Below are 45456 nucleotides of genomic sequence, written 5' to 3' on the forward strand. Positions count from 1 at the left end.
CTGCCAAGCTCAAGGCGTTGCTGGAGGGGGAGGCCGGCAAGCTTGAGCGCCTTAAGGCGTGGCTGGAGGGGCAGCGTCAGCTGGCCGCCGAACGCGCCGAGGTCCTCCAGGCGCTGGCCGAGCTGGAGGACGAGGGGCTCTCGGGCAAGGAGCTGGCGGCTGCGCTGCAGGAGCGCCTGGCCCATCTTGATGACCCCGAACTGGTTGGTGACTCGACCGGGGAGGGCGCCGAACAGGGCGGGCTGACCGCCATCGCCGCCAGCGCCTCGGTTCTGATCGGCAGCGCGCCCGGCGATGAGGCCGATGCGAAGCGCGGCAGCGCGCTCGGCGATCAGATCGTCCGCGAGCTGCGGGCCGGCGGCCTGCTCAATGCCCCGGTGGGTGGGCTGGACTTGACCGGCGGGCAGACCGGCAGCCAGGGCGGGCAGAGTGGCGGCGGTGAGCGTAGCTCGGCTGCCGAGGCGCTGCTGCAGGCATTGCAGTCGGGCCAGCGCGGTCGGGACGAGGGCGCCGCTCGTGGCGAGTTCAGCGGACTGCTGGCTGCCGCCCAGGGGCTGGAGGGCAGTCAGCGCGGCGGCGGCCTGCAGTTCACCGTGCAGCAGCCGGTGGGTCAACAGGGTTTCACCCCCGCTGTGGGCGAGCGGGTGGTGTGGATGGTCAACGAGAATGTCCAGCAGGCGCGGCTGCAGCTCAATCCGCCCGGCCTCGGCCCGCTGGACATCCAGGTCAACGTCGGTGACGAGCGCACCACGGTGAACATCACCACGCACAACGCGGCCACCCGCGAGGCCCTGGAGCAGGACCTGGAGCGGCTCAAGCAGTTCCTGGCCGACCAGGGTCAGGGGGAGGTGGACGTGAATATCTCCCAGGGCGACGGCGGTGAGGACGAGACCGATCCCGACGGCGGTGAGTCCCTGCAGGCCGCCGAGTCAGAAGGCGAGGATGCCGGGGAGGCCGCCGCAGCCGGCAGTAGCGGCCGCGGGCTGATCGACCACTACGCCTGAAGCCGCCCGCCCAGCCGCCCAGCAAGCAGGCGCAGCGGCGCCACGGCCGCCGCGATGCCCACCAGGACCGTGGCAAAGGGCAGATCCAGCGCCATGGCGGTGACGAACGCCGCGGTGTAGATCGCAGCGGCCAGCCCCGCCGCCCAGGCCACGGCGCGCCGCCATCCGCCCGCCAGGGCGAAGGCCAGCCAGGCCGGGATGAAGACCAGGGCGAAGGCGGCCATCACCCCCATCACCAGCGCCGTGATCGCCACTACCGCCGCGGCGATCAGATCGAAACCGAGCGTCACCGGCCACAGCGGCTTGCCGTTGGCGGCGTCGTGGCCGGGGAAGAGCTCGTGGCGCAGCAGCCGGCGCGAGATGATCGGCAGGAGCACGGCGGCGGCACCGGCGACGATCAGCGTCGCCCACAACTCCTCGGCACCGACGAAGTAGAGCTGCCCCTCCATCAGGTTCTCGCCGAGGAGCTTGGCGTGGTAGGTCATCGAGGCGCCGAGCATCATCGCCGCCCAACCGAAGAGGATCAGCCAGGCGTAGACGTCGTTGCCGGTTCGGTGCAGGGCGCCCTTGATCGCCACCGCCACGGCGCTCGCCGCCAGGGCCGCGGCCAGCGGCGGGGCGCCGAGCAGCAGGCCCGCCACGCCGCCGGCGCCGGCCAGGTGGGCGAAGCCCAGGGCGGCCAGCCACTCGCCGCGCAGGCGCAGGTAGAGCCCGACCACCGCCACCGCCACGGCGGCGGTCAGCCCGGCGAAGAACGGCAGACGGAACAGGGGGTCGAAGAGCAGTTCCATTACGCGGCCGTCTCCGTTCGCTGCAGATGCCCGCCCGGCTCCAGGGTGATCACCCGGTGGCAGACCTGGCGGATGAAGTCGGCGTCGTGGCTGATCACCAGCGCCCCGCGCCCGGCGTCCAGGCGATTCAGTCCCTCGATGAGCAGCTGCCGGCCACGGGCGTCCAGGTTGTTGGTGGGTTCATCGAGGAGCACCAGGGCCCCGGGGTGGCCGAGGACGGACCAGACCAGCAGGCTCTGGCGCTGCCCGCCGCTGAGGCGGTCGATGCGCCGGCGCAGTAGCGGCTGCAGCGGCTCGGGCAGGGTGGCGGGGTCGGCGCCCATCAGCGTCAGGAGCTCGTCGCCGCGCAGGGGCAGCTCGCCGCCCTGGTACGGGGCCTGGGACTGGCAGGCGATGCCGGCGCCGGCAGCCGTTTTGGCCTGGCCGCCGAAGCGCTGCGCCTGGCCGGTGAGGACACTGAGCACCGTGCTCTTGCCGCAGCCGTTGGGGCCGGCCAGGCCGATCACCTCGCCGGGGTGGACCTGCAGAGAAACCGGGCCGACCACCGGCTCGCCGTAGCCAGCCCGCAGCTGTTCGATCTCGAGAAGCGGTTGCGCCACGAGATGGATCCTTGTCGTGGGGAAGAACGACCCGGGCGGGACCGTGCCCCGTCCGGGTCGCGTCATGGTAAGGGGCGCGGTACCGGCTGGCCAGCCGGTACCGCCGGGTCGGCTCAGGAGGCCGGCGAGGCGATGGCCTCAACCAGCTCGTCGATGACCGCGAAGTAGTCGTCGGCATCGCCGTCCACCGGGACCTGGGTGGGCAGACTGTAGTAGGACCAGCCCAGCTCCCGCTCGATGAACCGGGCCCCGTCCGCCGGCTGGAAGTCGGCGAAAAGCGTTACGCCCCGCTCGTCCGCCAGCTCATTGACCAGCCGCCGCAGGTGGCGGGCGGTGGGCGGTACGCCGGGCAGCGGCTCCAGGTAGCCGTGCAGGGGCACGTCCAGGCGGTGCACCAGATAGTCGATGTCCGCGTGGAAGACCAGCACCCCGGGGGCGTCGGCGACGCGCTCCTCCCAGCCGGGCAACCGCTCTTCGACGGCGGCCTGGAAGTCATCGGCGTTGCTGTAGAAGTGCTCGGCGTGCTCCGGGGCCAGGTCGCCCAGCCGCGAGGCCAGGGCCTGGCCTACCTCGGCCATGCGGACGGGGTCCAGGTAGACGTGGGGGTTGCCCGCCGGGTGGACATCACCCCGGGCGCGGTCGGCGTGACCGGTCTGGCCGATCAGCTCCACCTGGGCGGCGGCCTCGAAATAGCCGTCCTGGCCGATCTGCACGTCCGGGTTGTTGGCGCCGCGGATGGCGGCGGGCAGCCAGCCCTCCTCCAACTCGGCGCCCACCGAGACCACCAGGTCGGCCCCGCGCAGGGCGGCCATCATCGACGGACGCGCCTCCAGGTAGTGGGCGTCCCGGTCCGGCGGGGCCATGGTGGTGACCTCCACATGATCGCCGCCGACCTGCTGGGTGATCATGGCCATGTTGGTGGTGGTCGCGGCCACCTGCAGCCGCTCCGCCGCGGCGGGGCCGGCGGCGAGGGCGGTGGCGAGGACCGCGGTGGCAAGGATGCGCTTGAACATCATTCGACTCCCTCTGCGATTGCGGCGCGGCGCGCTCAGAACGGATGGGCGCCGTGGGCGCCGAGGCTCAGGTTGTACTGGAGCATCGCCTGCCAGGCGTCTTCCCCGTGGTCGTGTCCGTGCCCATGCCCATGCCCAGCGCCACCGGCGAAGTCGGAGTAGTTGACCTGAGCCCGGATGTACGAGAAGTGCGACGGGTAGAAGGTCACGTTGGCCGCGTAACGGTAGCTGGTGTCTAGGGCCTCGATCTCATCGTGCCCGAAGGCGTCGTTGGTGATGCCCAGGGCTTCGGCGCGCAGGCCGGTCCGCCAGCGCGGGGCGATGCCGTAGACCGCCTGGATGTAAAGGCCGTCCTGCTTGCTGGTGCCGGCGTATTCGAAATCTCCGTCGTCATAAAAGTCGGCTTCGATGTTCCGGTAGAAGTACTCGCCCTGTACGGTCCAGTCGCCCTGGCCCTTATAACCACCGGCGTCGTAGCGATAGATCGCGTCGAGGCCGGCGAACCAGCTGTCGCCGTCCCAGGCGTCCTCGTCGTCGATATCGCCCTTCTGGAAGGCACGGGCGTAGCCTGCGGATGCCCCAAGCTGCGCGTTGTGATTGTAACCGAGGTTCGGTCCCCACTTGGCGAAGGCGGTCCCGAGGCGCGGGCCGGAGACATCGTCGAAGCCGTGGTCGTGCCCCTCGTACGGGGCGATTCCGCTGCTCTCACCTTGCAGAGTCTCGACACCGAACTTCAGGTAGGTGCGGGTGGGCGCCAGCCAGTTGAGCTGCACGCCGGTCTCCTGGATGCCGTGGTCGCCGAAGAGGTGCTCGCTGACCAGCGGGCGGTCCACGAAGTCCCACTCGTGGGGGTGCTGGCTGTTGATGTAGCCGATGTCAGAGAGGAACCGGCCGGCCTTCACCTGCAGGCCCCACGGCAGGCTGCGGGTGGTGAAGTAGGCCTCCTCGAGGTCGATGTGGTCGGTGCCCTCGATGACCAGCATGGCGAAGGCGTCGAAATACGGGTCCACCGAGGCCTCGAAGGCGATTTCCGTCTCGCGCAGCTGGAAGCCGTCCTCAATGCCGTGGGCGTGGTCGTGGCCATGACCGTGCCCGTGGCTGTGGCCCATGCCGAAGCCGCCGGGATCCCCCACGTGGCCAGAGAACTCGTTGCCGTAGACGCCGTCCAGGATCACGGAGATGGACGGATTCATCAGTGTGCCGGCGCCGATCTGCTCGCTGGAGGCGGTGGCCCGCTGCATCGGGCCGGGGTCGGCGCTGACGGTGGGTTCCGGTCCCTGCTCGACGGTGGGTTCGTCGGTGGGCGACTGGGCGTGGGCACTGCCGAGCAGCAGGGCTGCGCCGCCCAGACCGGTGGCCAGCAGGGCCGATCGGCGCCATTGGGCGTGGTATCGTGACATGTTCGGGCTCCCCTGGATTGAGTGACGCGCCGGGCGGTTGTGGCCGCTGTCGCGCTGCTGTGGTCAAGTTCCCGGCGCTGGTGGCCGATAGCACAAGAGAGTCCACAGCGGCCGCCTCCGGCGTCCAGTGCAATCTAGTTGCAAATGCAACAAGGCGTCAACAGGCGTCGCCGGCGGGTGATGCGGTAGCATGGGGAGTCGGCAGCAGCAGCGCCGGCGTCACGGCACAGTCAGTGCATTGATAGGGCACGGGGAGGCATACCAGTGCCGAAGATTGTCTACATATTCATGGGGATCATGGCGTTGATGATGGTCGTGACCATGGGCACCGTGGGGGCCCTGGCGTTCGGCTACATCACGCCGCCGGGCATGCATGCGGACGCAGAGCCCGACCTGGGGGATCCGCAGTACCTCAAGCTGGAGCCGCCTTTGACCGTCAATTTCGAGCGGGGTCAGCGGATCAGCTACCTGCAGGCCGAGGTCGAGGTCATGGCGCGCACCGACCAGGCGCTCGAGGGCGTGGAGCGGCACATGCCGGTGATCCGCAACAACCTGCTGATGCTCTTCGCTGATCAGAGCTTCGAGGCGCTCAACACCCGGGCCGGGCGCGAGGATCTGCGGCACGCCTCGCTCGAGGAGATCAACGACATCCTCGATGAGCGCGGGATCGAGGGCGAGGTCGAAGCGGTCTACTTCACCAGTTTCGTAATGCAGTAGCGGGCGGTCGTCATGTCGCAGCAGGATATCCTCAGCCAGGACGAGATCGACGCGCTCCTCCACGGGATCGACGACGGCGACGTCGACACCGAGGACGAAGAGGATACCGGCGAACTCCGGCCGTACACCTTTACCGCCGAGGAGCGCATCGTCCGGGGCCGGATGCCGACCCTGGAGATGATCAACGAGCGCTTCGGGCGGCTGTTTCGCATCGGCCTGTTCAACATGCTCCGCCGCACGCCGGAGGTCTCGGTCACCGGCGTGGAGATGATGAAGTTCGGCGAGTACGTCCACACCCTGTTCGTCCCCACCAGCCTGAACATCATCCGCGTGCCGCCGCTGCGCGGCTCCGGTCTGTTCGTGATCGACCCCAAGCTGGTCTTCCTGGTGGTGGACAACTTCTTCGGCGGCGGCGGGCACTTCTACCTCAAGGTGGAGGGGCGCGAGTTCACGCCCACCGAGCAGCGGGTTATCCGGCTGATGCTCGATCAGGCCTTCGATGACCTGCGCGAGGCGTGGAACCCGGTGCTCGGCGTGGACTTCGAGTACGTGAACATGGAGGTCAACCCGCAGTTCGCCAACATCGTCAGCCCCACCGAGGTGGTCGTCGTGAGCAAGTTCCACGTCGAGCTCGACGGCGGCGGTGGCGACATCCACGTGACCCTGCCGTACACCATGGTCGAGCCGATCCGCGAGATCCTCGACGCCGGCGTGCAGTCCGATCGCAACGACGTCGATGACCGCTGGGCCAAGGCGCTGCGCGAAGAGATGAAGACCGCTCCGGTGACCATGCACAGTACCCTGGCGCGCTCGGAGATCACCCTGCGCGATCTGATGCACCTCAAGGCCGGGGATGTGATCCCCATCGAGATGCCCGAGCGGGTGGTGGTCGAGGTCGAGGAGGTGCCGGTCTTCTACGGTACCTATGGGGTGTGCGAGGGCCATGCGGCGCTGCGTATTGACGAGAAGGTGCAGGCGCCGGAGCGCGAGACACTGCTGCCGGAGCGCGACCAGGTCCGCCGCGAGGAGCGCGAACGGGACGAGGAGCCGGTTCAGCAGCGCATCAACCGGCTCACCGCCGAGCAGCGCAGCGGCGCCGAGGAGTCCCACGAGGCGCCGGAGCGCCCCCAGAGCAGCCAGAGGGTGGATGAGTCATGAGTGACGAGAACGACCGGCCGTCGGCCGATGACGACTGGGCCGACGCCCTGGCCGAGCAGAAGGGGCAGGGCGAGCAGGAGGGAGAGCACATCGACGACGAGGCCCTGGCCGAGGAGTGGGCGGCCGCCATGGAGGAGGGCGCCGAGGCCACCGAGACGGCCGGTTCGGGCGGTCGGGAGAGCGGCCAGTCCGGCGCTGCCGAAAAAGGCGGCGGCGGCCGATCGGTGGATCTGGACGAGTTCGATCCGGCCGCCACGCGCGCCGCCGGCGAGGATGACCAGAACATCGATGTCATCCTCGACATCCCGGTGACGCTGTCCATGGAGATCGGCCGGACGCAGATCAGCATCCGCCACCTGCTCCAGCTCAACCAGGGCTCGGTGGTGGAGCTCGACCGCCTGGCCGGCGAGCCCCTGGACGTGATGGTCAACGGCACGCTGATCGCCCACGGCGAGGTGGTGGTCGTCAACGAGCGCTTCGGCATCCGCCTGACCGACGTCATCAGCCCGGCCGAGCGGGTGAAGAAGCTGCGCTGATGGCCCCTCGATCGCGCTCGTGGGTGACGTTCCTCCGGCGCTCGCGCCTGGCGGGGGCGGCGCTGGGCGTCAATCTGCTGGCGTTCTCGGCGCCGGCGGTGGCCGAGACCGTCCCCGGGGTCGAGGCCGAGGCCATCGTCCGGGTGATTGTCGCCCTGTTGGTGGTGCTGGCGGTGATTGTCGGGCTCTCCTGGCTGCTCCGGCGCTTCGGCGGCGGGGCCGTGGGCGGCACCGGGGCCATGCGTGTGCTCGGCTCGCTGCCGGTGGGCCAGCGCGAGCGCGTGGTGCTGGTTCAGGTGGGGGAGACCCAGCTGCTGCTCGGTGTAGCGCCCGGGCGGGTACAGACCTTGCATATACTGGAAACCCCAGTGACCGGCGTCGGCGGCGAGGCCGACGGCGGGCAGGGCGGCCCGTTCGCGGCGCGGCTGCGTCGCTTGATGCAGCAATCCGATCAGCAGTAGTCCATGCCCACACTCCGTATTCTGCTTCTCGTGGCGTTGTTTCTTTGCCCGGTGCTGGCCTACGGCCAGACCGGGCTGGAGGCGCTGACCATCGAGGAGACCGAGGACGGGCAGACCTGGAGCCTCAGCGTCCAGGTCCTCGTCCTCATGACCCTGCTGACGCTGCTGCCGGCGATGGTGCTGATGATGACCGCCTTTACGCGGATCATCGTCGTCCTTGCCATCCTGCGCCAGGCGCTCGGCACCGCCTCGACGCCGTCGAACCAGGTGCTCATCGGGCTGGCCCTGTTCCTGACCCTGTTCGTGATGATGCCGGTCTTCGACGAGATCAACGAGACCGCGCTGCAGCCGTACATGGCCGAGGAGATGAACGCCGAGCAGGCGCTGGAGCAGGCCAGCGAGCCGATGCGCGAGTTCATGATCCGCCAGACCCGCGAGGACGACATCGCCCTGTTCCTGCGCATCGCCGACTACGGCGAGGTGGACAGCCCGGACGACGTGCCCATGTCGGTGCTGATCCCGGCATTCATGACCAGCGAGCTGAAGACCGCCTTCATCATCGGCTTCGTGCTCTATCTGCCGTTCCTGGTCATCGACCTGGTGGTGGCCAGCACGCTGATGTCCATGGGCATGCTGATGCTCTCGCCGATGATCATCTCGCTGCCGTTCAAGATCATGCTCTTCGTCCTGGTCGATGGCTGGTCACTGGTGATGGGCACCCTGGCGTCCAGTTTCTTCCTGTGACCGCCCGGGTGCCCCGCCGGGCGGCAAGACCTTGCCGCCCGGCGGCAATGGCGGGGCGCCGAACGGCAAAAAGCTGCCGGCCCGGCCGGAGCCGGTCGGCCGGTGCCGGCCGCTAGCGGCAAGCCTTTAATGGAGGTTGTCTATGACACCCGAGCGGGCGATTCAGCTGGGCACGGACGCGCTCACCGTGGCCACGCTCCTGGCCGGGCCGATCCTGTTGGCGGCGCTGATCATCGGCCTGATCGTCGGCATGTTCCAGGCGGCCACGCAGATCAACGAGCAGACCCTCTCCTTCGTGCCCAAGCTCGCCGGCTTGGCGGTGGTGCTGTTCCTGCTCACGCCGTGGATGACCCAGGTCCTGACCGACTTCACCGAGGGGCTCATCCGCAGCATCCCGGAGATCCTGCGCTGAATGGAGATCAGCAGCGCCGAAGCGGCCGCGTGGGTGGGTACCTTCATGTACCCGCTGATGCGCATCGGGGCGGCGGCCCTGGTGGCGCCGGTGTTCGGCAACGACATGATCCCGCTGCAGGTGCGGGTGTTCATCGGCGTGGCCCTGACCATCGCCGTGCTTCCGGCGGTGGGCGAGGTGCCCCCGGTGGATCCGCTCTCGGCGGACGGCCTGCTGATCGCCGTCCAGGAGGTGCTGGTGGGGCTGACCATCGGCATGATCCTGGCCCTGGCGCTGAACACGGCGGTGATCGCCGGTGAGAGCATTGCCCTGGCCATGGGGCTGGGTTTTGCCACCATGGTGGACCCGCAGACGGGCATGTCGGTGCCGGTGATCTCCCAGCTGCTGCTGACCATCGTCACGCTGCTCTTCCTCGCCGTCGGCGGGCACCTGATGCTGATCCAGCTGCTGGCAGACAGCTTCGCGGCGGTGCCTATCGGCGAGATCGCCCTGGATCGGGACGTGTTCTGGGGTGTCGCGGCCTGGGGGACGCAGATGTACGCGGGTGCCGTACTCATCGCGCTGCCGCTGGTCACCGTCCTGCTGGTCATCAACCTCTCGCTGGGCGTGATGACCCGCGCCGCGCCGCAGATGAACGTCTTCTCCGTCGGTCTGCCGCTGACCATCCTGGTCGGCGGCGTCCTGATGCCCATCCTGGTCCTGCCGGCGCTGCCGGCGCGCATGGCCATGATGTGGAGCGAGGCGTACAACACCATCGGATCGTTGCTCGGTACACCGGGGATCGGGGGGTAGGCCGTGGCCCAGGAGAGCGAAGACGGGCAGGAAAAAACCGAGGATCCGACCCCGAAACGGCGCGAGGAATCGCGCAAGAAGGGGCAGATCCCGCGCTCGCGGGAGCTGACCACCATGCTGGTGCTGCTGGTGGCCGCCGGCGCGCTGCTGGCGCTCGGTCCCTTCATGGGCGGTCAGCTGACGTCGCTGCTCGAGTGGTCATTCACCATTGATCGTAGCCACATCTACGATCCGGGGATCCTCATCGAGCGGCTGCACGAGGCGCTCGGGCGGGGGTTGCTCACGGTGCTGCCGTTCATCGCCGTGATGCTGCTCGCCGCGCTGATCGCCCCCACCGCCCTGGGCGGGTGGAGTTTCTCCTTTCACCCGATGCAGCCCAAGCCCGAGAAGCTCAGCCCCATCAAGGGGTTTCAGCGCATGTTCGGGACCAAGGCGGCGGTGGAGCTGGGCAAGGCCCTGGGCAAGGTGCTGGTCATCGGCGGCACCGCCGCCGGGCTGTTTGTCCTCTTCTGGGACAACTTCTACACCATGAGCCGGGCCCCCCTCGAGCCCTCCATGGCCGAGGGCATGCGGCTGTTCTACATCTTCTTCTTCCTGCTGGCACTGTCGATGCTGGTGGTGGTGGCCATCGACATCCCCTACCAGATCTACGACCACACCCAGAAGATCCGCATGACCCGCCAGGAGGTCAAAGAGGAGTTCAAGCAGACCGAGGGCAAGCCGGAGGTCAAGCAGCGGGTCCGCGAGCAGCAGCGGGAGATGACCAACCGGCGGATGATGGAGCAGGTCCCCGATGCCGATGTGGTCATCACCAACCCGGCCCACTACGCCGTGGCGCTCAAATACGATCAGTCGTCCATGCGTGCGCCCACGGTGGTGGCCAAGGGCGCCGACCTGCTTGCTGCGCGCATCCGCCAGATCGCCGAGGAGAACGACATCCTGATCTTCCAGGCCCCGCCGCTGGCACGGGCCTTGTATCATTCCGCCGATCTGGACCAGGAGATCCCGGGCGCGCTTTACTTCGCCGTCGCCCAGGTGCTGGCCTACGTCTACCAGTTCCAGGCCGCGCAGCGCCGCGGCTGGACGCCGCCGCAGCGGCCCGAGCCGGAGGTTCCGTCGGGCTACGACGCCGGCGGCGGTGCACCATCCGATGAGCCAGGAGGGGATAGCCGCCGATGAATTCGGCCATCGCCGATCAGATCCGCAGCCTCGGCTCCCGGGGGCTGGGTACGCCGCTGCTGGTCATTGCCCTGTTGGCGATGATGATCGTGCCCCTGCCGCCGCTGGCGCTGGACATGCTGTTCACCTTCAACATCGTCCTGTCGCTGTCGATCCTCCTGGTCACCGTCTACATCATGCGGCCGCTGGAGTTCGCGGTTTTCCCGACGATCCTGCTGGTGGCCACGCTGCTGCGCCTGGCGCTGAACATCGCCTCGACGCGGATCATCCTCCTCGACGGTCATACCGGCACCGACGCGGCGGGCAACGTCATCCAGTCGTTCGGCGAGTTCGTCGTTGGCGCCAACTACGTGGTCGGCTTCGTGGTCTTCGCCATCCTGGTGATCATCAACTTCGTCGTGGTCACCAAGGGCGCCGGGCGCATCTCCGAGGTCTCGGCGCGCTTCACCTTGGATGCGCTGCCCGGCAAGCAGATGGCCATCGACGCCGACCTCAACGCCGGGATCATCAGCCAGGAGGAGGCGCGCAACCGGCGCCAGGAGGTGGCTCAGGAGGCCGACTTCTACGGCTCCATGGACGGTGCCGCCAAGTTCGTCCGCGGTGACGCGATCGCCGGCATCCTGATCCTGCTGATCAATATCGTCGGCGGGCTGATCATCGGCATGACCCAGCACGGCATGCCGGCCGACGAGGCCGCCCGCAACTACACCCTGCTGACCATCGGCGACGGCCTGGTGGCGCAGATCCCCTCGCTGGTGCTCTCCAGCGCGACGGCCATCCTGGTCACCCGCCGCTCGGATACGCGGCGGATGACCGACGACATCATGGAGCAGCTGTTCAGCAACCCGCGGGTGCTCTGGGTCGTCGCCGGGATCATCGGCCTGCTTGGTCTGGCGCCGGGGCTGCCGCCGGTGCCGTTTCTCTTCTTCGCCGGGCTGTGCGCGCTGGGGGCGTGGTACGCCGGCAGGCGCGAGGCCGAGGCGGCCGCCGCGGCTCAGCAGCCCGCGGCATCCGAGCAGGCCGATGCCGAGCGGGAGGACCCCGAGCAGAAAGAGCTCACCTGGGACGACGTGCCCCCGGTGGACCCGGTGGGCCTGGAAGTGGGTTACGGCCTGATCCCGCTGGTCGACCGCAATCAGGGCGGGCAGCTGCTGACCCGGATCAAGGGGGTGCGCAAGAAGCTCTCCCAGGACCTGGGCTTCCTGGTCCAGCCGGTGCACATCCGCGACAACCTCGATCTGGGACCCAACGTCTACCGGGTCAGCATCCACGGCGTACCCGTGGCCGAGGGCGACGTGCAGCCCGGCCGCGAGCTGGCCATCAACCCCGGGACGGTCCACGGCGAGCTCTCCGGGACGCCGACCAAGGATCCGGCCTTCGGTCTCGACGCGGTGTGGATCGAGCCGTCGCAGCACGATTACGCGCAGACCCTGGGCTACACGGTGGTGGACGCCAGCACGGTGATCGCCACCCATCTCTCCCAGGAGGTGCAGCGCAACGCCCATCAGCTCTTCGGCCACGAGGAGGCGCAGAAGCTGCTCGACATGCTCGGCCAGAGCCAGCCCAAGCTGGTCGAGGAGCTGGTGCCCAACACCCTGAGCCTGTCCACGGTGGTCAAGGTGCTGCAGAATCTGCTCGAGGAGGGCGTGCCCATCCGGGACATGCGCTCCATCGTCGAGGCGCTGGCCGAGCACGGGCAGAAGACCAAGGACCCGGGGCAGCTGACTCAGCACGTGCGCGAGGCGCTCAGCCGCATGATCGTCCAGGAGATCGTCGGCATGCAGCGCGAGGTGCCGGTGATCACCCTGGAGCCGCAGCTGGAACAACTCTTGCTTAATTCCGTGCAGGGTGCCGGGGACGGGGGCGGCGGCATCGAGCCCGGGCTGGCCGAGCGCATGCAGCGCTCGATCGCCCAGGCGGCGGAGCGTCAAGAAGCCGCCGGTCAGCCCGCCGTATTGCTGACGTCACCGCCGCTGCGCCACTGGCTGCGGCGGCTGTCCCGCAACGTGGCGTCGGGGCTTTACGTCCTGTCCTACAACGAGGTCCCGGATGACCGGCAGGTGCGCATCATCGCCAACGTCGGTCAGGGGCAGGAGGAATCGGGCAAGCAGGGGTAACGCACCATGCGAATCAAGCGAATCTTCGCCGCCAATACCCGCGAGGCGCTGCGCAAGGTCAAGGAGCAGCACGGCCCGGATGCCGTGGTGATCTCGTCGCGCAATGTCGACGGCGGCGTCGAGGTGATCTCGGCGGTGGACTACGACGAGCGCGCCGTTCAGGCGGCGGCCCGCGCGCAGGATCCGCGGGCCGCCGAGATCCCGCCCCTGGACGGCTCGCCGGGCCCGCGCCCCGGTGAGCCGGACCTGCCCGCCGCCGAGGACGAGCCGTCCGGGCAGGCGGAGCCGGCCGAGGATGAGGCCGGCCGTGCTCGCGAGGCGGCCCTGGCCCGCCTGCGCAGTCTGCGCGCCGGTGGTGCGGTGGCCGACGACGCCCTGCCGCAGCGTGAGGGGGGCGGCCCGTCCCGCGGGCGGCCGCGCATCGACACCGGCGCGGCGGAGCGGGCCCGTGCCAACGCGGCCGCCCATCGCAGTTCCGGCCAGGAGCGCAGCGGCGCCGGCGGCGGCGAGCGCCGCGAGCCGCGTATCGATCTGCGCGTCGGCGGCGCCGACGAGGACGCCGAACTCTTCGACGCCCTCAGCCGCGAGCACCAGGAGGTGGAGCGCAAGCGCGCCGAGCAGCCGCGACGCGAGCCGGCCTCCCGGCCGGCGCGTGGTCGGGGCGGGGCGGCCAGCGGCGGCGAGCCCGGTGGCGACCGGGGCCAGGGGCTCGGCGGGGTCGAGCACGCCGCCGCCATGGGGGCCGCCGCCGAGGCGGCCAGCGCCGGCAACCAGGAGGGCCCGTCTACCGCGGGTGGCTCCGGTGCGAGCCGCCGTCGCGTCGAGGAGGAGCCGGCCTTCCAGGAGATGCGCGAGGAGATCCGCACCCTGCGCAGCCTCTTCGAGAACCAGCTCTCGCTGCTCGAGTGGAACCGCATGGGTCACCGCCACCCGGCCCGAGCCACGGTGATCAAACGGCTCACGGATCTCGGCATGGGCACCGAAGTCAGCCGCAAGCTGGCCGATCACATTGGCGGCGACGAGAACCCCGACACCGCCTTCCGCAAGGCGCTGGCCCTGATCGCCCGGCACCTGCCCATCGCCGGCGACGAGATCGTCGACCGCGGCGGGGTCTACGCCCTGGTCGGCCCCACCGGCGTCGGCAAGACCACCACGGTGGCCAAGCTGGCGGCGCGCTACGCCCTGCGCCACGGCCGCGAGCAGGTGGCACTGGTGAGCACCGACAACTACCGGGTCGGCGCCCAGGACCAGCTGCTGACCTACGCCCGCATCCTCGATGTGCCCGTCTACACCGCCACCAACCGCCATGAGCTGCGGACCATCGTCGACGATCTGATGGACCGCGGCCTGGTGCTCATCGACACCGTGGGCATGAGCCAGCGCGACGTGCGTCTGGCCGAGCAGTTCAAGACCCTGGGCAGCGCCGAGGGGCTGGTGAAGACCTACCTGGTGCTCTCAGCGGCCACCCAGATGGCGACGCTGACCGAATCGGTCAGCGCCTTCGCCGGCGCCGAGCCGGTGGGCTGCATCTTCACCAAGGTCGACGAGGCCTCCAGCCTGGGCGGGGCGATGACCTGCGCCCTGCGCACCAAGCTGCCTATCGCCTATCTGGCCGTGGGGCAGCGGGTGCCGGAAGACCTTCAGGCGGCCAGGGGTGATACACTCGTGCACCGGGCGTGTGCGCTGCTGGACGAGCACGTTCAGGAGGCCGACGAGGAAGCCCTGGCATTGGCTCTCGGTGGGGGAGGCGCATGTTCCTGACAGAGCCAGGCCTCGATCAGGCGGCGGGGTTGCGCAGGATGGCGAAAACCAGACCGGTCAAGGTGGTCGCCGTCACCGGCGGCAAAGGCGGGGTCGGCAAGACCAACGTCTCCGTGAATCTGGCCACTGCGCTCAGTCGCATGGGCCAGGAGGTGATGCTCTTCGACGCCGATCTGGGGCTGGCCAACGTCGACGTGGCCCTGGGCCTGTCGCCCAAGCTCAACCTCTCCCACGTGCTCGCCGGCGAGGCGAGCCTCGATGAGGTCCTCGTCGAGGCCCCCGGCGGCTTTACCATCGTGCCCGCCTCTTCGGGCACCCAGCGCATGGCCGAGCTCACCGCCGCCGAGCACGCCGGGCTGATCCGCTGCTTCAGCGAGCTCCAGCGCGAGGTGGATGTGCTGCTCGTCGACACCGCGGCGGGCATCTCCGAGAGCGTGGTCAGCTTCGTGCGCGCCTGCCGCGAACTGGTCATCGTCGCCTGCAATGAGCCCTCGTCGATCACCGATGCCTACGCCCTGATCAAGGTCCTCAACCGCTACGGGGTCGAGCGCTTCCACCTGGTCGCCAACCGCGTGCGCAGCCGCCGCGAGGGGCAGATGCTGCACCAGAAGCTGGCCGTGGCCACCGAGCGCTTCCTCGACCTGAACCTGGACTTCATCGGCGCCATCCCGGAGGATGATCGCCTACGCCGGGCGGTGCAGAAGCAGCAGCCGGTGGTCGAGACCTACCCGAACAGCCCCTCGGCGCGGGCGTTCGGTGATCTGGCGCGGCGAATCGACGCGTGGCCGACCCCCTCGGGGGCCACCGGGAACCTGGAGTTCTTCGTCGAGCGACTGATCGAATACAGCAGCATGGGGGGAGAGGTGACCTGATGAATGGTCACGCGATGTACACCGCGGTGGCACAGCAGGGCGACGAGGATCTGGTCACCCGCCACGCCTCGCTGGTCAAGCGGATCGCCCACCATCTGGCCAGCCGCCTGCCGCCGAGCGTGCAGCTCGAGGACCTGATCCAGGCCGGTATGATCGGCCTGCTCGAGGCGGCGCGCCAGTACGACTCCTCCCAGGGGGCGAGCTTCCAGACCTACGCCGGCATCCGCATCCGCGGCGCCATGCTCGACGAGATGCGCCGGCTCGACTGGACGCCGCGTTCGGTCCACCGCAAGGGCCGCGAGGTGGCCGAAGCCATCCGCAGCATCGAGCACCGGACCGGGCGAGATGCCCGCGACCACGAGGTGGCCGAGGCCCTGGGGATCTCGGTGGCGGAATACCACAATATCCTGCAGGATGTGTCCTCGGCGAAGGTCTTCAGCATCGACCAGGAGGATCCGGGCACCGGCGAGCCCCACGAGCCCGCCGGGCACGACCCCGGCCCCCTGGCCATGCTGCAGGACGAGGCGTTCCAGGGCGAGCTGGCCGAGGCGATCCGGGAGCTGCCCGAGCGCGAGCGCCTGGTCATGGCGCTCTACTACGATGAGGAACTCAACCTGCGTGAGATCGGCGAGGTGCTCGGGGTCTCGGAGTCGCGGGTCAGCCAGATCCACGGCCGGATCATGCTCAAGCTGCGCAACCGTCTCGGGGAGTGGCGGCGCGAGCAGCAGGAACGAACGGCGTAGCACGGCTTTGGCAAGGCCTCGAGATAGGGGGGCAATGTGGCAGCGGACAAGAACATGAAGATCCTCGTTGTGGACGATTTCTCCACGATGAGGCGGATCATCAAGAACCTGTTGCGCGAACTCGGCTACAACAACGTGGTCGAGGCCGACGACGGCAACACGGCGCTGCCCATCCTGCAGAAGGGCGGGATCGACTTTCTGATCACCGACTGGAACATGCCGGGCATGACCGGTCTGGAACTGCTCAAGCACGTCCGTGCCGATGCCAATCTCAAGGACCTGCCCACGCTGATGGTCACCGCCGAGGCCAAGCGCGAGCAGATCATGGAGGCGGCGCAGGCCGGGGTGAACGGCTACATCGTCAAGCCCTTCACCGCGGCGACGCTGCGCGAGAAGATCGACAAGATCTTCGAGCGGGTCCAGGCAGGCGGGGGATGAGCAGCATGCGCCGGGAGCAGGGCAGCAGCGGCGCCGACCTCGAGGCGTACCGCCGCGCCGCGCAGCAGTTACTGGAGCACGTCGACGCCGGGGACAGCGAGGGTGCCCAGACGGTCATCGACGACCTGACCCACCTGCGGGAGACCGAGCTCTTCCGCGAGCTGGGGACGCTGACCCGGGATCTGCATGAGGCGATCAAGGCGTTCAACTACGACGAGCGCCTGGCCGATATCACCTCCCAGGAGATCCCCGATGCCCGCGAGCGCCTGAACTACGTCATCACGATGACCGAGCAGGCCGCCCACCGCACCCTGACGGTGATCGAGGGCAGTGCGCCGCTGGCGCAGGAGCTGGCCGAGGAGGGGGCACGGCTGGCGGAGCGCTGGCAGGCCTTCCAGCGCCGCGAGCTCAATGTCGAGGACTTCCGCGAGCTCTCCCGCGAGCTGGATGGCTTCCTCAACCGGGTCCAGGCAGACAGTCGGCAGATCAGCGATCAGCTCAACGAGGCGTTGATGGCCCAGGACTACCAGGACCTGACCGGGCAGATCATCCGCAAGGTCATCGCCCTGGTCGAGGAGGTCGAGTCGAACCTGGTCCAGCTGGTGCGCATCTCCGGGCAGCGCTTCGAGGAGGAAGGCCAGCAGCCCTCCACCCGGCCGGCCGAGGACGCCGAGGTGGCCAGCGAGCGGATGCGCCGCGGCGAGGGGCCGACCATGCCCGGCAAGGGTGGCGACGACGTGGTCAGCGGGCAGGACGAAGTGGACGATCTCCTGTCGAGCCTGGGGTTTTAGCCCGGGCACCGAGAAGCCCAACAACAGCGGAGGCCGAGCATGGCCATCGACCTCGACGACGACATCGTGCAGGACTTCCTGGTCGAGTCTCGGGAGATCCTCGACCGGCTGGGCGAGCAGCTGGTGGATCTGGAGCAGCACGGCGAGGACCAGGATCTGCTCAATTCGGTCTTCCGCGGCTTCCACACCATCAAGGGGGGCGCCGGGTTCCTCGGGCTCGATCCGCTGGTTGAGGTCTGCCACCGCACCGAGGACGTCTTCAACCTGCTGCGCAATGGCGAGAAGCAGGTCTCGCCGGAGCTGATGGACACCGTCCTGCGCGCGCTCGATGTGGTGGTCGCGCAGTTCGGGCAGATCGAGAACGGCAGCGACCCGGAACCGGCCTCGGCGGAGCTGCTCCAGGAGCTCGACCGGCTCAAGCAGGCGGATGCCGGTGCGCCGCCGGCCGCCGCCGCAGGGGCAGCGCAGGAGCAGCAGCCGGCCTCCCAGCAAGAGCAGACCGGCGACGACAGCGACGCCGAGTTCGATGAGCTGCTCACCGCCCTGGACGACGGCGACGAGGCCGCCACCTCCGGAGGCGGCGACGAGATCACCGACGCTGAGTTCGAGCAGCTGCTCGACGAGCTCCACGGCAAAGGTCAGCACCAGGGCAAGCCGGTGGCCGAGGATCCGGCCGCGGAGGCCGCCGAACCGGCCTCGGGCGGCGGGGACGACGAGATCACCGAGGAGGAGTTCGAGCAGCTGCTCGACAGCCTCTACGGCCCCGGAGCAGCGCCCGGCAAGGACGCGTCGCCGCCGGCGGTCGAAGGCGCGGGCGACGATGCGCAAAGCGCTTCGGCGCCGCCCCCACCCGGCGCGGCCGCGGCTGGCGAGCCGCAGGCAGGCGAGCCGCAGGCGGCCGACGCGCCGGCGGCCCCCCGGGAGCCCGAGCCGGCCGCTGCGGCGGAGTCGACCCCGGCGGCGCCGCAGGCCGATGCCCCCGCCCGCAAGCCGGCCGCCGGCGGCGGCCAGGGTGGTGGGGGCGGTGGCGGTGCCGGTGCCGACAAGGGTGGCACGGGTGCCGATGCCGGGGGTGGCGGCAACAAGGTCGAGGCCTCGGTGCGGGTGGATACCGCCAAGCTCGACGAGATCATGAACCTCGTCGGCGAGCTGGTGCTGGTGCGCAACCGCCTCTCCAACCTGCGCAACGAGCTCGACGACGATCGCCTCGGCCAGGCGGTCAGCGATCTGGAGCTGGTCACCTCCGACCTGCAGTCTTCGGTGATGAAGACGCGCATGCAGCCGATCAAGAAGGTCTTCGGCCGTTTCCCCCGGGTGATCCGCGACCTGGCCCGGCAGCTCGACAAGGAGGTCACGCTGGAGACCCACGGCGAGGACACCGACCTGGACAAGAACATGGTCGAGGCCCTGGCCGACCCCATGGTCCACCTGGTGCGCAACGCCGTGGATCACGGCGTGGAGTACCCGGATGAGCGCGAGGCCGCCGGCAAGCCCCGCCAGGGCACGGTGACCCTGTCCGCCGAGCAGGAGGGGGATCACATCCTGCTGACCATCGCCGACGACGGGCGCGGGATGGACCCGGACAAGCTGCGCGGCCTGGCGGTGAAAAAGGGCATGATGGACGAGGAGTCGGCCTCGCGGCTCGATGACAAGGAGGCGTACAGCCTGATCTTCCACGCCGGGTTCTCGAGCAAGGAGGAGATCTCCGACGTCTCCGGCCGCGGCGTGGGCATGGACGTGGTCAAGAACAGTCTCTCGCGGCTCAACGGCACCGTGGACATCGACTCCGAGCTGGGCCGTGGCACGGTCATGCGCATCCAGCTGCCGCTCACCCTGGCCATCCTGCCGACGCTGATGGTCAAGGTCTCCGGGCGCAAGTTCGCCCTGCCCATGTCCGTGGTGCGCGAGATCTTCGAACTCCAGGACGTGCGCACCAACGTGGTCAACAACCGCCTGGTGGCCATCGTCCGCGACAAGGCCATGCCGCTGTTCTTCCTGGAGCGCTGGCTCAGCCAGGCCGGTGAGCCGGTGCTCACCACCAAGCGCGAGATGGCCAACGGCGAGGAGGCCGAGGACGAGCGGCAGGTCATCACGGTCATCGTCGGCAACCAGGCCGTCGGCTTTGTCGTCGACGAGGTCATCGGTCTCGAGGAGGTGGTCATCAAGCCCCTGGGCGCGCTGCTCCACGGCCTGCCGGGGCTGGCCGGCTCGACCATCACCGGCGACGGGCAGATCGCCCTGATCGTCGACATCCCGAGCCTGATCAAGGCCTACGGCAAGCGGCTGTAGGCCGCCCGGGCGCGGGGCGCGCGTCGCTCGTAGAGGAGGACTGGGTGAGCATTCGGGTTCTGGTGGTCGACGATTCCGGCTTCTTCCGCCGGCGCATCCGCGCCATGGTCGAGCAGGACCCGCGTCTCGAGGTCTGCGGCGAGGCTGGCGATGGACGCCAGGCCGTGTCCCTGGCCCAGCGCCTGTGCCCGGACGTCATCACCATGGACATCGAGATGCCCGAGCTCGACGGCATCTCGGCGGTCCGCGAGATCATGCAGCGCCGGCCCACCCCGGTCCTGATGTTCTCCTCGCTCACCCACGAGGGCGCACGGGCCACCATCGAGGCGCTGGAGGCCGGCGCCGCCGATTTCATCCCCAAGCGTTTCGCCGACCTCTCCGGGGATATGGAAGCGGTCCAGCGGCAGCTCTGCGAGCGGCTGGTGGAGCTTGGCGGCGGTCGTCGCGGCGGCGGTTCCCGGGGCGGGCAGGCGGCCGCCTCCCAGGCCCGCTCCCCCGCCCCGACACCCCCTCCGGCTGGCGGTGAGGCCGACCGACCCCGGCGCACCCCTGCCTCGACGGCGCCGTCGACCCGGCGGAGGACGGGCGGCGAGCTCGCGCCCGAGTCCCCGGCCGAGTCCCCGACCCCGGCAGCCGAGCCTGCCACTGCCCCCGCGGCAGGCCCCCGGCGGGGCGCGCGCGGCGCTCCGCGCCTGGCCGACCTGCAGGCGGTGGTCATCGGCTGCTCCACCGGCGGTCCGGTGGCCCTGCAGCGGGTGCTGACGCGGCTGCCAGCGAGCTTCCCGGTACCCGTGCTGGTGATCCAGCATATGCCGGCCTCCTTCACGCCGGCCTTCGCCGAGCGTCTCAACGAGCTCTGCCAGGTGCGCGTGCGTGAGGCGGCCGATGACGACATGCTGCGCCCGGGCGAGGTCCTGCTCGCTCCCGGAGGCCGGCATCTGGGGGTGCGCGGGCGTAGCGGCGCACTCAGCGTCTACACCTACGAGGGGCAGAGTGACCACCACTACAAGCCGAGCGTCGACATCGCCTTCAGCGAGCTGGCCCGGCTGGCCCCGGGCGGGGTGCTGGGCATCGTGCTCACCGGCATGGGCTCCGACGGGGCCAAAGGGGCCCGGCTGCTCAAGGATAACGGCTGCTGGGTGTGGAGCCAGGACGAGGCGAGCAGCGTCATCTACGGCATGCCTGCGGCGGTGACCCGGGCCGGGCTCACCGACCAGGTGCTGCCCCTGGACCGGATCGGAGACGAACTCGCCCGCCTCCGCTAGCGGGCAGGATCGCAGGCCTATGCGCATCTGGACCGTGGCCAATCAGAAGGGCGGCGTCGGCAAGACCACCGTCGTCACCAGCCTGGCCGGGCTGCTCGCCCAGCGCGGCAGCTCGGTGCTGGTGGTCGACCTCGATCCCCACGGCTCGCTGACCAGCTACTTCGGCTACGACCCGGAGGAGGTCGAGCCGAACCTCTACGAGCTCTTCCGCCACCAGGGGCGGGGTGTCGACCCCGAGGCGATGAGTGTGCCCACCGCGGTGCAGGGGCTGCACCTGCTGCCGGCGTCCACCTCTCTGGCGACCCTCGACCGGCAGCTGGGCAGCCGCAAGGGGATGGGGCTGGTCATCCGCCGCGGCCTGAGCACCATGGCCCACCGCTTCGACTACACCCTGCTCGATTGCCCGCCGATGCTCGGCGTGCTGATGGTCAACGCCCTGGCCGCCTGTGAGCGGCTGATCGTGCCGGTGCAGACTGAGTTCCTGGCTCTCAAGGGGCTGGAGCGGATGGTCCATACCCTGGAGATGATCGAGCGCTCGCGGCCCCGTGCCCTGCCGTACACCATCGTCCCGACGCTCTATGACCGGCGGACCCGGGCCGCGACTCGGGCCCTGGAGGAACTGCAGCAGCGCCACGGCGAGCGGGTCTGGCCCGGTGCCATCCCGGTGGATACCCAGTTCCGCGAGGCCAGCCGCGAAGGCCTGCCGCTGACCGTGATGCAGCCCTGGTGCCGCGGCAGCCTGGCCTTTCGTAAGCTGCTCGATCACTTGACCCGCGGCGAGCGCGAGCGTGACAACGAGGTGGCTGGCCATGTCTGAGGAGGATCCGGGCAAGGGGCTTCCCGATCACCAGCGCGCCCTGGGGGAGTACCTCCAGGCCCTGCTCGACGACGTCGAGGACTACACTCCGGAGGCGGAGGCGGAAGCACCGGCATCCGATGCCCCGCAGGCGGAGCCTGCGTCGGGGTCGGCACCCACCGGGCCGCCGCCGGCTGCCGAGCGGCAACCGGCCCGTACCCGGGAGACGCCGCCGAGCCGGGTGGCCGAGCGCCCGCGGATGCCGCAGGCGCCGCCGCCGTCGGTGGCCCCGCCGGAGACGGCCCCCGGCGAGCCCGAAGCGCACCCGCCGTCCGCCGAGACCGCAGCGCCGCCCCGGCCACGGGCCGGGGCTACGGGAGGCGGCCAGGAGCCGCCGACCGACCCCACCCCGGCGTGGGCGCGTCCCTTCTTCCAGGCGCTGACCCTGCACGTGGGCGCGCTTCGCCTGGCGGTGCCCCTGGTCAAGCTCCACCGGGTGGTGCCGTGGGAGGATCCCGACGAGGTCGAGCCCACCGTGGGGCAGCCGGGGTGGATGCACGGGCTCCTCGACCACCGGGGGCGGTATGTTCAGGTCGTCGACACCGCCGAGCTGGTCCTGCCCGAAGACCGTCGTCCGCCGCTCGAGGAGCGCCGCGCCGGGAAGATCATCATCGTCGGCGACGGCAACTGGGGGCTGGCCTGCCGCGAGGTGGGCGCGGTGCTCAAGCTCACCCCGGATCAGGTGCAGTGGCGCTCGGCTCAGGGCCGGCGGCGCTGGCTGGCGGGTACGGTGCGCGAGCACCTCTGTGCGCTGGTGGATCCCGACGCCTTCGCCGACATGCTCGAGCAGGAGGGCGGCGTCGGGGGCACCCTGGCATCCCCCGCCGCCGGGGGGCAGAATGGCCCCGCCGGCTCCCGTTAAACCCGTAGCGAGGGGAATACATGGCTTACGAACAGGCACAGTACGATGAGGATGCCGAGCTCGCCGAGGGGCCGACCTCCCAGTGGGTGACCTTCAAGCTCGGCAATGAGCACTACGGTATCAACGTGATGCAGGTCCAGGAGGTCCTGCCGTTGTCCGAGATCGCGCCGGTCCCCGGCGCGCCGGAATTCGTGCTGGGCATCATCAACCTGCGCGGCAAGGTGGTGACGGTGATCGACACCCGGCTGCGCTTCGGGATGCAGTCGCGGGAACCCGACAAGCAGAGCCGGATCATCGTCATGGAGGTGGCGGAGAACGTCGCCGGGATCCTGGTGGATAGCGTCGATGAGGTGGCCAGCGTCCGCGAGGCGCAGATCGATACGGCGCCAAACGTGGGCAACGAGGAGTCGTCGCGCTACATCTACGGGGTGGTCAGCCGCGAGGATGGGCTGCTGATCCTGGTCGACGCCAACAAGCTCCTGACCGAGGACGAGTGGCAGGAAGTCGCCGCCCTCTGATCCGCGAGCAGTCCGCCGGGCCGCGGTCACCCCGCCCGCCGGCGGGTTTGGTGAGGTTGGAGACGGAAGCTGCCGCGTTGTGGGGCCTGCCGCCGCGCGGATGTGCGCGCCCCGCCTGCGGCGGGGTCCCCTGCGCTGCTCGCCCCGCCGGGGCCGCTCGCTCAACTCGCGGCGCTAACGCGCCGCTCGGACAAGACCTCGCTGATGAGCGCGAACCGGTAAAGGTTCGCGCTCACCCCCCGTCGGGGCTGCGCGGCTCGGCGCGCCCAAATGCGCGGCGGCAGGCCCCACAAAGCGGCAGCCCTGCACATCGCCCGAGGCCCGCCGGCGGGCGGGGTGGCCGCGGGCGCGCTACGACTCGCGCCGGACCGAGGGCGGGCGCTCCGGCTGGATCTCCGCCGTCTTCACCCGATTGCCCTGGGTCTGCACGATGGTCACCGGATAACCGTCGATCAGCAGGCTCGTGCCCGCCTCGGGGATGGTCTCCAGCCGCTCGAGGATCAACCCGTTCAGGGTCTTCGGCCCGCTGGTCGACAGCTCCCAGCCCAGCACCCGATTCAGCTCCCGGATCGTCGCGCTGCCCTCGACCAGATAGGTTCCATCCTCCTGCCGGGTGATCGAGCGGGTCAGCGTGCCCGGATCCGTCGTGAACTCGCCGACGATCTCCTCGAGGATATCGTCCAGGGCCGCCAGGCCCAGGATCTCGCCGTACTCGTCCACCACCAGCCCGACGCGCTCGCGCTGGCGCTGGAACTTCAACAGCTGGGTGTGCAGCCCGGTGCCCTCCGGGATGAAGAACGGCTCGTGCAGCCGGGCCTGGAGGTCCTCCGGCGTGAAGCTGCCGCGGACCAGGTCGCCGACGATCCGGCGCACATGCACGAACCCCAGGACGTGGTCCACCGTGCCGCGGTAGACGGGCATGCGGGTGTACTGGCTGTTGGTCAGCCGTTCCAGGGTCTCCGGCCACGGATCGTCGAGGTCGATGCCGACGATCTCCGTGCGCGGGATCATGATGTCCTCCACCGTCGCTTCCTCCAGGTCGAGGATGCTCACCAGCATGTGCCGGTGGCGGCGGGGGATCATGTTGCCGGCCTCGTTGACGACGGTGCGCAGCTCCTCCTGGCTGAGCTCGGCGGCGCTGACGTCCTCGACCCGCACCCGGACGATGCTCAGTAGGGCGTTCGCCGCCGCATTGACTAGCCAGACCAGGGGGTAGAGCAGGCGCAGGAGCAGCCACAGCACGTAGCTGGCCGGGAAAGCCACGCGCTCTGGATGGACGGCGGCGAGCGTCTTGGGTGCCACCTCGGCGAAGATCAGGATCACCAGCGTCAGCAGGCCGGCGGCCACGGCGATGGCGCTCTCGCCGTGCAGGCGCAGGGCGATCAGCGTCGCCAGGGAGGAGGCGGCGATGTTGACGAAGTTGTTGCCGAGCAGGATCACCCCGAGGACCCGGTCCGGTCGCTGCAGGAGCCGCTCGGCGATGCGTGCACCGCGATGGCCCTGCTTGGCCAGGTGACGCATGCGGTAGCGGTTGAGCGACATGAGCGCCGTCTCCGAGCCCGAAAAGCAGCCGGAGAGGACGATCAGGCCGCCGAGGGCGGCGAAGAGCAGGCTGACGGGAATCGCTTCCAACGGGGGTCCGGGGCCTCGGTGGCTTCAGGTGCGAATGCGTCGGGCGACCGCCGGTTCGGCGCAGAGTCCGGCCAGATCGTCGCCATCCGGGCGCTGCGGGCGGTCGCGGTCGCGGTCGACGATGCAGAGAAAGCCCAGCGGCTCGTCGCCGCCGGTGGCGTGGATCTGGTGCCAGGCCCGCGGGGCGATGTAGACGCAATCCAGCGGGGTGACGACCTCGACCCGGTTGTCGAGGACCACCTCGGCGCGGCCGCGCACCACGATGACCACATGGGTGTGCTCGTGGCGCTCGAGCGTCGTGTAGCCGCCGGGCTCCACCTCGAAGTAGCGGGTCTCGAAGGCCGGAGCCTCCTGCCCGGACGGACGGCCGACCAGGGTCTGGCGGCGGGCACCACTGAAGTGGGTGCCCTCCGCCTTGTAGGCCTCTTCCTCGATGCCCTCCCAGCGGTAGCCCTGCTCGCGCAGGACGCGGGAGGCGTCGTGCTCCTCGCCGGTCATGCCGCTAACGGCCCTCCACCACGTCCTGCAGCCGGCGCGCCGCGGCGACCCGGTCGCCCTGGGCGTAGAGGCTGCCGCCGATCAGCAGCACGACGTCCGGGCCGTAGCGCTCGGCCCAGTACGGCGCCCGCTCGGCGTCGACCCCGCCGCCCGGGGTGGGCAGGGCGGGGCGGATGTCGCCCAGTGGCCGGCGCAGGCGGTCGTTGATGCGGTCACACAGGGCCTGATCGTAGGTCGGGAAGCGCCCTTCGGCGTTGGTGTAGACGACCATATCGGCGCCAAAGAGCCGGGTGATCTCGCCGAGCAGCAGGGCGGGGTCGATGCCGTGCTCGGCGCCGGCCACGGCCCCGGCGAAGGCCGGGTGGGCCATCAGCGCCATGTCGTAGCGCTCCCGGGCCCAGATCAGAGCGTCGAGGCCGGTCAGGAAGGGGCAGATGAGCACCGCCTTGCAGCCGGCCTCCTGGGCGGCGTCCAGGCGCTTGTCCAGCTCCCAGCGCGGCCCGGTGACGTTGGGCAGGTAGAGCGAGCGGCCGCCGGTCTCGGCGTTGACCTCATTGACGGCCTGCTGGCACGCCTGCACCCGGTCGACGAAGCGCGAGGTGTCCTGATCGCAAAGGCCGTGGTCGTCCTTGATCAGGTCGATGCCGCCGCGGGCGAAGTCGGCGCAGAAGCCGGCCAGCGTGGCGGTATCCAGCCCCAGGGGCTTGAGCGCCGTGGAGCTCATCGGCCGCTCGGCGATGCCGAGCATCTCGCGCACGCCGGTGGTGCCGTAGCGCGGGCCGCCCAGGGCCTGCAGCAGGTTGGGCGTCCACTCGACGTCGGCCAGGCGGATTCCGCTCTTGAGCGAGATGTTGCCGAACAGGTTGTTGATCAGCTGCGTCGGCTCGAGACCGGTGATCGCCTCCGGGAAGTCCAGGACCAGGCGGTGGCGACCGTCGTCGAGGGCCGTCAGCTCCTGGATCGTCGGCACCACGTCGTCGTAGACGTGCGCCGGGATGCAGCGCGAGGGCAGCTCGGCGCTCTGCTCCAGGGCGATGCCCTTGGCCTTGTCATGGGGGTCTTCGCCGGGGCGGCAGGTCAGGTGGTAGGTGACGCGCAGGGTTTCGGCAGACAAGGTGGTTCCTCTCCGGTTCGGTCAGTTCTGGTTGGCGTTCGGGGGCGCGATGAGTTCGGCCACGCGGAGCAGGTCGCCGCCCTCGTCGAGGGCGCAGGTGACCGCGCTCTCGGCCGCCTCGAGCAGCAGATCGCGGTTGCTGCCGTGGTCCGGGTAGGCGGCGACTCCGGCGGAGACAGTCACCGGGCCGAGGGGGCGACCGCGCTGGTGGATGCGCAGCTCGGCCAGCTCCTCCCGGACCGCCTCGGCGCGCATGGCGCCGTTGTCCAGGCTGGCGTCGGGCAGCAGGATCCCGAAGCCGTTGTCACCAGCCCGGCAGCAGACGTCCGAGCCGCGGAAGGCGTGGTGTACGGCATCGGCCATCACCTGCAGCAGCCGGTCGGCGGTCTCGCTGCCGTGCTCGGCGGCGAAGGCCTCGAGGGTGTCCACCTCCAGGCGGATCAGCACCAGCCCGGCGTTCACGCGGCGGGCGCGGTGGAGCTCACGCTCCAGGGTGTCCTCCAGGTAGCGCCGGTTGAACAGCCCGGTGAGCGGGTCGCGGACGTTGCGGTGGCGCACCCGGCGCTTGAGGACGTGCCCGGAGAGGCTGATCGCTGCGGCGGTGGCCAGGCTCCGCAGCAGCTCCTGCTCGGCCTCGGATTCGATCTCCGGGCACGGGATGCGCAGCTCGGCGACGGTCAGGCCGTGGGCCTGCAGGGGCAGGCGCAGCTCATCGGTGGGGCCGCGCGGCAGCGTCGTGCGCAGGGAGCGCTCCTGGGGCGGAAGCACGACGCCGGCCTGCCAGCCGCCGCTGTGGTACCAGCCCTCGCGGTCGAGGGCGAGCTGCCAGAGCTCGCCGGAACTGCGCGGCAGCAGCCGGGCCGCGGTCTCGCAGAGGGTCTGCACGACCTCCTCCTGCCCGTGGCTCTCGGCTAGGGCGGTGAGATACCCTCCCAGGGCGGCGACGGTGTCGGCTTGCGCGTGTGCTGCGTGCTGTGCGCTCATGGCCCTCGGTACCCAGTCGGCGTTCAGACGGTTACCTTAAACCAACACCCCGCATACCAGCCAGTTGGAGTCACGACAGGAGGCGCCATGGCGCTGCTGACCACCGATCTCTGTGATGCCCACGCCGATGACCCGGGCGTGCAGCTGCGCGTGATGAACCCGATGCTCATCGGCTACGGCGGGCGCACCCGCTTCGGCGGCCGGGTGACCACGCTCAAGCTCTTCGAGGACAACGTCCGCGTCCGTGAGCTGCTCAGCGAGCCCGGCGACGGCGGCGTGCTGGTGGTCGACGGCGGCGGCTCCATGCGGTGCGCCCTGCTTGGCGACCGGCTGGCGGCGCTGGGGCGGGATAACGGCTGGTCCGGGGCGGTCATCTACGGCTGTGTGCGCGACAGCGCCGAGCTGGCGCAGATCGACTTCGGCGTCCAGGCGCTCAATACCCACCCGCTCAAGAGCCAGAAGAAGGGCCTGGGCGAGCGGGATGTCTCGGTGACCTTCGCCGGGGCCACGATCCAGTCGGGCGACTGGCTCTACGCCGACGAGGACGGGGTCATCGTGGCGACGCGCGAGTTGACCCTGTAGGGGCCCGGTAGCCGGGCAGCGAGTGATTCGGCAAGGGGGCAGCGGGCATGAGTGATCGTTCGGCATCGGTGCGTCTCGATCGCTGGCTGTGGGCGGCGCGCTTCTTCAAGACCCGCCGGCTGGCCGTCGAGGCGGTGCAGGGGGGCAAGGTCGATGTGGACGGCGCCCGGGCCAAGCCGAGCCGGGCGGTGCGCCCCGGGGACCGGCTGACCATCACGAAGGCGCAGCAGCGTTTCGAGGTGGTCGTCCGCGATGTGGCCGAGGAACGCGGGCCGGCCCGGGTGGCGGAGACCCTCTACGAGGAGACCGAGGCCAGCCGCGAGCGGCGTCAGCGGCAGGCTGAGCAACGCCGCGCGGCTGCGGCGTCCATGCCACGGCCGAGCCACCGCCCTGACCGGCGCGAGCGCCGGCGCCTGTCGGCATTCAAGAAGGGGAGCTAGCTGAAGTCCCGCGAACGGACGTCCAGCTCGCCGATCAGGGCCGAGAGATCCTCCAGGCGGCCGGCGATCAGGTGGCCGACGCCGTGCCGGTACTGCCACGTACCGGCCACCCCCAGCAGCCGGGCCTCGAGCAGGGGGCGGTGCTGCGCCTCGGCGGTGGCGCGGCGCACCACCAGGTTGATCCGGCCGGTCTCGTCCTCCAGCGTGACGAAGGTGATCCCTCCGGCCGATCCGGGGCGCTGGCGGTTGATGACCAGACCCGCGGCCCGCACCGGGCGGCCGTCCTTCGCATCGGCCAACTCGGCGGCGCTGCGGTAGCGCCGATCGCGCAGCTGTCGGCGGAGGAAGGCGACCGGGTGGCGGCGCAGGCTGAAGCCGGTGCTGGCGTAGTCGGCGAGGACCGCCTGGGACTCCCGGGCCGGTGCGAGGCTTGGCCGGTCGGTCTCGGCCGGCGGGGAGGGCAGCAAGGCGGTGCCCGCGTCAGCGCCCAGGGCCGCCCAGCTGGCCGCCCGGCGGTGCCCGGCGATGCCGCGCAGGGCATCGGCGCGGGCCAGGGCGCGGATATCGGCCCGCGACAGGCGGGCGCGGCGCTTGAGGTCGTTGACCCCGGTGAAGGGCGCCTGGCGGCGCGCGGCGGCCAGCCGCTCGGCGCCGGCGGTGGACAGCCCGCGGACCTGGTTCAGCCCGAGTCGCAACGCCGGCTGCGTATCGCCGGTTGACCGGGTGGGCTCGAGGGTACAGGTCGGCTCGCTGAAGCGTACGTCCACCGGGTGGATCGTCACGTCGTGCTCCCGGGCATCGCGGATGATCTGCGCCGGGGCGTAGAAACCCATGGGCTGGCTGTTGAGCAGGGCGGCGGCAAAGGCCGCTGGCTCATGGCACTTGAGCCACGCCGAGGCGTAGACCAGCAGCGCGAAGCTCGCGGCGTGGGACTCCGGGAAGCCGTACTCGCCGAAACCCTCGATCTGCTGATAGAGCCGCTCGGCGTAAGCGTCGGCGTAGCCGCGCTCGCGCATCCCCTCGATGAGCCGCTCGCGCAGCGGTGCCAGCCCGCCCTTCTTGCGCCAGGCGGCCATGGAGCGACGCAGCCGGTCGGCCTCGTCCGGGGTGAATCCCGCGGCCACCACCGCCAGCTCCATGGCCTGCTCCTGGAAGATCGGCACCCCGAGGGTGCGTTCCAGGACCCCGCGCACCTCCTCCGAGGGGTAGTCCACCGGCTCGCTGCCCTCGCGCCGGCGCAGGTAGGGGTGGACCATGTCGCCCTGGATGGGGCCGGGGCGGACGATGGAGATCTCGATGACCAGGTCGTAGAAGCAGCGCGGGCGCATCCGCGGCAGCATCGCCATCTGCGCCCGCGACTCGATCTGGAACACCCCCAGGGTGTCGGCGCGGCGGATCATGGCGTAGGTGGCCGGGTCCGCCGGGGGCAGGGTGGCCAGGGTCCAGGCGTGGCCGCGCCAATGGCGGATGAGTTCGAAGGCGCGGCGGATCACGCTGAGCATCCCCAGAGCGAGGACGTCCACCTTGAGCAGGCCGAGCGCCTCCAGGTCGTCCTTGTCCCACTGGATCACCGTGCGCCCGTCCATGGCGGCCGGCTCGATCGGCACCAGCTCGGTGACCGGGCCGCGGGCGATCACGAAGCCGCCGACGTGCTGCGACAGGTGCCGCGGAAAGCCGAGGAGTTCGCTGGCGAGCACATGCAGTCGGTGCGCGGTGGGCCCCTCCGGGTCTAGACCGGCACGGCGCAGCTGCTCGTCGCCGGCCGCCGAGCGGTCCCACGGCTGCAGCCCCTTGGCCAGGCGTTCGACGGTCTCCCGCGCCAGCCCCAGGGCCTTGGCCACGTCGCGCACCGCTGAGCGGGGCCGGTAGGCGATCACCGTGGCCGCCAGGGCGGCGCGGTGCCGGCCGTAGCGCTGGTAGATGTACTGGATGACCTCTTCGCGCCGGTGGTGCTCGAAGTCCACGTCGATATCCGGTGGTTCGCCGCGTTCGCGTGAGACGAAGCGCTCGAAGAGCACCGACTGGTGGGCCGGGTCCACCTCGGTGATGCCGAGGCAGAAGCAGACGACGGAGTTGGCCGCCGAGCCGCGGCCCTGGCAGAGGATGCCGCGCCCGCGGGCGAAGGCGACGAGATCGTGGACGGTCAGGAAGTAGTGCTCGTAGCCGAGTTCGGCGATGATTGCCAGCTCGCGCTCGTAGCTGGCCCGTACCCGCGGCGGCACCCCGTCGGGGTAGCGCCGGTGGGCCCCGGCCTCGACCAGGTGGTGCAGATGCGCTGCCGGGCTCGTGCCTTCGGGGACGACCTCCTCGGGGTACTCGTAGCGCAGCTCGTCCAGCGAGAAGGAGCAGCGCGCTGCCACCGCCGTGCTTTGTGCCAGCAGGTGGTGCGGGTAGCGCCGGGCCAGGGCGGCGCGCGGGCGCAGGTGGTGCTCGCCGTTGCTGGCCAGATGGGGGGTGACCTCGGCCACCGGGCGGCCGTGGCGGATGGCGGTCAGGGTGTCGTGCAGGGCGCGACGGCCCCGGGTGTGCATCTCGGCACCGGTGGCGGCCACCGCCGGCAGGCCGACGGCGGCGGCGCGGGCCTCCAGCTGCCGGCAGCGGGCGTCGTCGTCGGGGCCGCCGAGCAGCTCCACCGCCAGGTAGCCGCGCCCGGCAAAGCGTCGTGCGAACCAGTGCGCCTGGGCCTCGGCGTCGGCGGTCTCCTGCAGGGGCGGATCCGGCACGAGCAACCCGATGCACTCCGGTGCGGCGGTATCCAGATCCTCACGCGTGGCGTGGTAACGCCCTTTGGCGGCGCGGCTGCGGGCCAGGCTGATCAGGGCGCAGAGCTGTCCGTACGCCCGGCGGGTGGGGGCGAGAAGGACGACGCGCGGCCCGTCGGCCAGGTGCAGCTCGGTTCCGACGATCAAGTGCAGGCCGCGTTGCCGGGCGGCCTGCCAAGCGCGTACCGCCCCGGCCACCGAGCATTCGTCGGTGAGGGCCAGGGCGCGGTATCCCAGCTGCGCGGCCCGGGTGATGAGTTCCTCGGGTTGCGAGGCGCCGCGCCGGAAGGTGAAGGCGCTCAGGCAGTGGAGCTCCGCATACGCTGGGCTGGTGTCGTTGTATACACTGTTCATGGCAACAGTAGGCTGCCTCCTTGCCCGCCGAAAGGCAAGGGGGGGCAGCTCAGCGCCAGACGATGGGGAAGCGGCCGCTGGTGGCGTGGCGGAAGGCGTCGCTGCTGCGCTGGATGGCCACAACGGTGACCGCCGGGCAGAGGACGATCAGCATCAGGCCGAGCAGTCCTGCCGGCGGGTAGAGCAGGGAGATCGCCAGTACCGGGATCAGCATGATCACCAGGAACCACTCCAGGCTGGCGATGCGCTGGAGCATCCGCCGGGCGATGGGGCGGCCCTCGCGGATCCGTCCATCGCTGCGCAGCAGGACCACCGGCGGCCACAGCCAGGTGGCCGAGATGGTGAGCATGGCCGTGTGCAGCACCAGCCCCGAGGCGATCTCCAGCGCCGGCGCCGTGGTCCACGGGGCGGCGGCGCGCAGGCCGGCGTACTCGGCCACCGGGTCGCGCACGGCGTCATCGAGCAGGGCGACGACGGCGGCGACGAGCAGCGCCCCGGGGATCAGCCACAGCGCCTGCACCGCCCACAGCCGCATCAGGCGCCACAACCCGGACAGGTAGTGGGTCCTGGGCAGACCGTTTTGGGCCGCGGCAAGCAGCGTGCCCAGGGCAATGACCCCGGCGACGGCGACCCCGGTCAGCCAGGCGGTCAGCGCCAGGCGCAGCGGGAAGTCGAGCTCGCGGAGCTCGGCGTAGGCGTAGCCCGCTCCCTGGAGGGCAAGCAGGGTCGCGGCGATCAGGGGCAGGGTGACGACGAGCAGGCCGCGCAGCAGCAGGAGGGTGGCGTCGCGCAGCGTGGCGAGGATCAGATTGATCATCGGGGTACCGACTTCCGTGGACGCTTTAGTCTAACATCCCGCTGCGGCGCCACAGTTTCGGCGACAGGAGTGCTGAATGCAGGGCATGCAGGTCTTCACGTTCCTGGGCGGCATCGGCCTGTTCCTGCTGGGCATGCGGCTGATGAGCGACGGCCTGCGCGCGGCGGCCGGCGGTGCGCTGCGCGATATCCTGGCCGCCTCCACGCGGTCGCGGCTGCGCGGGCTGCTCTCGGGGGTACTGATCACCGCCGCGGTACAGTCCTCGAGCGCAGTGATCTTCGCCACGGTGGGCTTCGTGAACGCCGGGCTGCTGACCCTGACGCAGGCCATCGGGGTGATCTATGGCGCCAGCCTTGGGACCACGCTGACCAGTTGGATCGTCGCGGTGGTCGGCTTCAACGTCGACCTCCAGGCGCTGGCGCTGCCGGCCATCGGTCTCGGCGTGGGATTGCGGGTGGTCGCCGGCTCCGGGCGCCGTCAGGCGCTCGGCGATGCCATCGCCGGGTTCGGATTGTTCTTCCTGGGGCTGGATATCCTGCGCGGGACCTTCGCGGATGTGGGCGATCCGGGCATGCTCGCCGCCCTGGCCGGCCACGGGGTGTTGAGCCTGGTGCTGTTCGTCGGGATCGGCATGGTGCTGACCACGCTCACGCAGTCGTCCTCGGCGGCGCTGGCCATCACCCTGACCGCCGCTGCCGGCGGGCTGGTGCCCGAGCAGGCTGCGGCCGCCACGGTGATCGGCGCGGCGGTGGGGACCACCTCCACGGCGGTGTTCGCCACGCTGGGCGCCACCGCCAACGCCCAGCGCACTGCCTCGGCTCAGGTGATTTTCAACGCGGTGGCCGGTCTTGCGGCGCTGGTTGCCCTGGTGCCGCTGCTTGAGCTGGCCCACCACATCGTCGCCTGGCTGGGCCTGGAAGCGCACAAGGCGGTGGTGCTGGCCGTCTTCCATACCCTGATGATGCTCCTCGGGCTGGCCCTGATGTGGCCGGCCACGCCTCGCCTGGTGGCTTGGCTGGGGCGGCGCTTCCGCCGGGACGACCACACCCGGCCGCGCTATCTGGACGACAACGTGCTGACCACCCCCGCGCTGGCCCTCGACGCCGCCCGCCTGGAGGCCGAGCGCACCGGCGCCATGGCCCGCGCCATGGTCACGGCGGCGATCAGTGGTGGCGGGGCGGGGCAGCGCAGATGGCTCGAGGCCGAGCACCAGAAGCTGCAGCAGCTGGCGCTGACCATCAACGAGTTCGCCAACCGGATCGAGCGCAGCCACGGCGATCCGGCCATCGGCTCCAGCCTGGCCCACCTGCTGCGGGTGACGCAGTACCAGCAGAACATGGCCGAGCGCGCCGTGGCCTTGGCCCGGCTCGATGCCGACGGCGAGACCCGTATCGATGACCCGGAACTGGCCACTGCGGTGGACCGGCTGCTGGCCGAAGCGGTCCGCGGCATCGAGGCCACCGGCGCGGAGATCGATGCCTGGGACCGGCAGGCGGTGAAGACGACCCTGAAGGGCTTCGATCGCGAATACCAGCCGGTCAAGGAGCGGTTGCTGCGCGCCGGCGCCGCCGGGCAGCTACCGGTGCGGCGCATGGTGGCGGTGCTCGACCGCCTCTCGGCGGTCCGCCGGGCCCTGGATCAGGCCGTCAAGTCGGCCCGCTACCTGCGCAAGTTCCAGCGCGCCGAGCGCGAGCTGGCCGACCCGGCCGAGGCCGGTGACGGTTGAATGCTACACTGCAACATCGCTACTCAACCTCAAGGGGAGAGGGGGCATGCGCGAGGAAGCAGCGGAGTCGCAGACGCAGCGGGGGGACTGGCATGCGTGGGAGTCGGCCGAGGTGGTCCGCCGGCTCGAGGCGCACCCGGGCAGTGGATTGACCAGCGAGCAGGCCCGGCAGCGGCTCGAGCAGTACGGCCCCAACCGCCTGCGCCCGCCCGAGCGCGAGGGCCCGATCAGGCGCTTTCTCAAGCAGTTCCACAATGTCCTGATCTACATCCTGATCGTTGCCGGCGTGGTCACCGCACTGCTCGGCCATTACCTGGACAGTGCGGTGATCTTCGGCGTGGTGGTGATCAACGCCGTCATCGGCCACGTGCAGGAGGGCAAGGCCGAAAAGGCCCTGGACGCCATCCGCGGCATGCTCTCGCCCCGGGCCGTGGTGCTGCGCGACGGCGAGCGCATGACCGTCGACGCCGAGGACCTGGTCCCCGGCGACATCGTCCTGCTCGAGGCCGGCGACCGCGTGCCTGCCGACGTGCGCATCCTCGAGGCACGCAACCTGCGCCTGGACGAGGCGGTGCTCACCGGCGAGTCGGTGCCGGTGGAGAAAGCGGACGAGCCGGTGGCTGCCGACGCCGAACTCGGTGATCGCAAATCGTTGGCCTTCTCCGGCACCCTGGTCGCCTACGGCCGCGGCCAGGGCGTGGTCGTGGCCACCGGCGAAGCCACCGAGATCGGCAAGGTCAGCAGCCTGATCGCCGGGGTGGAGTCGATCACCACGCCGTTGCTGCGCCAGGTTGCCGAGTTCGGACGCTGGCTGTCGGTGGCGATCGTCCTGCTCGCCGGGGCGACCTTCCTCATCGGCTACTACCTGCAGGCCTACACCGCCATCGAGACGTTCCTCGCCGCGGTGGCCCTGGCCGTCGCCGCCATCCCCGAGGGGCTGCCGGCGATCATGACCATTACGCTGGCCATCGGCGTGCAGCGCATGGCCGGGCGCAACGCCATCATTCGGCGTCTGCCGGCGGTGGAGACCCTGGGGTCGGTCACCACCATCTGCTCGGACAAGACCGGCACGCTGACCCGCAACGAGATGACCGTGCGTAGCGTGGTCACCGCCGGGCAGGCGTACGAAGTCAGTGGCGTGGGCTACGTCCCCGACGGGGCCTTCCACCGCGACGGCGACGAGGCGGTGAGCGCTGCTGACGAGCCGGTCTTGGCACAGATGCTGCGCGGCGTGGCCCTGTGCAACGAGTCGGCCCTCTACCACCGGGACGGCGACTGGCGCCTGGAGGGCGATCCCACCGAGGGGGCGCTGATGGTGGCGGCGGTCAAGGGCGGCTTCGAACGCCGCGAGCTCGATCGCGCCTTCCCGCGGGTGGACGTGATCCCCTTCGAGTCGTCCTACAAGTTCATGGTGACCCTCCACCGCGAGCGCGAGGACGGCGGGCTGCTGATCATGAAGGGCGCCCCGGAGCGTGTGCTGGCCGCCTGCACCCAGGAGCGGACCGCCGACGGCGATCGCCCGCTGGACCGGGACGGCTGGCAGGAGGTGCTCGATGGCATCGCCTCGCGGGGTCAGCGGCTGCTGGCGGTGGCGGTCAAGGAGACCGACCCCGACCACCGCGAGCTACTCTTCTCCGACGTCGAGGAGGGCATGGTGCTGCTCGGGGTCATGGGCATCATCGACCCGCCCCGCGAGGAGGCCATCGAGGCGGTGACCGAGTGCCACCGGGCCGGGATCGGGGTGAAGATGATCACCGGCGATCACGCCCTGACCGCCGGAGCCATCGGCGAGCAGTTGGGTATCCGCGGCCGGCCGCTGGTCGGCCACGAGATCGAGGCCATGGACGACGACGAGCTGGGTCGTCGTTGCCTGGAGACCGATGTCTTCGCCCGCACCACGCCCATCCACAAGCTGCGCCTGGTCCAGGCCCTGCAAGGGCACGGCCAGATCGTGGCGATGACCGGGGATGGGGTCAACGATGCCCCCGCGCTCAAGCGCGCCGACGTCGGCATCTCCATGGGCAACAAGGGCACCGAGGCGGCCAAGGAGGCCTCGGAGATGGTGCTCGCCGACGACAACTTCGCCTCCATCGCCCACGCGGTGGAGGAAGGGCGCACCGTCTACGACAACCTCAAGAAGGCGATCCTTTACCTGCTGCCCACCAACGGCGGTCAGGCGTTCACCATCGTCATCGCCATCATGTTCGGGCTGACCCTGCCGGTCACCCCGGTGCAGGCGCTGTGGATCAACATGGTCACCGCCGTCACCCTGGCCCTGGCGCTGGCCTTCGAGCCCCCGGAGCCGGGGTTGATGGAGCGCCGACCGCGGGATCCGGCCAAGCCGATCCTCTCCGGGTTCCTGATCTGGCGGGTCCTGTTCGTGTCGGTGTTGCTGGTGATCGGCACCTTCGGTCACTACGTCTACATGGAGGCGCAGGGGGTCAGCGATGAGCTGGCTCGCTCGGTGGCTATCAACACCCTGGTCATGGGGCAGGTCTTCTACCTGTTCAACGCCCGCTACATCCTCGAGCCGGTGACCAGCGTCGCCGGCCTGTTCGGCAGCCGGGCGGTGCTGATCGCCATCGGCGTGCTCATCGTCCTGCAGGGGCTGTTCACCTACGCCCCGCCGGTGCAGGCACTGTTTGGCACCGCCGGGCTGGGCCCGGAGGAGTGGCTGCGGGTGCTGATCTTCGGGATCCTGCTCTTTGGTGTCGTGGAGCTGGAGAAGGCTGTGCTGCGGCGGCGGATCTCGCCGGAGGACTGACCCCGTCGGTCGTGGGTCCGCTGCGGCGCCGCGGCCCGGCCGGGCGGCTCCTCCCGGGGCGGCGCCCGCGGTTCCGCTAGCGATCCTCGTCTCGCCTGTCAAGACTTGAAATCACTACTGGTTGGGGTAACCTCTCTCGGTAACTACTACATATGGTGTTTCCCGCGAGCGTCGCCAGATCGGGGCCAGCGCCCGTCGCGCCGGCCCACAGGGGTTTTTTTGCTCGCGGTTCAGATCGAGCGGTTCAGGCAAGGGGGACGATCCATGACCAAGCGCGCCGAGAGCAAGGTCCAGGCGATGCGCCAGTCGGCCGGCGATGTGCCGATCCAGAGCGCCTCCCTCGACATTTGGGATAAGAAGTACCGGCTCAAGACCAAGGCCGAGGAGCCGGTCGACGGCAGCATCGACGAGACCTATCAGCGCGTCGCCCGGGCGCTGGCCGAGGTGGAGGAGACCGAGGCCAAGCAGGAGCATTGGTATGAGCGCTTTCTCTGGGCGCTGCGCCACGGCGCGGTACCGGCGGGCCGGATCATCTCCAACGCCGGGGCTTGGGACCACAAGCCGGCCACGTCCACGATCAATTGCACCGTCTCCGGCACCATCCACGACTCCATGGACGGCATTCTCAAGCGGGTCCACGAGGCGGGGCTGACCCTCAAAAGCGGTGCCGGCATCGGCTACGAGTTCAGCACCCTGCGCCCGCGCGGCGCCTACGTCTCCGGCGCCGGCGCCTACACCTCCGGGCCCCTGTCGTTCATGGACATCTACGACAAGATGTGCTTCACCGTCTCCTCCGCTGGCGGGCGGCGGGGTGCGCAGATGGCCACCTTCGACGTGGGCCATCCGGACGTGACCGACTTCATCCGCGCCAAGCGCGAGGACGGTCGCCTGCGCCAGTTCAATCTGTCGCTGCTGATCACCGACGCCTTCATGCAGGCCATGGAGGCCGATGCGGAGTGGCCGCTGGCCTTCCCGCTGACCGAGGACGAGGTCGCTGCCGAGGCGATCGATCTTCAGGATCCGGAGCAGGTCCTCTGGCGCGAGTGGCCCACCCGTGCGGGGTACGTCACCGATGGGGAGGGCCGCGTGGCCTGCCGCATCTACCGGCGGGTCAAGGCGCGCCATTTGTGGAACCTGATCATGACCTCCACGTACGACTACGCGGAGCCCGGGTTTATCCTCATCGATCAGTACAACGAGTTGAACAACAACTGGTTCTGCGAGGAGATCCGGGCCACGAACCCGTGCGTTACGGCCGAGACCTGGGTCCAGACGGACCAGGGGCCGCGCCAGGTGGCGGATCTGATCGGGACACCGTTCCGGGCCCGTGTTCACGGCGAGGATCACGATACCGGTGCCGACGGCTTCTTCCACACCGGCCGCAAGCCGGTGGTTCGCCTGCGCACCCGGGATGGCATGAGCCTGCGCCTGACCGCTGATCACCAGGTTCGCCGGGTCACCCGGCTCACGCGCTGGCAGCGAGAGGAGGCGTGGTGCCCGGCCGGCGAGTTGGCAGCAGGGGACCAGATCGTGCTCCACGACCATCGTGCCGGCACCGAATGGGCGGGCCCCTATAGCGAGGATGACGGCTATCTGATGGGACTGCTCGTCGGCGACGGGACGGTCGAGCGCGACGGTCAGGCCATCCTGTCGGCGTGGCGGCCTGCAGCGGTCGCCAATGCTCCGCAGGCCGGCGGCGTGGACGGCGTCATGGCCGCTGCAGAAGCGGCGGCGCGTGCGCACCAGCACCGCGCGGATTTCAACGGCTGGCGAGAGGTGGCGGGACGCAACGAGTTCCGCCTGTCGACGGCGGCGATCAGTGCGCTGGCCGCCGAGCTGGGACTCTCTGCCGAGGACAAGCGCCCCACCGAGGCCATCGAGCGCACCTCCAGCGCATTCCACCGGGGTTTCCTGCGCGGCCTGTTCGATGCCGACGGATCCGTGCAGGGTGGGCAGCACAAGGGCGTCTCCATCCGTCTCGCGCAGTCCGACCAGTCGAGCCTGGAGGCGGTGCAGCGGATGTTGCTGCGCCTGGGTGTCGTCGGGCGCATCTACGCCAACCGGCGGGCCGCCGGTGAATCGGAATTGCCTGACGGCCAGGGCGGTCGCCGGGCGTATCCGATCCGGGCCCAGCACGAGCTGATCATCACCGGCGAGAATCTGCGCACCTTCCGCGACGAGGTGGGCTTCGCGGATACCGACAAACGCCGTCGGCTGGATGCGGCCCTCGGCGGCTATCAGCGCCGGCTCAACCGCGAGCGTTTCGTCGCCGAGGTCGCCTCGGTGGAAGCCGATGGTGAGGCGGACGTCTACGATGTGCAGGTGCCCGGCGTGAACGCCTTCGACGCCCAGGGCGTGATGGTCCATAACTGCGGTGAGCAGGGGCTGCCGCCCTACGGCGCCTGCCTGCTCGGCTCGATCAACCTGACCATGTTCGTGCGTGACCCCTTCACGCCGCAGGCCCGCTTCGACTGGGACGAGTTCCGTGAGGCGGTGGCGGTGTTCACGCGGATGCTCGATAACACGGTCGAGATCAACGGCCTGCCGCTGGAGCAGCAGCGTGCCGAGATCGAGCGCAAGCGCCGCCACGGCATGGGCTTTTTGGGGCTCGGGTCGACGGTGACGATGCTGCGCATGAAATACGGCGACGCCGATTCGGTGGCGTTCACCGAGGAAGTGGCCAAGCAGATGGCGCTGACGGGCTGGCGCACCGGTCTCGAACTGGCGCAGGAGAAGGGGCCGGCGCCGATCATGGAGGAGCTCTTCGAGCTGACCCCGGAGCTGATGCGCAAGCGCCCCGAACTGCGCGAGGACGGCTACGAAGTCGGGGAGCAGGTCCCGGGCCGTGTCCTGTGGGGCCGCTACTCGCGCTACATGCAGCGGATCGCCGCGGAAGATCCGCAACTGGTCGATGAGCTCGCCCAAGTGGGGGCGCGCTTCACCCACCACAGCTCCATCGCGCCCACGGGCACCATCTCCCTGTCGTTGGCCAACAACGCCAGCAACGGCATCGAGCCGTCCTTCGCCCACCACTACGTGCGCAACGTCATCCGCGAGGGGCGCAAGACCAAGGAGCCGGTAGACGTCTTCTCCTTTGAACTGCTTGCCTACCGCCACTTCGTCGACGGCGACGCGCTACCCGAGGGCGGTGAAGAGGGAGCGGGCAAGCTGCCGGATTACTTCATCAGCGCCGACCAGGTGACGCCGAAGCAGCACGTGGACATCCAGGCGGCCGCGCAGCGCTGGGTGGATTCGTCCATCTCCAAGACGGCCAACGTGCCCACGGACTACCCCTACGAGGATTTCAAGGACATCTACCGCTACGCCTACCAGCAGGGACTGAAGGGGTGCACGACCTTCCGCTTCAACCCGGAAGTCTTTCAGGGCGTGCTGGTCAAGGAGAAGGACCTCTCCGAGACCACCTATCGCTTCCATCTGGAGGACGGCACCGTGATCGAGGCGCAGGGTGACGAGGAGATCGAGTACGACGGCGAAACCCACAGTGCCGCCAACCTCTACGAGGCGCTGAAGGAGGGGTACTACGGCAAGTTCTGAGTCGCCGTACCCTGGCGCGCTACGCCCGGACGGGGTTGTCTCCGTCCGGTGCGCAACGCCGGGTACCCGCAGACTGCCTAAGCCCGGAAACCGAACCGCAGCCCCGAAGCGGGGGGAGCAACGCAATGGCCAAGAAAATCGAGACGAGCATCGTCGACTACGAGGTGGTCCGCAACGAGCCGGATGCGCCGGAGCAGGGTCAGGAGGCCGCCGGTGGGCAGCCGGAGGCCGATATCCAGCACATGCACGAGCATATCGAGCGCCCTGAAGCGCTCCACGGCTCGACCTACAAGATCAAGACGCCGCTCTCGGAGCACGCCCTGTACGTCACCATCAACGACGTCATCCTTAATCCGGGGACCGAGCACGAGATCCGCCGCCCCTTCGAGATCTTCATCAACTCGAAGAACATGGACCACTTCCAGTGGATCGTAGCCCTGACGCGGATCATCTCGGCGGTCTTCCGCAAGGGCGGCGATTGCACCTTCCTCGCCGAAGAGCTGCGCTCGGTCTTCGACCCGCGGGGCGGATACTTCAAGCGTGGCGGGCGGTTCATGCCCTCGCTGGTGGCCGAGATCGGCGACGTCATCGAGACCCACCTGCGTGAGATCGGCATGATGGAGCCGGAGGGTCTCGACGAGCACCAGCGGCGCTTCATCGAGCAGAAACGGGCTGAGGTTGAGGGCGGCGGTCCGGCCGCGAACAACGGTGATGGCGAGTCCGGTGCCTTCCCGGAGGGGGCGCAGCTGTGCGAAAAGTGTCATACCAAGGCGATGGTGCAGATGGAAGGGTGTCTGACCTGCCTCAACTGCGGGGAGTCGAAGTGCGGCTGAGGAGTTCGCCGGGGGTGTGGCTGCGGGCGGCCCGCCGGCTGCGTGGCGGCAGCACGCCCCCCCGAGCGGTGGCCGATTGGCCCGGGTTGTGCTTTCCGCCCCTGCAGCTCTGGAATGCGCCGCCAAGTCCCGCCATGCTGCGTGAACTGGAGAGGGAACATCAGCAGAGACAGGCATGGTGAACCAGAACCGGGAGACTCCGCGGGTGGCCCTGGCGCTGGGCAGTGGCTCGGCGCGGGGCTGGGCGCACATCGGCATCATCCGCGCCCTGGAAAGGGCCGGCGTGCGCCCGCAGGTGGTGGTTGGTACATCCATCGGGGCGCTGGTCGGGGCCTTCTACGCCGCCGGCAAGCTCGACGAGCTCGAGCCGTGGGTGCGCAAGCTGACCCGGCGCGATGTGCTGGGCATGCTCGACCCGACCCTGCGTACCACCGGCGGACTGATCGAGGGGCGCCGGCTCTACGATTTTTACCAGGAACACCTCTCGGGCGCGGCCATCGAGGGGCTGGCCATGCCCTATGCTGCTGTGGCCACGACCCTCGGCCGCGGTACCGAGGTTTGGCTGCGCGAGGGGGATCTGGCCGACGCCGTGCGCGCCTCGAGTGCGTTGCCGGGGGTGTTCAGCCCGGTGCGTCGAGGCGGCGACTGGCTCGTTGACGGCGGGCTGGTCAACCCCGTCCCGGTCAGCGTCTGTCGGGCCCTCGACGCCGATGTGGTCATCGCCGTCAACCTCAACGGCGATCTGGTCGGACGGCACCTGCGCGAGAGCGCCCACCACGCCGGTGCGGGTGTGGATCCGGAACGCTGGCTGCAGCAATTGCCCGCCGGCGTGCGCAGCCGCGCCAAGACCCTGGTGGGGCTGTGGGGCGACTGGACCGGGGCGCGGGATGCCGAGCGCAGCGAGGCACCGGGGGTCTTCGAGGTTCTCGCCGGGTCGCTGAACATCATGCAGGACCGCATCACCCGCAGCCGTATGGCCGGCGATCCGCCCGAGCTGATGCTTGCCCCCCGCCTGGCCCACATCGGCCTGCTCGAGTTCCACCGCGCCGAGGAGGCGATCAGCATCGGCGAGGCCATGGTCGAGCGGATGCTCCCCTCCATTCAGGATCTGTTCCAAAAAGGCTCCGGCAATCAGGTAGGATGACGCCGCACCGGCGTCCGCCGGCGGCAGCGAGCGAGGCGAGAGCGATGAGAGCAGTGGCAGTCATGCTGATGCTGGGGTGCGCCGCGGCCCTGGCCCTGAGCGGGTGCGCCCCCGGCGCGCAGACCGTGAAGCTGGCTCCGGAGACGGAGCAGATCGAGGAACGCGAGCGGGCCGAGCCGGCCGGGCTGGCGCTGCGCGTGATCGACCGGCGGCCCCGCGAGATCTTTGGTTACCGGGACGAGGCCGGCGGCGTGACGCTGGCCGGCGAGCCCGCGCTGGCCGAAGCCGTCCACGACGGCCTGGCCACGGCCTTCGAGCGGCAGGGCATTGCGGTAACCGAGTGGGACGGCGAGGCCGAGCGGCGCCTGGAGGTGGAGATCTACACCTTCGATTACGAGCGCTCGGGTGGCTTCCTCAACCGCCGGGCCAGCCTGAAGAGCGCGTGGATGGTCAGCGGCGTGGTCGACGGCGAACGCTACAGCTCAGAGGCCCGGGTGAGCACCGAGACCCGGGCGCTGTTCGGGCCGGGTGAGGCGAAGAATGAGGAGCTGGTCAACCGGGTGCTTTCCCGGGGGGTGCGCCAAGTGGCCACCCAGAAGGACCTGCTTCGACTGCTGGAGGGTGAGACGTGAACGACAAGCGCAGCTCGGCGAACAACCCCAGGGATCCGCAGCAGATTCGCGAGCGCCTGGTCTGGCGCGCCGCGGTGGTGATGCTGCTGGCGATCACCGGCTGGCTGAGCTTCGTGGCCTTCGATGCCCAGCAGCGGGCCGACGAGCTGGAGGCCGAGTTGGCCGCCCACGAGGACCGCGAGGGGCTGCTGACCCGGTTCGGCCTGAGCACCGAGGCGGTACGTCGCTTCGAGGTGGCCGGCATCGAAGCCCTGCCGGAGCAGTACCTGCTTGAGGATCTGCAGGAGCGGGACGAGTGGTTGGCCGATCAGGCCGCGCGCCTGAAGGGACCACTGGTGATCGATACGGAGCGCAGCGCCGTGCTCTCGGACCACTGGGTCTTCGCCACCGTCGAGACCGAGACCGGCGGCGGCTCGGCGCTGCTCGCCTACGAACTCAGCGACGCCGGTGAGCTGAGCTGGGAGCTGCTCGCCTACGCCGCCGACGGCGAGTAGGGGGCGTCCCGGCAAGGCGGCCCGGCCGCCCCGCCGCGACATTGAAAACGATTCGCAATAGCATTAACCTATCCCGGTAATCGACAACCCCCACGAGTAATGCCCCATGAGTGAGAGCGACACGGCCGGCCCCTTCGCCGACGGGAGCCTGATCGAGCGGCTGATGGCCCTCCTCGACGACGGCGGGCCCGTGCTGACCCTGTTGGCCATCCTGTCGGTGTTCACCCTGGCCCTGATCCTGATCAAGCTCTGGCAGTTCACGGCGGCGCGGCTCTACGACCGGCGCACGCTCAACGAGGCACTGGCCGCCTGGCGGGCCGGACAGACCCAGGAGGCCCTGCAGCGGCTGGAGGCGAGCAAGCACCTGGGTGCCGAGCCGTTGGCCGTGGCCATGCGCGGACGGCTGGAGTCGCCCGATGACCAGGAACGGATCCGCGAAGAGGTGACACGGCTGGCCAGCGGTCGGCTGGAACAGCTGCGCGCCTACCTGCGCGGGTTGGAGGCCATCGGGGTGCTCAGCCCGCTGCTGGGGCTGCTCGGCACCGTGCTCGGCATGATCGAGGCGTTCCGCCAACTGGAGGCAGCCGGTAGTCAGGTGGATCCCTCCATGCTTTCCGGCGGCATCTGGGAGGCCCTGCTGACCACGGCAGCCGGGCTGGCGCTGGCGATCCCCGCGGTGGCCGCGCTCACCTGGCTCGAGCGCATCGTCGAGCGCTTCCGTCACCGTGTCGAGGATTCGGTCACCCAGGTCTTTACCACGGCGCCGCCGCCGCTGCGCCATGCGGATTGAGGAGGCGCCGCGCCGCCGGCGGCTGGTGAGCCTGACGCCGCTGATCGACGTCGTCTTTATCCTGCTGATCTTCTTTATGCTCGCCTCGACCTTCGTCGAGTGGCAGGCCTTCGGGGTCGATGCGCCGGCCGACGGGGCCGCCGAGGAAGCGCAGGACGAGGAGCCGCTGCGGCTCTACGTCACCAACGACGGATACCGCCTGGGGGACGAGTCGGTGGGCCCGGATGCCCTGCGCAGCCGCCTTGAGGAGGTCGGTAGGGACGACGCCGAACGCCGGCTTTTGGTCATTCCGGCCGCAGGGGCACCGGTGCGGGCCGTGATCCTTGCCCTGGACAGTGCTGCGGCCGCCGGGCTGGAGGATGTCGGCGTACTGCGTGAGGAGGCACCGGAATGAAGCTGCCCGAGCCGCCGCGCCGAGAGCCGGAAGAGAACGTCATCCCGATGATCAACATCGTCTTCCTGTTGTTGATCTTCTTCATGGTGGCCGGAACGCTTGAGCCGCACTCGCCGCTTTCCGTGGATCCGGCGGAGAGCGAGCGGGGGGCGGAGCTGGCGGGAGATCCCCTGCGGGTGTTGATTGACGCCGAGGGGCAGATGGCCGTGGATCAGGACGTCGTCGATGATCGCGAGCAGCTCCGCGAGCGGCTGAAGGCTGCGCTGGCAGAGGCGCCCGAGCGCCCGGTGGAGGTCAAGGCCGACGCCGATGCCGATTCGGCACGGCTTCTCGACGTCATGGACGACCTGCGCGAGGTCGGGGCCGAGCGGATGCAGCTGATGACCCGGCGGGAGCACTGAGATGGAGCCGCGCTGGATCCACTGGGTGGTTGCGGGCACTGTGGCCTTCGGCGCGCACGCCGCCATCCTGGCCTGGGTGCCCCGGGACGCCGAAGAGCAGATCGAGGAGCGCCATGCCCCGGAAGGGGTGGAGGTGCAGCTCTCCGCCGCCCCGCCGCAGCCGGAGGAGGAGGTGGTCGAAGAGCCGGAAGAGGACCAACCGGAGCCTGAGGAGCCGGAGCC

The 45456-nt window shown here is 69.9% G+C and carries 41 protein-coding genes and 2 pseudogenes; 33 read left to right on the forward strand and 10 right to left on the reverse strand.

Annotation, left to right across the window (positions count from 1 at the left end; all coding sequences use genetic code 11):
- Positions 1-1004: flagellar hook-length control protein FliK (locus LRG07_RS10405; protein WP_238642300.1), on the forward strand; the 1004-nt coding region annotated here is incomplete at its 5' end.
- Here the strand turns inward: LRG07_RS10405 and LRG07_RS10410 are convergent.
- From LRG07_RS10410 to LRG07_RS10425, 4 genes are all read right to left on the reverse strand, one after another.
- Positions 995-1795, reverse strand: a complete 801-nt coding sequence (locus LRG07_RS10410; RefSeq protein ID WP_201242393.1) for a metal ABC transporter permease — start codon at positions 1793-1795, stop codon at positions 995-997. The two genes, LRG07_RS10405 and LRG07_RS10410, sit on opposite strands and share 10 nt — an antisense overlap.
- A complete protein-coding gene (locus LRG07_RS10415; protein ID WP_238634226.1) occupies positions 1795-2394 on the reverse strand; it encodes an ATP-binding cassette domain-containing protein in 600 nt (199 codons plus the stop codon). Before LRG07_RS10415 ends, LRG07_RS10410 begins: the two co-directional genes overlap by 1 nt.
- Before the next feature lie 113 nt (positions 2395-2507).
- Positions 2508-3407, reverse strand: a complete 900-nt coding sequence (locus LRG07_RS10420) for a metal ABC transporter substrate-binding protein (protein WP_238642301.1) — start codon at positions 3405-3407, stop codon at positions 2508-2510.
- Positions 3408-3442: 35 nt separating this feature from the next.
- A complete protein-coding gene (locus LRG07_RS10425) occupies positions 3443-4807 on the reverse strand; it encodes a zinc-regulated TonB-dependent outer membrane receptor (RefSeq protein WP_238642302.1) in 1365 nt (454 codons plus the stop codon).
- Between the two features lie 264 nt (positions 4808-5071).
- On the opposite strand from LRG07_RS10425, the gene fliL reads away from it, so the two are divergent.
- The 19 genes and pseudogenes from fliL to LRG07_RS10520 all read left to right on the forward strand — a co-directional run bounded on the left by fliL (position 5072) and on the right by LRG07_RS10520 (position 23318).
- On the forward strand, positions 5072-5524 hold the full coding sequence (gene fliL / locus LRG07_RS10430; protein WP_201168495.1) for a flagellar basal body-associated FliL family protein: 453 nt from the start codon (positions 5072-5074) through the stop codon (positions 5522-5524).
- A 12-nt stretch (positions 5525-5536) separates the two neighbouring features.
- Positions 5537-6499, forward strand: a pseudogene (gene fliM, locus LRG07_RS10435) (flagellar motor switch protein FliM); the annotation flags it as partial.
- A gap of 179 nt (positions 6500-6678) precedes the next feature.
- On the forward strand, positions 6679-7218 hold the full coding sequence (gene fliN / locus LRG07_RS10440) for a flagellar motor switch protein FliN (protein WP_201168489.1): 540 nt from the start codon (positions 6679-6681) through the stop codon (positions 7216-7218).
- Positions 7218-7679 carry a flagellar biosynthetic protein FliO gene (gene fliO / locus LRG07_RS10445; protein WP_201242400.1) on the forward strand — a complete coding sequence of 154 codons (462 nt, stop codon included), beginning with the start codon at positions 7218-7220 and terminating at the stop codon, positions 7677-7679. The genes fliN and fliO overlap by 1 nt, the downstream gene beginning before the upstream one ends.
- 3 nt (positions 7680-7682) lie before the next feature.
- Positions 7683-8423, forward strand: a complete 741-nt coding sequence (gene fliP / locus LRG07_RS10450) for a flagellar type III secretion system pore protein FliP (RefSeq protein WP_201168483.1) — start codon at positions 7683-7685, stop codon at positions 8421-8423.
- Positions 8424-8565: 142 nt separating this feature from the next.
- Complete coding sequence (gene fliQ, locus LRG07_RS10455; RefSeq protein ID WP_201168480.1) at positions 8566-8835, forward strand: flagellar biosynthesis protein FliQ; 270 nt, start codon at positions 8566-8568, stop codon at positions 8833-8835.
- Positions 8836-9627 carry a flagellar biosynthetic protein FliR gene (gene fliR, locus LRG07_RS10460; RefSeq protein WP_201168477.1) on the forward strand — a complete coding sequence of 264 codons (792 nt, stop codon included), beginning with the start codon at positions 8836-8838 and terminating at the stop codon, positions 9625-9627.
- A gap of 3 nt (positions 9628-9630) precedes the next feature.
- Positions 9631-10806 (forward strand): flagellar biosynthesis protein FlhB, encoded by a 1176-nt coding sequence (gene flhB / locus LRG07_RS10465; protein ID WP_238642303.1) that lies wholly within the window; start codon positions 9631-9633, stop codon positions 10804-10806.
- Positions 10803-12923: a flagellar biosynthesis protein FlhA gene (gene flhA, locus LRG07_RS10470; RefSeq protein ID WP_238633586.1), complete on the forward strand. Its 2121-nt coding sequence runs from the start codon at positions 10803-10805 to the stop codon at positions 12921-12923. The genes flhB and flhA overlap by 4 nt, the downstream gene beginning before the upstream one ends.
- Positions 12924-12929: 6 nt before the next feature.
- A complete protein-coding gene (gene flhF / locus LRG07_RS10475) occupies positions 12930-14684 on the forward strand; it encodes a flagellar biosynthesis protein FlhF (protein ID WP_238642304.1) in 1755 nt (584 codons plus the stop codon).
- Between the two features lie 38 nt (positions 14685-14722).
- The gene (locus tag LRG07_RS10480; RefSeq protein ID WP_274519788.1) at positions 14723-15556 is read left to right on the forward strand and encodes a MinD/ParA family protein; all 834 of its coding nucleotides are present in this window, start codon (positions 14723-14725) and stop codon (positions 15554-15556) included.
- Positions 15556-16299 carry an RNA polymerase sigma factor FliA gene (locus LRG07_RS10485; protein ID WP_201168468.1) on the forward strand — a complete coding sequence of 248 codons (744 nt, stop codon included), beginning with the start codon at positions 15556-15558 and terminating at the stop codon, positions 16297-16299. Before LRG07_RS10480 ends, LRG07_RS10485 begins: the two co-directional genes overlap by 1 nt.
- Positions 16300-16353: 54 nt before the next feature.
- On the forward strand, positions 16354-16737 hold the full coding sequence (cheY, locus tag LRG07_RS10490) for a chemotaxis response regulator CheY (protein WP_201168465.1): 384 nt from the start codon (positions 16354-16356) through the stop codon (positions 16735-16737).
- Between the two features lie 5 nt (positions 16738-16742).
- Entirely contained in the window at positions 16743-17528 is a 786-nt protein-coding gene (locus LRG07_RS10495) for a protein phosphatase CheZ (RefSeq protein WP_201168690.1), read from the forward strand.
- 39 nt (positions 17529-17567) lie between these two features.
- Positions 17568-19817 carry a chemotaxis protein CheA gene (locus LRG07_RS10500; protein ID WP_238642305.1) on the forward strand — a complete coding sequence of 750 codons (2250 nt, stop codon included), beginning with the start codon at positions 17568-17570 and terminating at the stop codon, positions 19815-19817.
- Between the two features lie 44 nt (positions 19818-19861).
- Entirely contained in the window at positions 19862-21082 is a 1221-nt protein-coding gene (locus LRG07_RS10505; RefSeq protein WP_238637005.1) for a chemotaxis response regulator protein-glutamate methylesterase, read from the forward strand.
- Positions 21083-21101: 19 nt separating this feature from the next.
- On the forward strand, positions 21102-21899 hold the full coding sequence (locus LRG07_RS10510; protein ID WP_238633590.1) for a ParA family protein: 798 nt from the start codon (positions 21102-21104) through the stop codon (positions 21897-21899).
- A complete protein-coding gene (locus LRG07_RS10515) occupies positions 21892-22800 on the forward strand; it encodes a chemotaxis protein CheW (RefSeq protein ID WP_238642306.1) in 909 nt (302 codons plus the stop codon). The genes LRG07_RS10510 and LRG07_RS10515 overlap by 8 nt, the downstream gene beginning before the upstream one ends.
- Before the next feature lie 20 nt (positions 22801-22820).
- Positions 22821-23318 carry a chemotaxis protein CheW gene (locus LRG07_RS10520; protein ID WP_201168447.1) on the forward strand — a complete coding sequence of 166 codons (498 nt, stop codon included), beginning with the start codon at positions 22821-22823 and terminating at the stop codon, positions 23316-23318.
- A gap of 351 nt (positions 23319-23669) precedes the next feature.
- Here LRG07_RS10520 and LRG07_RS10525 read toward each other — a convergent pair whose 3' ends face one another.
- The 4 genes from LRG07_RS10525 to LRG07_RS10540 are packed head-to-tail and all read right to left on the reverse strand — an operon-like array spanning position 23670 to position 27546.
- The gene (locus tag LRG07_RS10525; RefSeq protein ID WP_201168446.1) at positions 23670-24950 is read right to left on the reverse strand and encodes an HlyC/CorC family transporter; all 1281 of its coding nucleotides are present in this window, start codon (positions 24948-24950) and stop codon (positions 23670-23672) included.
- A gap of 24 nt (positions 24951-24974) precedes the next feature.
- Positions 24975-25448, reverse strand: a complete 474-nt coding sequence (locus tag LRG07_RS10530; protein WP_201168444.1) for a cupin domain-containing protein — start codon at positions 25446-25448, stop codon at positions 24975-24977.
- Positions 25449-25452: 4 nt separating this feature from the next.
- A complete protein-coding gene (locus LRG07_RS10535) occupies positions 25453-26562 on the reverse strand; it encodes a RuBisCO large subunit C-terminal-like domain-containing protein (RefSeq protein ID WP_201168443.1) in 1110 nt (369 codons plus the stop codon).
- A gap of 21 nt (positions 26563-26583) precedes the next feature.
- The gene (locus LRG07_RS10540) at positions 26584-27546 is read right to left on the reverse strand and encodes a GGDEF domain-containing protein (protein WP_201243140.1); all 963 of its coding nucleotides are present in this window, start codon (positions 27544-27546) and stop codon (positions 26584-26586) included.
- A gap of 87 nt (positions 27547-27633) precedes the next feature.
- Here LRG07_RS10540 and rraA point away from each other — a divergent pair, with 87 nt between their 5' ends.
- The gene (rraA, locus tag LRG07_RS10545) at positions 27634-28128 is read left to right on the forward strand and encodes a ribonuclease E activity regulator RraA (RefSeq protein WP_201168440.1); all 495 of its coding nucleotides are present in this window, start codon (positions 27634-27636) and stop codon (positions 28126-28128) included.
- Between the two features lie 47 nt (positions 28129-28175).
- Complete coding sequence (locus LRG07_RS10550) at positions 28176-28568, forward strand: RNA-binding S4 domain-containing protein (RefSeq protein WP_201168439.1); 393 nt, start codon at positions 28176-28178, stop codon at positions 28566-28568.
- Here LRG07_RS10550 and LRG07_RS10555 read toward each other — a convergent pair.
- Positions 28565-31684, reverse strand: coding sequence for an error-prone DNA polymerase (locus tag LRG07_RS10555; protein ID WP_238637002.1), 3120 nt, complete (start codon positions 31682-31684; stop codon positions 28565-28567). The two genes, LRG07_RS10550 and LRG07_RS10555, sit on opposite strands and share 4 nt — an antisense overlap.
- Before the next feature lie 49 nt (positions 31685-31733).
- Positions 31734-32501: a hypothetical protein gene (locus LRG07_RS10560; protein ID WP_238642307.1), complete on the reverse strand. Its 768-nt coding sequence runs from the start codon at positions 32499-32501 to the stop codon at positions 31734-31736.
- A gap of 76 nt (positions 32502-32577) precedes the next feature.
- On the opposite strand from LRG07_RS10560, the gene LRG07_RS10565 reads away from it, so the two are divergent.
- The 11 genes and pseudogenes from LRG07_RS10565 to LRG07_RS10615 form a co-directional block, all read left to right on the forward strand.
- Positions 32578-34227 carry a Na/Pi cotransporter family protein gene (locus LRG07_RS10565; RefSeq protein ID WP_238642308.1) on the forward strand — a complete coding sequence of 550 codons (1650 nt, stop codon included), beginning with the start codon at positions 32578-32580 and terminating at the stop codon, positions 34225-34227.
- A 46-nt stretch (positions 34228-34273) separates the two neighbouring features.
- On the forward strand, positions 34274-36991 hold the full coding sequence (locus tag LRG07_RS10570; protein ID WP_238642309.1) for a cation-transporting P-type ATPase: 2718 nt from the start codon (positions 34274-34276) through the stop codon (positions 36989-36991).
- A 264-nt stretch (positions 36992-37255) separates the two neighbouring features.
- Positions 37256-40546, forward strand: a complete 3291-nt coding sequence (locus LRG07_RS10575; RefSeq protein ID WP_238642310.1) for an LAGLIDADG family homing endonuclease — start codon at positions 37256-37258, stop codon at positions 40544-40546.
- A gap of 125 nt (positions 40547-40671) precedes the next feature.
- On the forward strand, positions 40672-41379 hold the full coding sequence (locus tag LRG07_RS10580) for an NrdJb (RefSeq protein WP_201168431.1): 708 nt from the start codon (positions 40672-40674) through the stop codon (positions 41377-41379).
- Between the two features lie 175 nt (positions 41380-41554).
- Entirely contained in the window at positions 41555-42523 is a 969-nt protein-coding gene (locus LRG07_RS10585; protein WP_201168429.1) for a patatin-like phospholipase family protein, read from the forward strand.
- Between the two features lie 44 nt (positions 42524-42567).
- Positions 42568-43155: a YajG family lipoprotein gene (locus LRG07_RS10590; RefSeq protein ID WP_201243017.1), complete on the forward strand. Its 588-nt coding sequence runs from the start codon at positions 42568-42570 to the stop codon at positions 43153-43155.
- On the forward strand, positions 43152-43649 hold the full coding sequence (locus LRG07_RS10595; protein ID WP_238642311.1) for a hypothetical protein: 498 nt from the start codon (positions 43152-43154) through the stop codon (positions 43647-43649). Before LRG07_RS10590 ends, LRG07_RS10595 begins: the two co-directional genes overlap by 4 nt.
- A 106-nt stretch (positions 43650-43755) precedes the next feature.
- Complete coding sequence (locus LRG07_RS10600) at positions 43756-44439, forward strand: MotA/TolQ/ExbB proton channel family protein (RefSeq protein WP_201168426.1); 684 nt, start codon at positions 43756-43758, stop codon at positions 44437-44439.
- Positions 44429-44833 (forward strand): biopolymer transporter ExbD, encoded by a 405-nt coding sequence (locus tag LRG07_RS10605; RefSeq protein ID WP_201168425.1) that lies wholly within the window; start codon positions 44429-44431, stop codon positions 44831-44833. The genes LRG07_RS10600 and LRG07_RS10605 overlap by 11 nt, the downstream gene beginning before the upstream one ends.
- Complete coding sequence (locus LRG07_RS10610; protein WP_201243016.1) at positions 44830-45234, forward strand: biopolymer transporter ExbD; 405 nt, start codon at positions 44830-44832, stop codon at positions 45232-45234. The genes LRG07_RS10605 and LRG07_RS10610 overlap by 4 nt, the downstream gene beginning before the upstream one ends.
- 1 nt (position 45235) lies before the next feature.
- A pseudogene (locus tag LRG07_RS10615) lies at positions 45236-45456 on the forward strand (hypothetical protein); the annotation flags it as partial.

This window comes from Halorhodospira sp. 9622 (assembly GCF_022228025.1).
Classification (GTDB): domain Bacteria; phylum Pseudomonadota; class Gammaproteobacteria; order Nitrococcales; family Halorhodospiraceae; genus Halorhodospira; species Halorhodospira halophila_A.

Coding starts and splice junctions, on each gene's coding strand:
- LRG07_RS10565 (WP_238642308.1), top strand. CDS start 32,578: ATGCAGGGCATGCAGGTCTTCACGTTCCTGGGCGGCATCGGCCTGTTC.
- LRG07_RS10550 (WP_201168439.1), top strand. CDS start 28,176: ATGAGTGATCGTTCGGCATCGGTGCGTCTCGATCGCTGGCTGTGGGCG.
- flhF (WP_238642304.1), top strand. CDS start 12,930: ATGCGAATCAAGCGAATCTTCGCCGCCAATACCCGCGAGGCGCTGCGC.
- LRG07_RS10590 (WP_201243017.1), top strand. CDS start 42,568: ATGAGAGCAGTGGCAGTCATGCTGATGCTGGGGTGCGCCGCGGCCCTG.
- fliQ (WP_201168480.1), top strand. CDS start 8,566: ATGACACCCGAGCGGGCGATTCAGCTGGGCACGGACGCGCTCACCGTG.
- LRG07_RS10495 (WP_201168690.1), top strand. CDS start 16,743: ATGCGCCGGGAGCAGGGCAGCAGCGGCGCCGACCTCGAGGCGTACCGC.
- LRG07_RS10610 (WP_201243016.1), top strand. CDS start 44,830: ATGAAGCTGCCCGAGCCGCCGCGCCGAGAGCCGGAAGAGAACGTCATC.
- LRG07_RS10515 (WP_238642306.1), top strand. CDS start 21,892: ATGTCTGAGGAGGATCCGGGCAAGGGGCTTCCCGATCACCAGCGCGCC.
- fliP (WP_201168483.1), top strand. CDS start 7,683: ATGCCCACACTCCGTATTCTGCTTCTCGTGGCGTTGTTTCTTTGCCCG.
- LRG07_RS10420 (WP_238642301.1), bottom strand. CDS start 3,407: ATGTTCAAGCGCATCCTTGCCACCGCGGTCCTCGCCACCGCCCTCGCC.
- LRG07_RS10580 (WP_201168431.1), top strand. CDS start 40,672: ATGGCCAAGAAAATCGAGACGAGCATCGTCGACTACGAGGTGGTCCGC.
- LRG07_RS10555 (WP_238637002.1), bottom strand. CDS start 31,684: ATGAACAGTGTATACAACGACACCAGCCCAGCGTATGCGGAGCTCCAC.
- LRG07_RS10425 (WP_238642302.1), bottom strand. CDS start 4,807: ATGTCACGATACCACGCCCAATGGCGCCGATCGGCCCTGCTGGCCACC.
- fliO (WP_201242400.1), top strand. CDS start 7,218: ATGGCCCCTCGATCGCGCTCGTGGGTGACGTTCCTCCGGCGCTCGCGC.
- LRG07_RS10510 (WP_238633590.1), top strand. CDS start 21,102: ATGCGCATCTGGACCGTGGCCAATCAGAAGGGCGGCGTCGGCAAGACC.
- fliR (WP_201168477.1), top strand. CDS start 8,836: ATGGAGATCAGCAGCGCCGAAGCGGCCGCGTGGGTGGGTACCTTCATG.
- LRG07_RS10570 (WP_238642309.1), top strand. CDS start 34,274: ATGCGCGAGGAAGCAGCGGAGTCGCAGACGCAGCGGGGGGACTGGCAT.
- LRG07_RS10480 (WP_274519788.1), top strand. CDS start 14,723: ATGGCGAAAACCAGACCGGTCAAGGTGGTCGCCGTCACCGGCGGCAAA.
- flhA (WP_238633586.1), top strand. CDS start 10,803: ATGAATTCGGCCATCGCCGATCAGATCCGCAGCCTCGGCTCCCGGGGG.
- LRG07_RS10585 (WP_201168429.1), top strand. CDS start 41,555: ATGGTGAACCAGAACCGGGAGACTCCGCGGGTGGCCCTGGCGCTGGGC.
- LRG07_RS10575 (WP_238642310.1), top strand. CDS start 37,256: ATGACCAAGCGCGCCGAGAGCAAGGTCCAGGCGATGCGCCAGTCGGCC.
- LRG07_RS10605 (WP_201168425.1), top strand. CDS start 44,429: ATGCGGATTGAGGAGGCGCCGCGCCGCCGGCGGCTGGTGAGCCTGACG.
- LRG07_RS10560 (WP_238642307.1), bottom strand. CDS start 32,501: ATGATCAATCTGATCCTCGCCACGCTGCGCGACGCCACCCTCCTGCTG.
- fliN (WP_201168489.1), top strand. CDS start 6,679: ATGAGTGACGAGAACGACCGGCCGTCGGCCGATGACGACTGGGCCGAC.
- LRG07_RS10485 (WP_201168468.1), top strand. CDS start 15,556: ATGAATGGTCACGCGATGTACACCGCGGTGGCACAGCAGGGCGACGAG.
- LRG07_RS10500 (WP_238642305.1), top strand. CDS start 17,568: ATGGCCATCGACCTCGACGACGACATCGTGCAGGACTTCCTGGTCGAG.
- LRG07_RS10410 (WP_201242393.1), bottom strand. CDS start 1,795: ATGGAACTGCTCTTCGACCCCCTGTTCCGTCTGCCGTTCTTCGCCGGG.
- rraA (WP_201168440.1), top strand. CDS start 27,634: ATGGCGCTGCTGACCACCGATCTCTGTGATGCCCACGCCGATGACCCG.
- cheY (WP_201168465.1), top strand. CDS start 16,354: ATGAAGATCCTCGTTGTGGACGATTTCTCCACGATGAGGCGGATCATC.
- LRG07_RS10530 (WP_201168444.1), bottom strand. CDS start 25,448: ATGACCGGCGAGGAGCACGACGCCTCCCGCGTCCTGCGCGAGCAGGGC.
- LRG07_RS10520 (WP_201168447.1), top strand. CDS start 22,821: ATGGCTTACGAACAGGCACAGTACGATGAGGATGCCGAGCTCGCCGAG.
- LRG07_RS10600 (WP_201168426.1), top strand. CDS start 43,756: ATGAGTGAGAGCGACACGGCCGGCCCCTTCGCCGACGGGAGCCTGATC.
- LRG07_RS10540 (WP_201243140.1), bottom strand. CDS start 27,546: ATGAGCGCACAGCACGCAGCACACGCGCAAGCCGACACCGTCGCCGCC.